This window comes from Rhodanobacter soli (genome assembly GCF_040548735.1).
In the GTDB taxonomy this organism is placed as follows: domain Bacteria; phylum Pseudomonadota; class Gammaproteobacteria; order Xanthomonadales; family Rhodanobacteraceae; genus Rhodanobacter; species Rhodanobacter soli_A.
This window is the reverse complement of the sequence record NZ_JBEPSD010000001.1, coordinates 2,322,017-2,379,687: the sequence shown is the minus strand read 5'-3', so window position 1 is coordinate 2,379,687 and position 57,671 is coordinate 2,322,017. Positions and strand designations below refer to the sequence as shown.

Sequence of the window (57,671 nt, the reverse complement as noted above, 5' to 3'; positions counted from 1 at the left end):
CTGCTGAGTTTGGGTTACGGGACCTCCAGTAACGGTGATGGACTGACCATTGGTATGAGTGACGATCATGCTGCTACTGCTGGCAGCGATGGTCCAGCCAATGCCGGAAGCATCCTTGATCGACAGAAGTCCACCAGCCGACGAGTACACCTCGGTCAACGCATCCTCATCCTGGAGGGTGTAATTGCCGGTGTTCGGATCCCGGCTCAGCGTCGCCACGGCATTGGTGACGCTCTGACCGTTCTCGAAAGTCTCCTGGTAGACCGAGGCATCCGGACCACCGCTGAACTTCAGGGTCGAGCCGTCGGGACGATAAGCCGTGGTATGAGTACAACGCCCCGTCGTATTGTCGATCTGGTCCTCGCAGGAGGTATCCAACGAATAACCGAAGTTGCTTGTCCAATGCGATGGATGAGCGGCGGTGTTGTAGTAAAGGACATATTTCAATCCCATCTCGCCCGGCAGAGCGAAGATGGGAAAAGTTTCCAGCTTGGTGCCGCTGCTTACCTGAATGGGCTCGCCACGTTTGTTCTGGCAGCCGCTAGGGTCGTTATCCAGAGCCGGAGACCGGTTGGTCGATGCAAAAACATGCACTGGCGAAAGGGCGGTCGCGTGTCTGTTTCCACCGCTCGAAGTTACGAGTAGAGCGCCATGGCCGTAGTGCGAATCGCGGTCGAATGTATACCCTTGCACGATCACTGGCGCATTATTCGGATCTTTTGGACCGTTGATCTGCTTGATCGGCTGACCGGAACCATCATCTGCACATGCCACGCTCGACAAGCTTGTCAGCAGGAACGCCAGAAGAAGCAACATGACCGGACGCGGCGCGGCACGCCGCGCAAAAGACCGCGGTATAGCAGGTGGCATTTGCTTGATCAGCCATTCCTGGCGCGCGGGCGCGGAAGTCCTGGCCATGGGTATGGAGCGCAGCGGGACATCTATTCCGGGCACACACTCGATTGCGAGCGAATGGTCCATGCGCCACGTGCCGACGACACGCTGTCCGATCCACGTCGTCCCTGACATCAGCCATTCCCCTGTTTGCTGGATGCACGGCGCCATCACGCAGTGCGTGAAGCGGCTTGTTCGGGTCATTCTTGTTCCAGCCCGGACACCAATTCAACAAGCAGGTTATTGCGATCCACATTCGCGATTACTTTCGGTCATGCATGTGGCATTCGCTCTCTCTCCATAAACCAATCTCGCCCCGCGAGGCGATGGCACCTGTTGAATTCATGCATACAAGCTATTGCCCAGCACTGGAGATCTCACGCAGAGGGGCACCACAGATCCGAACACTACGATGCCGCGGTCGGCCGCCAATTGCACACCGTCGGCAAGAATTGGCACAACTGCATCAATGCCCCCGGGCTTGGCCGACGCGATCCTGGAGCGATTCGCCCCACAGCAGTGTCCAGCTGGACCTGAAGGGCGAGTCCATGCATCGAGTGAAAAGCGCAGATGGCCAGTAGGCTGTCGGAGTTGGACAGTGTTGCCGAAACAGGCACCTCGCTGACGAAGGTGGATAGCAAGATGGCGAAGCTGGTCAGCTTGGCCGACTACTATGATCAGTTTCGCTAGCGAAGCTCGCGAAGTGCCAGTGCCAGCTTCCGCGAATCTGTGGCATCCGGAATTGAACACCTGTCGTCCGCTCCAAAGTGACATACTGGGTCGGCCGTGGCTGCGGCGGACAGACGGCAGAACAGAATGGGGCTGCCCAAGTCGGTGCACCGTCCAACGAGCGGAAGTCTGGTCCCTTGCCTGACGTCCGCCCCTTGTACCATCCGGCTCAGGGAAGCAACCATCCGCAGACATGGAGTTCAGCTATGGATGCGATCCACTCCAAGAGCGAATTCGTGTACGGACAGGTCAGGCGCGCCCTGCGGTCAGGACGCTACGCACCCGGGCAGCGGATCGATCCGGCAACGATCGCCGCGGAGTTCAACACCAGCCCCACGCCCGTTCGGTTCGCCCTTTATCGGCTGGTCGGCGAAGCCCTGCTAGTCGATCATGCCCGTGGCGGACTGCACGTTCCGTTGCTCACCGAAGTCGCCATGCGCGATCTCTATGACTGGATGGAACGACTGTTGTTGATGGCATGCGACATTGGCGTTTCGGGGGTGGCCAGAAAAATGGAGCCGCTGGAGGTCACGTCCGCTGGCGACGACCTGGTCAAGCTGACGTGGCAACTGTTCGACGCGATCGCCCGCGCGACAGCCCACGGCTCCTTGCACCACGCCGTGAAGCAGGCCAACGACCGGCTGGCGCCGGTACGCCGGGCCGCGCAAGGATTGCTCAAAAACGGCTTCGAAGAGTTTTCGGAATTGAACCGGCACTGGCAGGCCCGCGACATGCCGGCCCTGAAGTCCGCACTGCACGACTATCACGAATGCCGGAAGAAACTCGTGCCGTGCATCGTGGCCTTGCTGAGCGAGGGCAGCGACTACCTTCGCTAGGTCTCGCCGATGTCCTCTGCCAGCGGTCCGCTTTGCGGGACCATAGCGATTGCCCGTTACGGCGTTGCCCCCCGACAGCCGGGCCTCAAACAGCCGCTTTTCGGAGGGCCTGGAAAGACGCCCGAATTCCGGGCGCAGGTTTTCACCTGCGCCGCGGAACGTGGCTCGCCTAGGCCTCAGGCCGCTTTCTTGGCAGCGGTCTTTGCAACTTTCTTGGCAGCGCCTTTCTTGACGGCCTTCGCCGGAGCCGCCTTGGGTGCTCCATCGATCAGGAGGCTCTCGGCGGTGACACCGCGCTTCTTCAAGGCCTGCACGAACCACAACGGCCGCTTGCCACGACCTGACCATGTCTGCGTGGCGTTCGCAGGGTCGCGATACTTGGGGGCTACTACCGACTTCGGCCCCTTGGCGCCTTTGCCGCTACGTGTCGGATACACGTCGGCCAGGGTGAGGCCGCTGCTTTTCAGCAAACGCTCGATTTTTTCCCGTACCTCTTTGACGTGATTGACGTGAGCAGCCTGCATCTGCGATTGGGCATTTGCGATGAGTGCCTTGAGTTCGGCAGGAGACAGCGTTTCAAGATTAATAGCCATGATTGTGCTCTTCGGCAGTGGATCAAAAATGAGAGTCTACCCGAGTGAATAAGAATTCACCTACAAAAGAAAAGGGCATTCCCTTACACGTCTCCTGCTTACTTCACTGCATGGCGATGAGTGGGTGAATGCCTCAGAACTAATGTCGAGGAGCTTCACGTACAGCGCAGCCCGAAGCTGATCAGCTCCAGCGAGTTGATCACGAGAGCGGTAGGTTCATCGATCAAGTTCAGCGGTGTGCGTAATGTGCGGCTATGCCGCCAGCCGAAGAGGCGTCGAAGCAGAACCCGGCATTACAGGACGACCGTCGCGCTTCCAGAATAATCACCGGATGACAGCGCAAAAATCATTTGAAAATCAAAATTTCCGACTCCTAGGCTGGCCGCGTCATGGAACCGCCATGACGTGAACGCAGGAGATCGAGATGAACACAAACGAGAACATCTGCAACGACACGCCGGAGGAGGTCATCGTACTCGGTGTTGCCAGCGTCGAGACGAAGGGACAGGCTGGCGGTATCGAGCCGACCGGGCCCGGCCTTCCGATGATTCCCGGCATTTCCGAGGAGTAACCCCTCTAGGGCGCGCACCGTGGTGCGCGCCCTATTCCGAGGAACGGGCGATGCACTATCGGCTCAGGGAAAACCTCTCGTACTGTGACGTCGACGGACACCTGATTTTTCTCGACGTCGCGCAAGATCGGTACTTCAAGCTGACTGGCGCTCTTGAGAACGCCATGCGACGCTTCCAGGCAAGTGAAGATGTCGCCCCCACGCTAGTGGATGGCCTCGTGGCCGCGCGGATACTGGTCGAGGCACCGAGCCTGAAAGCTCGTACCGCAATAGCGAACATCCGGCGCCCGACTTGCAGCGCAATCGAGCAACCCGCCACGATGGCGGGTCAACGGATCGGTATGGCCATTGTCTTCGAAGTCATGGCGATCGTCTGCTGGACTCGTCGCCAACTGAAGACTCGTGCACTCAAAACGAATCTCGACGAAGCCAGCGCATACCGCGACAGAAAAATAGGCGCGCACGAGGTCGCTACACCCGCCGCTCCTGAAGACAACCTGCTTCAGGCAACCGGACAATTCGCTCGTGCGCGCCGCTATGTGCCCATCGAACCGATCTGCCTCCTGGATTCCTTGTCCCTGCTTCGGTTCCTTTCGCGACGTGGACTATCGGCGAATATCGTTTTCGGCGTGATGCCGGATCCCTTCGCAGCGCATTGCTGGGTACAGGCCGGCGACATTGTCTTGAATGAAACACTCTCCGACGCCCATGCGCACACCCCCATCAGGATGGTCTGATGAAATACCGCTATATCATCTTTCTCGGCGAAAGATTGAACCGGAGCACGGACTACACGTTTCAACTGGACAGGCTCCTGCGCGCCGAAGGAATGATCTGCAAGCTTGAATCAGCGTCGGTCAGGGTCCTCGCTTCCATTGATGTCCCTACTCTTGCAATACACGGGCACGGCCTGCTCATCGGCCAGGTTTTCACCAAAGACGGCCAGCTCATCTCACAACCTCTGGATATCGGTGGCTCGGCGCGCGAACTCGCCAGTCGACTGCTGCAAAACACTTGGGGCAACTATCTCGCCATTCTTGGTGACCGCGACAACATCTCGGCGATCACTTTGTTACGTGACCCTTCTGGCGCCGTGCCATGCGTCTATTCGCTCGCCGATGGCGAAGGCTTCATTACTTCGGACATCGGCCTTGCCATCGACCTGGGACTCTATCGCAGGGCGGTAAACTGGCAGGCCATCGCACACGGCCTCACCTTTCCCCACCTCAAGACGGCGCGTACGGCACTGCAGCGCGTCAGGGAATTGCTTCCAGGCAGTATCCTGGCCTGCCGGGGAAGGGATGTTTCGGTTCGCTCCGCCTGGTCGCCGTGGCGCTTCGTGGAAAAAGGCATTCGGCACACAGACCCTCATGTGGCCGCCGAAGATGTCCGGAGTGCCGTATCCAGCGCGGTCAGGGTTTTATCCACGGGTAACGATAGGTTTTTGGTCGAGCTGTCGGGTGGGCTGGACTCGTCCATCGTTGCCACGTGCCTACGCCATGCTTTGCTGCGTGCCACCTTTTGCACCCTGGTCATGCCCATGGCCGGAACCGACGAGCGCCCATACGCCCAGTTGGTAACGGAGGCACTGGAACGGGAACTCTTCTCGGTGGAAGTCGGGTTCGAAAATGTCCACCTCGAATTTCCCGTGCCCCGCTCGTCCGTCTTGCCCGCGATCGGAATCCTACAACACGCTGTCAACGAGGCATGGGAAGCCGCAGGCAACCGGTATGGCGTGGACGGCTTCTTTTCGGGTGCCGGCGGCGATACCGTCTTCGGCTACCTGAAGACCGCCACGCCCGCCGCCGACGCGTTCCAGGAGCGTGGCGTCATGGCAGGCATCGCTACCATCGGAAACCTTGCCACCCTTCACCGATGCACGGTCTTCAAGGCCGGCCGATTGACCCTCAAGAAAGTGCTGCGCCGGCCACGTGCGACTTGGAAAGAAGATCGCACGCTGCTCAACCCAGCCTGTGCGGCAACAATCTCGGAGCATCATCCCTGGATAGACGCACCCCCGGGCGCGCTGCCCGGTGATCGCGAGAAAATTCATGACCTGATCGGAAATCAGCTATTCAGGGATGCCGGACCACGCGGCCCGGAACGCTCCGTACACTTTCCGCTGTTGTCCCAGCCCGTCATGGAAGCCTGCCTGAAAGTCCCGACCTGGATGTGGATCGCCGACGGTCGAAACCGTGCGGTTGCCCGCCAAGCCTTTGCTGATTGTCTGCCACGCGGCATTCTCGATCGACGCAGCAAAGGCTCGTATACCGGCTATATGGCCACCGTCTACACGCGCAACAAGCCGAAGATGCGTGAATTCCTCGAGGAAGGGCAGCTATGTGCACATGATCTGCTAGACCACTCCGCATTGGCGAATTTCTTCGCCAAGGACCTTGCGCCCCGGGACCTGTCGTTTCTTCGCATCTTCGACCTGTGCGCGGCCGAGAACTGGGCGCGTCAACAAGATTACGATCCATCGTGAGAGTCCGTACCAAAACGATGTTTTGCGGCGTTCTTCATTTCACGCCAAATGCGGTACTGCCCAGCCTTGTCCGGATCCGGGTCTTTATACCCCTGCAGCCAGAAGCGAAACCAATCGACGTTGCGTTCGTAAACCGCCAGCTTGTGCTTTGGCTGGAACTTGATATGGGGCTCGTCGGGGAACACATAGATATCCGCCTGGTGTCTGCGCTCCAACGGTAGTGCGTAGTCCAAGGCCATTCGATACTCCTGCTCGATCATCTGGAACAGGATCGGCGCCTTGATCCTGCCGATCTGATACGCGGGCGAGATTTTCCTCCACTGTTCGGGCGTCTCGTCTGGCGCGCCGAGCTGCCAACTTTTCCGAAGAGTGGAACGGAAGGCATCCCGCAGACTGTTGAAGAGATAATAGGTTGGCGTCACCGAACTACTGCTGACGGATGCAGCACTCACCACATCCGAATGTTCCAGCGTCCACAGTGTCGCCTCGCTGCCATAGCTAAGCCCACCCATGCCGACACGTGTGCGATCAATGCGCCCTTCGGCGGATAGGAGCTTCACAACGCTCTCGACGGCCGCGCGCCCCTGGTCGTAGTGCGCCACGATGCCAAGGCCAAGACCCGAGATGGCGTTGATGCATAGCGCCGAGATCCCATCCTCGGCCAGTGTGGCAAGCGGCCACTCATTACCCAGCCCACCGCGCAAAAATCCATCACAGCTGTAGAACGTGACGAACAACGGTGGCGGATGGCCGGCGCCTGTTCCGCGCGCTTCAAAAAGCTGGCCGGTGAACTCCCGTCCCTGTGCGTCCTTCCAGCGGATCAACTTTGCCGGCACCGTAGCCGCGATATCCGCCCCCAATCCCTCGTTCGGCGCGAACAAGACCCGTCGATGGCCGCTCTCAACATCAATCGCCTCGAGACGCGGCGGATGATCGGCTTCCGCAGCCACACACACCAACGCGTCGGACGACAGTGCGCAGGGAATATCCCAGTAGCGCTGGCTTCCGCTGATAAGCCCATGGGAAAGCACGATGGGCCGCACGACACCCGTTACGACATTCCATCCGTAAATGGATTGCGCATGTCCCTTGTCATAATCGTCGATGGTGAACAGGACGTCGTCGCTCCCCGGCCGCCACTGGATGTCCATGATCTCTTTGTGGCGGCACAGCTTGGCCGTACAGTAGACCGGATGCGAGGCATGCCTGTCCGGCAACATAGCCAGCTCGACATACCGACCCATCGCCATTCCCTTGTCCTTGTGTCCAGGCAACAGCACCGCGATGCGTCCATCATCTGGATTCCGGACTATCTCGTAGCGCAGGCCGTCCATGTTCTTGATCGGCGCTGCCGGCAGATTGGGCGAAAGATCGGCCGGCATCAGTGGGCGCGCCGGCAACTCTGGTATGGACAGGTCCCGGGTTGTCATCGTTGCCAGGTCGACGGCTTTCCAACGATCCGGCACCTTCGCCAGCAATGGCCCCATCGAGAACCAAGCTCCCTGGAACCGTTGTGTAGCCGGTCGCCCATCGAGCCTGCTCGATCGGAACAACCCGGCGGCAACATTCACCGTGTCGTCGATGCGGATGCCGCGGTCATATTCGAACTCTTCCGCGGCGACGACTTCTTTCCGCGTCGGGCCAACGCTGTACATCAGCGTTTCACCATCATTGCTCAGCGTGAAGTCCCGAACGTCCGCCAGATCGGACGTCACCGCGCGAGTCCCTGACCCGTTCGCTGCTGCGCGCCAGACGGAGACCCGGCCATTGAGACGGGCACGATAGTAGATCCACTTTCCATCCGGCGACCAGGCAGCCGGTGATGGCAGCACGCCTCCGGTGTCGTACTGGCGCAACGGCAGGCCTCCATCCGCTACACGGAGAGGTGGAGATTTCCCGTCCACGGCCTGTACGCACCACGTGGTGTCGTAGGTATTGCGTTCGATTGAGGCCCGCTCGGTCCGGAATGCCACATACCGCCCATCGTGCGAGATCACCGGATTGCCCAGGTCGGTCACCTCCAGTAGGCGTCGCGGCGAAATCGTCTCCGCGTGCAACGGCCCGACGACAGTCATGCCAAGTACGACAAGTGCAAGCGTCAAAATCCAATATGTGCTGTGCTTCCTGGTCGAAAAATCCAGACACATGCGTGCCGTCACGGCCGCCCACGCGGCCGATTGATGGAAAAGTTCCATGTCCCCTCCTACCAGTGCTTGGAAACCGAAACGCTGACGAAGCGTCCGATTGCCGAGTAGTTGGTAGCGTCGTACGGCACGTATGTCGCATACAGCGCGGTATAAAGCGGAGGCATGCGATTCAGCAGGTTCTGCACCGACAACCCGAGCGTTAGCCCCGACAAGGCGCCGGCGCGCTTACCGATGTCGTAATTGAGCGTGGTGTCCACCGTGGTGAACGACGCGGTCTTCTGCGTCACCGTCGGGAGGCGGTTGGTTACCCCACCGGTGTAGTTGACGAAGCCCGACGCGCTGAAGCCCCCCGAGACCCAAACCGCACCGACACGACCCTTGAGCTTGGCCGGATTGAACACGGTACCGGCGAGTGTTTGCTCGGGCTGGCCGACACTGGTTGTCTGCGCACTATCGAGCCAACTGGCCGATCCGCGCACTGTCAGCTGACCGCTGCCAAGACCGAAGCGGTACGAACCTGACAGATCGAAGCCCTTGATCCGCTGCCGTGCTGCGTTCACGTACTCGTCATGGATAATCGCCACCACCTTGCTCGGGTCGTAGACCCTGCCGGAATAGTTGTAGAAGGCGGCACCGTAAACCGCGAAAAACTCCTGAATCCGCTCGGGCGTCGGCGACCGATCCACAAAGTCCGAGTCCGCATAGGCCGGGTCGCTCAGCGCCTGCTGGTAGATGACCGGATTGGCCACCCGGTCCATGTAGTCGATGTCGAACCAGGTCAGTTCGGCCTCCAACCCCGGCAGGGCTTCCGGATGCAGTGCCAACGAGGCATTCCAAGTCCGTGCCCGCTCGGCCTGCAGGTCGCGGTTGCCGCCAACGGACATCAGGGCGGTGGCATCGGCGGGGCTGCCGCCCGCGCCCACCATGGAGGCGCTCCACAGATAGACGGTTTTGTCGGCGTAGCGCTGATACAGCAGCGGTGCTTTGAACGACTTTCCCCAAGAGGCCTTGAGCGTGAGGTCGGCGGCAGGATCGTAGATCACTCCGAATTTCGGCGTGGCCACCCGGCCAAAACTGGCATAGTCCTCGCCACGCATCGCCGCACTGAATTCCAGGCGATGGACGCCCGGGACACCCGAGGAAGGCGAAACGAACGGAACGTCCAGCTCGGCGTAGGCAAACCGGGCCCGCTCGTCGCCGCCGTAAGGGCTGCCGGAAACCTTTGGCACGACCCTGAATTCGTTTGTCCGCGACCCGGCACCGACAGCCAGGCGCGCCTCCCCTTCCCCGACCGGAAACAGCGGTCCTTCGGCGCCGATCTCCCAGGAACGGCTCTTGTTGCGGTACCAGGTCTGAGTGTCAAGGCGGCTCCCCGCCGCCGACACGACATGGTACTCATCGACAGTATCGTCCTTCCCGTACGTTCCACCGAAAGTGATGGACCAGTCGTTTCGAAGAAAGAACTCGATACTTGGCGAAACCAACCCAATCGACGTATCCGGTGTGTAGCGATAGTAGGAGTCCGCCCGAATGGGAGTATCTCCCGTCATGCCGCGCTTCGTCCCGAGCGCGTCAAGCCTCAGTTCAGCCACATCGCCCATCGACTGATGGACGCTGACAAGGCCACTACGCGAATCGCTGCCGTTGTAGATCGTGTACGGGTCACTCAGATACTTGGTGTAACTGCGCTGACGCGCGTAGATGGGACCGGCATCGGCATCCTTTAACGTTGCGATCAACCCACCGCTCGCCCAAGTGGTGCCGGCGGTCGCGGTGTACTCCCGCGTCGCCAGTCCGCCCCCGGTCGCGCCACCGTAGCGCGCTCCCACGGTCACCCCATCGAAGTCGCGCTTGAGGATCACATTGGCCACCCCACCCACCGCATCCGAGCCGTAGATAGCCGACGCACCGTCGGGGACGATTTCCAGGCGCTCGACAGCCTCCACCGGGATGGCGCTGATATCCACGGCCTGGGAAAACCCGTCATAGGCCAGGCGGCGCCCGTTGAGCAGCGTCAACGATGCGTCGGCGCCCAGCCCACGCAGGTTCAAAGCGGAGCCGCCGGTGAAATTCTGATTGCCGAAGCCCCCTGTAGCGCCGGTCACGCCCGGGTTCTGCCCGCCAGTAAAGTTCTGCGGCACGCTGCGGATCACTTCGCCGAGATCGGTGAAACCTTCCTGCTGGATCTGCTCGCTGCCGATGGTGATGACGGGCGATGGCGTGGTGCCGCCGCGGATGCGTGTGCCGGTGACGGTCACGGTCTGCAGGTTGGTGGCCGCTGGTGCGGCGGACTTGTCGGTCGCTTTTTTCGGTGGCGTCTTGGCGGGCGCCTTGGTCACCGGCGCCCTGCCCTGCGTGGCCGTGTCTGTCGTGGTGTCCTGGGCCATGGCCCACTCGCTGGTACCGGTGACGGCCACGAGCAAAGCGATGGAAATAGCGTTGCGTAGCGTGCGTGGCTTCATGCTGCGTCCCTCCCCTTAGTTGGCCCTTTCGAACTGCCAGTCCGGTCATACCCCGGAGTTGGCAAGGTCGTCGGCAAAGCTCTGTCCCATTTATGGCTTGCACAGGTGGCGGCTATATCTGCTGGTCAGCACCCTCGGCCGACCGGCGTGTCCCGCCGACCGTCCCCGGCATGAACCCGTCAGCAAGTCGGTGCCCCCGCAGGAATGATCATATCTGCTTTTCAGATATTTGGAAACCAGATATAGGTTGGGTGCGGCCTACCATCTGAGAAGCCGTGATGTCTCCCAAATCGATCCACAAAGCTGAGTACAAAGTGCTGCAGGGGCTGCTACGCGAGATGCGCATCAAAGCCCACCCAAACCAGGCCGATCTGGCCGCACTGCTGGGGAGAAAGCAGTCATATGTCAGCGACGTCGAGCGCGGTTCTCGAAGGATGGATCTGCTCCAACTACGCGACTTCTGCTTGGCCTGCGACCAAGACTTAGTCGGCTTTGTGAGCCGGTTTGAGGAGAAGATCGCTGGTGGGCCTAACCGACTCGCCCTTTAGAAGGAAGCGGATCGCGAGCATATCCATTCATATGTATCTGTTTTTCAGATACCGAAAAACCGGATATAGGGTGGGCGTGGCCTTCCAGTCATGACGCCACAATGCCCGCCAAGTCGATCCACAAACCCGAATACCAAACGCTGCTTGAACTGCTAATTGAAGTCAGGAACAAGGCTGGTCTGAAGCAGGCCGAACTGGCCTCGCTGTTGGAGCGATCACAGTCCTATATCAGCGACGTCGAACGAGGTGGACGACGGCTGGACTTGCTGCAACTGCGCGAATATTGCCAAGCCTGCGATCAGGACCTAGTTGGCTTTGTAAGGCGGTTTGAGAAGGCGATTGCTGTTCGTGGACCAAGTTCAGCAGGCCGGGCCTCCCGCTAGCGAGTGGCTTAAGAGCAGGACACGTTGTCTTACCAATCAAGAAATGGGTCTGTTCTGTCTTGGAGACAGATGCCTTTTAGGTCGGCCCCGCCAAGCAGAAGGCATCAGGCCAATACGACCGAATTCCCTCGGACGCGCGTACCGCGGCTTAAACGCCGCGCTACCGACGTTTCCATCGATGGTCTTGAGCTGCTAGCCCAAGTCTTGGAAGGTGACATCACCGAGCTACTGCAGATGTCCGAGCACGGAAAGCGGTGACTTAGAAGAGGCCAGCTCGTCTTCCCAAAGCTGTTTTGGCCGGGCGCAGCAATGCCCGACCCCACCAGTGGCAAGCACCTACAGAACCCCGATCCAGCCGCTGATATCCGCGAGGTCCAAACTGCGCGAACGTGACAGCCATGGACGAGCATATCGACATTGATGGCCCCCTCTGCCGGGCCTACTGGTGCGGCAACTTCAGCTGCAGCGACGCAGAACTGGCCAACGCAGTGCGCATCATGGACAGCACAGCAGTGGGCCTTGTCGGACTCTACCTGGCCACGCGTCGATCCGAACCCTGCGTCGTCGATCAACCTGATCTGGGCGTCAATCAAAGTGGACGGAGGTAATCACGTCTCTTAATTGCCTCCGTCCCCCTTTTATCTTTTATCGACGAGCAAGCCGCATCGTGGGCTGGAAGGTCTCCAGCTCGGCCCGCACGGACTTAGCGCTCGACGCGCTGGAACAGGCGCTGCATGCCCGACGCAAAAGACAGCGAGGAGGCGCTGATCCATCACAGCGCCGTCCGTCGGCAGCGTCGGCGACAGCCATGAGAATGTACTGGCCGAGGCGATCAACGGGTTGTACAAGGTCGAGGTGATCTACCAGAAGTCTTGGCAATACCACGAGGCCGTCGAGCTGGCCACACTCGACTGGGTCCGCTTCCGGGAATCCCGGGGCGATTCAAGCCTCGGGCGGGGCAACCAGACACGGTTGCGGGTCGCGGGTATAGCCGAACTGTCGGCGCACTCAAATGTCACTAATTTGTGACACAAATTCATAGCTTGGTGAAGAATTCCCAAGTATGATTGCCTGCGTGAAGTACGACGAATTCCACCGGAACGTGCGGAAAGCGGGGCTAACGCTGACTGCGTTCGCCGACCTCTTGAACATGAATCGCGTGTCCCTATCCAACTACGCCAGACAGCAACAGGTCCCGGCGCATTTGGCAGTCATCGCGGTCCTTTTAGGAGAACTCGGCGAGGCCGGGATTGATTACCGCGCTGCTCTTTCACGGATTGAGATTCCAGCAAAGCGTCCTCGTGGTGGCGCAATCGCGCCCAAGTTTGGTGGGAATCCGCAAAGGCTATTGACATTGGATGGGGGCAACGCATGAAGGCGATAGATTTGTTCTGCGGTGCAGGGGGGCTTTCGCTTGGGCTGAAGACGGCTGGGTGGGATGTTGTCGCCGCCGTTGAGTACGAGCGCACGGCTATGGACACGCACGCCCGCAATATGCCTGGCGTTGATCATCTCTGCGGGGATGTCAGAGAGGTAAATTTCAAGAAGTATCGAGGTGCTGTTGATCTCGTCGCAGGCGGACCGCCGTGCCAGCCGTTCTCGGTGTCTGGTAAGCAACTAGGGAACGACGATCTGCGCGACATGGTCCCGCAATTCGTTCGTGCTGTGCGTGAGGTCAAACCGAAAGCCTTCATGCTGGAAAATGTTCATGGATTAGCTACTGCTCGCTTCCTTCCGTATCTCGAGGAGAAGGTGCGGGAGCTGGCGAAGCTCGGATACAAGATTCAGTGGAAGGTGCTTAATGCTGCGGACTACGGCGTCCCGCAGAAGCGCCTGCGATTGATCGTTGTGGGGATGCGCGATAGGGATGACTTTAAGTTCCCTAATCCAACTCACGGTGCGGGACGGAAGCAATCGCATCGAACTGTGGCAGAAGCGCTCAGCGACTGCCCAGAGGACGAGCCGAATCGTGCGCGCGTCGTCTATGCGAAGAATCCAATTCTCCGGCGTAGTCCGTTTGCGGGCATGCTGCTGAATGGTAAAGGGCGTCCGCTCGACATGGACGCTCCTTCTTTCACCATTCCTGCTTCAGCCGGTGGGAATCGAACTCACATACTCGATCCTGACGGTGTGCTACGGAAGTACCACGCGCATCTAATGCGCGGTGGTAAGCCGCGACAAGGTGACGTAGAAGGTTGCGCAAGACTAACTGTGAAGCAATCTGCACGCCTCCAGACATTCCCAGACTGGTTTGAGTTCGTTGGACGAAGGAACCAGCGTTACACGCAAATCGGTAACGCCGTCCCACCAGCATTTGCGGCGGTAGTGGCAAAGCAAGTGCTCAAGTTCGCAAGATAGCTGCTCGCTGCGGACTAGATGTCCTTGAGTAATTCCATCCAGTGCTTCACGTGTAAGTATGCTGCGCCCTTCTCATGTAGGGCGTCGTGAACTTTCCTGAGAAAAGCGGCGCGTTGCTCTGGCGAGAGCTGTAGCAGGATCTGAAAGACGTGTTGCTCGAAGTGCGTAAAGTTTACGTCGATGCCGCGTGCGAATTCTCCGGCAGCTTTGCCAATCACCCCGTCCTCATCATCGAACAAGGGATTGGAGAAGCCGACGAAGAGCACGTTGTCAACGTTGTTCTTTCGAGCTTTTAGAACAGTTGCCGTCAGATCGCCCAGTCGAATCGGTCGATCCTTGATCTCTACAGCTAGAGAAACATTGCCGTCGCGGCTGCACTCAACGTCGCCGGTTCGATTGGAGCTAAGGTCAGCGGCGTTCGTTGGCGCGGATGTCACTTCGCCTAGCGATGGATTGGCTTCGGCAAGAGCTTGATATAGCGCGTAACAAGTTAACTGCAAGCGCACGCCATTGGAACGCACAGACAAGAACCGCATAACGATGTTCATTATGCCGTCCACGCTAATTCTCGCTGGACCGAAGTAGTCCCGTTTGTTGGCTTCTAATGACCGTCGGGCCTCGATCAAAATGAGCTTGATGAGGCGCTTAGCTTCCGCCTGTCCGCCGTCTTCAGCGGACTGAACCAATCCGGCAAGTGCGTCGTAGACATCCTGCTTCCCCGCTTTCGCTCTCATCTCCGTGCCAAAATTCTTGTAGCGCGCGGGATTGTTAACGTACGGATCGTCATTGGCGCCCTGAAATGGCCTCTCAACTGACTTGTTCCACTCGACGACCACCCGGGACGCAAGGCTTCGGGCGTCCCACGCTCCTTCGAACTCAGAACTCTCTTGGATGCATACAGCATTGAGCTGAGGATCGGCTGCCTTGCCGAGGATCTGGGTGAGCAACATAAAGGGATAGGTGCTGCCCCCATCCGTGACAAGTGAATAGATCGTCGGCGACAGGACGGCATCTCTGGCGACTTCAAGATCCTCGATTGCGAGAACCTCCTCCCAGGACTTGTCTAGCAGTTGTTTCGCCTCCGCGTGGAGGGGTGAAAGTTCGGTCGTCTTCTTAGCCATCGCATTAGGCTAACAACGACTGACTTATCTTGGTACTGGTCTGTACCTGTCCGCCAGCGTAAAGGGCACGGTAGCGCGCTTTACGGGGATTACCGCTGCTCAACCGCACTTCGAATACCCACAATTCAAACACGTCTGACACCCATCCATCAGCACCAGCGCCTGCGTATTGCACTTCTGGCACAGCGTCGCACCGGGCGGGAAGCCCGAGGATTCGGACTCGCTGGAGGTTGCCGCAGCGGAAGCCGCCTTGCTCACCTCAGTGTTTTTTTTTGCCCCGGCCTGCTCGTACGCCGCCCGCTTCTCGGCAATCAGCTTCCGCGTGGCGTCGTCCATCTCCGGATCGTGGATCAGGCCGATGTTCTTCATGTGCTGTTCGATCACGCCGCCGATCTCGGCGACGATGCTGGGCATGTAGATGCCGCCGGCCTTGAAGTAGCCGCCGCGGGGGTCGAACACGGCCTTCAGCTCTTCCACGATGAAGGTGACGTCGCCACCCTTGCGGAACACGGCGGACAGGATGCGGGTGAGCGCCACGATCCACTGGAAGTGGTCCATGTTCTTCGAGTTGATGAAGATCTCGAAGGGGCGGCGCAGCTCGTGCTTGGTGCCGGCGTTGAGCACGATGTCGTTGATGGTGACGTACAGCGCGTGCTCGAACAGCGGCGACTTGATCTTGAAGGTGGAGCCGACCAGGGTTTCGGGCCGCTCGACGCTTTCGTGCATCTGGATCACTTCGGCCGTGGGCGCCTCTTTCGGCGCGGCGGCAACGGCCGGGGTGGCGGCAACCTTGTCTTCGGGTTTGACCACGTTGTAGCCCGTGATCTTCTTGTCGATCTTGATCGCCATGGTGTTCGCTTCTTTATCGAGTGTTGGTGCCGGAGTGGACGCGGCGTGCTGCGTAGACATGCGGCCCGGCGCGTGGCCGGGCCGCATGCGGTGTCGCTTACTTCCGTTTTGCAGCGGCCTTCTTGGCGGCAGGCTTGCGCGCTGCCGACTTGACGCTCGCTTTCTTGCTGGCAGTGGACCTCTTGGCCGTCTTGGCGACGGCCTTCTTGCTGGCGGACTTCTTCGCTGCCGCCTTTTTCGGTGCGGCCTTCTTGCTGGCCGACTTCTTGCTGCTGACCTTCTTTGCGGCCTTGGCGGCTTTCTTCTTCACCACCTTGGCGACTTTCTTGGCGACCTTCTTCACCGCCTTCTTCGCGGCACCGGCCTTCTTGACGACTTTCCTGGCTGCCTTCTTGACGGCCTTCTTCGCGGCGGTCTTCTTCACTGCGGCTTTCTTCGCCACCTTCCTGGCCGCCTTCTTCACGGCTTTCTTGGCGGCGGCTTTCTTCGGCGCAGCTTTTTTCGCCGCGGCCTTCTTGGGCGCGGCCTTCTTCTTTGCAGCGGCTTTCTTCGGCGCGGCCTTCTTGGCGGCAGCCTTCTTTGGCGCAGCCTTCTTCGCAGCGGCTTTCTTCGGCGCTGCCTTCTTGGCCGCGGCCTTCTTCGGGGCGGCCTTCTTCTTCGCTGCCGGCTTCTTCTTTGCCGGCGCGGGTGCGGCAACCGGCGCAGCCGGCGGCACTTCCGGCAAGACCGGCAGGACTACGGCAGGCGCCTCGGCGGCGGCCGGCGTGGTGGTGGTGTTGCTCGCTTCGGTTTCGTTATCGATGGACATGCTGGTGTTCCCCTCCGGTGGACCGCTTGAGTTGCCGCACGCCGGGGGCGTGCGACGGTTCAGAACTTGCCGTAGTAGCCTTCCTTCAAGGCATCGAAGAGGTTGGCGGCGGAGTGCATTTCGCCGTCGTATTCCACCTGCTCATTGCCTTTCAGTTCGACAACGCTACCGTCTTCGAGCTCGAAGCGGTAGAGGGTGCTTTCAAGGTCCGCTTCCTTGACCAGCACGCCCTGGAACGCGGCGGGGTTGAAGCGGAACGTGGTGCATCCCTTCAGGCCCTGCTTGTAGGCGTAGAAGTAGATGTCCTTGAAGTCCTCGTAGGGGTAGTCGGTGGGCACGTTGGCGGTCTTGGAGATCGACGAGTCGATCCACTTCTGCGAGGCGGCCTGGATGTCCACGTGCTGTTTCGGGCTGATGTCGTCGGCGGAGACGAAGTAGTCGGGCAGCTTGTTGGCCGCCTCGTCGGTGGACACCTTGGCGTCGGCGTTGATCAGGGCCAGGTAGGCCAGCAGCTCGTAGCTGAGCACCTCGATCTTTTCCTTGGACTTCTTGCCCTCGCGGATCACGTTGCGCGAATAGCTGTGGGCGAAGCTGGGCTCGATGCCGTTGCTGGCGTTGTTGGCCAGGCTCAGGCTGATCGTGCCGGTGGGCGCGATGGAGCTGTGGTGGGTGAAGCGCGCGCCGGTCTCGGCCAGCTGCTCGACCAGGTTCGGCGCCACCGTGGCGACGCGCTGCATGTAGCGGCTGTACCTGGCGTGCAGCACGCGGCCGGGGATGGCGTCGCCGACCTTGTAGCCGTCGGCGACCATTTCCGGGCGCTTGCGCAGCATGTCGCCGGTGACGGTGTAGTCGCGCAGCAGGATCGGCGCGGCACCCTTTTCCTTGGCCAGCTCCAGCGCCACTTCCCAGCCGGCCACGGCCATCTCGCGCGAGACGTCCTCGGTGAAGCTCACCGCGTCGGCCGAACCGTAGCGCATCTTCAGCATGGTCACGGTGGAACCCAGGCCGAGGAAGCCCATGCCGTGGCGGCGCTTGCCCATGATCTCGTTGCGCTGCTGCTCCAGCGGCAGGCCGTTGATCTCGACCACGTTGTCGAGCATGCGGGTGAACACCTTGACCACCTCGCGGTACTCGTCCCAGTCGAAGCGCGCCTTCGGGCCGAACGGGTCGCGCACGAAGGTGGTCAGGTTGATCGAGCCGAGCAGGCACGAGCCGTACGGCGGCAAGGGCTGTTCGCCGCAGGGGTTGGTGGCGCGGATGTGTTCGCACCACCAGTTGTTGTTCATCTCGTTGACCTTGTCGATCAGGATGAAACCGGGCTCGGCGTAGTCGTACGTCGAGACCATGATCATGTCCCACAGGTGCCGCGCGCGGATGTGGCCGTAGATCTTGCAAGCGACCAGGCCGTCCTCGCGGTCGACGTAGTTCTCGTGGGTGGGCCACTCGCGCCAGACCACCTGGGCCGGGTCGTCGACGTCGATCTCGTCCTTTTCCTTGACGTGCACCGGGAACACCAGCGGCCAGTCGTGGTCGTGCTCGACCGCGTCCATGAAGCCGTCGGTGATCAGCAGGCTGAGGTTGAACTGGCGCAGCCGGCCGTCCTCGCGCTTGGCGCGGATGAATTCCTTGGCGTCGGGGTGGCTGATGTCGAACGTGCCCATCTGCGCGCCGCGGCGGCCGCCGGCGCTGGAGACGGTGAAGCACATCTTGTCGTAGATATCCATGAACGACAGCGGGCCCGAGGTGTACGCGCCGGCGCCGGACACGTACGCGCCGCGCGGGCGCAGCGTGGAGAACTCGTAGCCGATGCCGCAGCCGGCCTTCAGGGTCAGGCCGGCCTCGTGCACCTTCTCCAGGATGTCGTCCATCGAATCGCGGATGGTGCCGGAGACGGTGCAGTTGATGGTGCTGGTGGCCGGCTTGTGCGCCAGCGCGCCGGCGTTGGAGGTGATGCGGCCGGCAGGGATCGCACCGCGGCGCAGCGCCCACAGGAAACGCTCGTACCAGTGGCCGCGCAGCTCGTCGGTGGCTTCCACGTCGGACAACGCGCGCGCCACGCGCTGATAGGTCTCGTCGATGGTGGCGTCGACCGGCTCGCCGGACTTCGCCTTCAGACGATACTTCTTATCCCAGATGTCGTAGGACGCCGGTTGCAGCGGAATTTCCACGGCGGCATCACGGTTGGTGGCTGGGTTCATGGTTGAACTTGGGTTCGTGCTGGGGGCTGAATTCGTGGCTGGCGCACGCACTGTGCTCATCGGCTTCCTGACCTCTCGCTGCGACCTTGCGGCCGGCGTTGTTTTTTATTCGATACGACAATGTCGTTCATGCTGTCGATGGCTATTCGACGGGCCACGGGGATTGCCCCCAGCCCATGCGCCACCTGGTTCCCGACGACAACGACTCCCCCTCAAGAGTGTGACGGTCGCTACCAGTGCTAGTCTCAGCGCTGGTCTGTGAACACAAGATGTTGTGGTTGATATCGGGTAAGCAAGTTAACCCTGACGTCGCTGCTTGTAAAGTCCCCACGGCAGCATTCGGCCGGACGGAACCGTGGCGCCGCAGTCCGGTCGAAGCAGCGCCGCTTTCACCGCTTTCAGGAGGACTCCCATGTCGCAGTTGCCTTCCCGCCTCGTGCCCTGGCTGACCGGCCTGCTGGTCGTGGCCGCCGTCGCCATCGGCAGCGTGCCGGGCGACAGCCGCGCGGCGACCTTGCCGACCGCGATCGGCGGCCAGCCGCTGCCGTCGCTGGCACCGATGCTGACGCGGGTCACGCCGGCGGTGGTGAACATCTCCACCACGACCCGGGTGCAGGTGCGCGATGCGTATTTCGACGACCCGATGGTGCGCCAGTTCTTCGGCCTGCCGGCGACGCCGCGCGAGCGCGTCGAGCAGAGCCTGGGCTCGGGCGTGATCGTGGATGCGGCGAAGGGCTACGTGCTGACCAACAACCACGTGGTCGGCGGCGCCGACGACATCAGCGTGACGCTGCAGGACGGGCGCACGTTCAAGGGCAAGCTGATCGGCACCGACCCGGGCACGGACGTGGCGGTGGTGCAGATCCCGGCACAGAACCTCAAGGCGCTGCCGCTGGCCGACTCCTCGGCGCTGCAGGTCGGCGACTACGTGGTGGCGGTGGGCGATCCGTTCGGGCTGGGCCAGACGGTCACCGCCGGCATCGTCTCGGCGCTGGGCCGCTCGGGCTTGGGCGACTCCGGCTACCAGAACTTCATCCAGACCGACGCCTCGATCAATCCCGGCAACTCCGGCGGCGCGCTGGTCAACCTGCGCGGCGAACTGGTCGGCATCAATACGATGATCTTCTCGCCGTCCGGCGGCAACGTCGGTATCGGTTTCGCGATCCCCAGCAACCTCACCAGCGACGTGATGGCGCAGTTGCTGGCGCACGGCAAGGTGCAGCGCGGCAGCCTGGGCGCGCAGACCCAGACGGTCACCCCGCGCATCGCCCAGCTGCTGGGGCTGAAGGACAGCAACGGCGTCGTGGTCACCGGCGTGACCGACGGTTCGTCCGCCGCGCACGCCGGCCTGCAGCCGGGCGACGTGCTGACCACGCTGAACGGCAAGTCGCTGCACAACGTGCAGGAACTGAACAACGCCGAGGGCCTGCTGCCGCTGGGCAGCACGCTGCGCCTGGGCGTGCTGCGCGACGGCAAGCTGCGCGAGGTCAACGCCACGCTCACCGCGGAGAAGCTGGCCAGCATCGACGGCGGCCAGCTCGATCCGCGCCTGGCCGGCGTGCGCTTCACCGAGCTGAGCCAGAACCAGCGCAACCAGGGCTGGTACGGCGTGGCGGTCAGCGCGGTGCAGCCGGGCAGTCGCGCCGCGCGCGCCGGACTGAGCAGCGACGACGTGGTGATCGGCGTGGGCAACCAGCGCATCACCAGCCTGCGCATGCTGCGCGGGCTGGCCGGGGTGAAGCCGCGCCAGCTGGTGCTGGTGGTCGCCGACGACGACGGCACGCGCTACGTGGTGGTCAACTAGGAGCCCGGGCCGCAGAAGCACAAGCGGCTGCGGCCCGGGCTCCCAGGCGAAAGCCATTCAGGTGAAAGCGTGGCCGGGATCGCCTTCGGGTCGTGTCCCGGCGCACATCCCGCGTGCCGCCATCGCGCAAATCCATGAAAGCGCTTGATGTTCTGCATTCAGGCCGATGAAATATCCTCATCGCTTCACCTTGTGTGCGCCTGCAAGGCGCCATACTCGCGCCTTTCCATCCACACCTCATCATGCCGGGGCTCCCCACCACCATGTCCGTCCGTCTTACCCGCCTGCTGTCCGTCGCCCTGATCGGGGCCTGCCTCACCACCCCCGCGTTCGCCAGGAGCAAGCCGAAGGCGCACACCAGCGCCCCCGCCAAGAGCAGCCTGATCTGGCGCGGCGACGTCGCCACCGCGAACGGCGTGGTCAACGAAGTGGCGAAGGCGTGGGAGAAGACCGGCCACGGCAACATCGAACTGCAGCCGTTCAATACCGCCTCGGGCATCGACGCGGTGGCCTCGGGCAGCGCCGACCTGGCCGGCAGCGCACGCGCCAGCGACAACAGCGCGCAGAACGCGAACCTCACTTTCACCCCGGTGGCCTGGGATGCGCTGGTGATCATCACCCAGTCGTCCAACCCGATCCGCAGCCTCACGCTGAAGCAGGTGCACGACATCTACTACGGCAAGATCCACAACTGGAGCGAAGTCGGCGGCCGCAGCGCGCCGATCGACGTGTACGCGGTGGCCAGCCCCGGCGACGGCGTGGAATACAGCCTGCGCAGTCTGCTGTTCGGTCGCGGCAACCAGCCGGTGGCGGCGCCGCGGCTGTACGTCAACACGCGCAAGCTGGAAGAAGGCATCGCGCTGAACCCGAACGGCCTGGGCGTGAGCACCCTGGCCAGCATCAGCGGCAATGCCAAGCTCAAGGCGATCCCGATCAACGGCAAGCCGGCCACCGTCGCCAACATCGCCGACGGCAGCTACCCGCTGTTCATCCCGCTGTACCTGGTGACCAACCCGCGCAGCCCGAAGGCCGCCCAGGCGCAGGCCTTCATCGACTTCATGCAGACCGAACCGGCCAAGGCGGCGCTGCGCAAGCACGCCGTGCTGCCGTACCAGGACGACGGCGCGCTGGTGGCGATGGACGTCTCGCGGCGCAGCCGGATCCTGGCCGAAGTCGGCGCACGCGCCGTCAAGGGCACGCCGGTGTCGGCGCCGGGCGCCACCTATGCGGCACGCGCCGCGATCGCGCCGACCTCGCCCGACACGCTGGCGGCGCGGCAGGCGCTGGAGCAGCGCCGCGCCGACGCCAAGGACACGGCCCGCCTGAGCAAGGTCCAGGGCAGCGTGAGCGACGTCACCGTCACCGGCGTGGCCCATGCGAACGGCAGCGCCACCACGGTCAGCCGGACCGAAGGCAAGGACTTCGGCAAGGTCACCGCGAACGCCACCCAGGCCTCGACCACCTACAAGGTGACCAAGGGCGACACGCTGTCGACGATCGCCAAGCGGCACTCGGTCGAGGTGACCCAACTGCGCGAGTGGAACCACCTGAAGAACGACCAGATCAAGCTCGGCCAGGTGCTGCGCATCCGCAACCGCTGAGCCGTGCGGGCGTGCCGATACTCGCGCTGACGCTGGATCTCGACGACACCTTGTGGCCGGTGCTGCCGGCGCTCGAACGCGCCGACCAGGCGGTGGATGCCTGGCTGCGGCGGCACCATCCCGACGTCGCACGCGCCTGGCCGATCGCGGCCATGCGCGAGCTGCGCATGCAGGTCGCCGCCGAGCGGCTGGACCTGGCGCATGACTTCACCAGCCAGCGCCAGCTCACGCTGCGACAGGCGTTCGCCGCCTGCGGCGTGGAGGACGCGCCGATCGAGACGCTGTGGGAAATCTATTTCGCCGCGCGCAACAGCGTGGAGCTGTATCCGGACAGCCTGCCCGCGCTGCAGCGGATCACCGCGCGCTGGCCGCTGGCCAGCCTGACCAACGGCAACGCCGACCTGCAGCGCATCGGTATCCACGCGCACTTCGCCCACCACGTCTGCGCGCGCGACAGCGGCGTGGCGAAGCCCGACCCGCGGATCTTCCTGGCCGCGGCCGAACGGCTGGGCGTGGCGCCCGAGCAGATCCTGCACGTCGGCGACGATCCGGCGATGGACATGGCCGGCGCCCGCGACGCCGGCCTGCGCACCGCCTGGATCAACCGCGAAGGCCTGCCCTGGCCCGCCGAACTGGGCCAGCCGCCCGAGCTGGACCTGCGCGACATGACCGCGCTCGCCGACTGGCTCGAAGCACAGACCCCTGCGACCAAGAGCCGATAGGCAGCCGGGGCCAAGACGCGCATCATTGGCGATTCGCCCTCCATGGCACGCCCCGCGTCGTGCCATCGCAAGTTAGAAGGATCCCGCATGTCCGCCCTGATCGAACGCCAGTCCGGCACCCGCCGCAGCATCGCCATCGAGACCACCGACGCCGCGCATTACGCCGCGACCCGTCGCCGGCTCACCGCGGCGCAGCGACGCTGGCTGGCCGACAGCGGTTTCGACGCGGTGGCGGGCACGTTCGCGCTGCTGTCCGATGCCGCGGGCAAACTGGTGCGCGTGCTGGCCGGCGTCGACGCGCGCCATCCGCTGGCGGCGCTGGCCGCACTGCCGTGCAGCCTGCCCGCGGCGACCTACCATCTCGCCGACGAGGGCGTGCTGGCCGATCCGGCGCAGGCCGCGCTGGGCTGGGCACTCGGCGCCTACCAGTTCAACCGCTACCGCCAGCCGAAGCGCGCGCCGGCCCGGCTCGCCGTACCGGCCGCCCAGCTGCAGCAACTGGCGCCGCTGGTCGAAGCCACCGCGCTGGTGCGCGACCTGGTCAACACGCCGACCGAGGACATGGGTCCGGAGCAGTTGGGCGACGCGATCAAGCAGCTCGGCAAGACGCACAAGGCGAAGGTGCGCGACTGGGTCGGCGACGAGTTGCTCAAGGCGAACTTCCCGACCATCCACGCGGTCGGCCGCGCCAGCCATCGTGCGCCGCGGCTGGTCGAGCTGAGCTGGGGCAAGCGCGAGCATCCCCGGCTCGTACTGGTCGGCAAGGGCGTGTGTTTCGACACCGGCGGACTCGACCTGAAACCGTCCGACGGCATGCGCTGGATGAAGAAGGACATGGGCGGCGCGGCGCATGCGATCGCACTGGCCGGCCTGGTGATGCAGGCGCAGTTGCCGGTGCGGCTGACCCTGCTGATCCCCGCGGTGGAAAATGCCGTGGCCGGCAATGCGCTGCGTCCGGGCGAGGTGGTGGTCACCCGCGCCGGCCACGCGGTCGAGATCGACAACACCGACGCCGAGGGCCGGCTGGTGCTGTGCGACGCATTGGCTTACGGCTCGGAACAGCAGCCGGACCTGATGCTCGACTTCGCCACCCTCACCGGCGCCGCGCGCGTGGCGCTGGGCCCGGACCTGCCGGCGCTGTTCGCGAACGACGACGACGCAGCCGCCGGCGTGCTGGCCGCCGGCCGCGCGGTCGACGATCCGCTGTGGCAGCTGCCGCTGTGGCGGCCGTACCGCAGGATGCTCGATTCGTACCTGGCCGACTTCGCCAACGCCGGTCCGTCGCGCCATGCCGGCGCGATCACCGCGGCGCTGTACCTGGAACGCTTCGTGCCGGACGGCACACCATGGCTGCACCTGGACACCTACGCCTGGAACGACACGGACCGCCCCGGCCGTCCGCGCGGCGGCGAGGCGATGGGGCTGCGCGCGACGTTCGCCTTCCTGCGGCAGCGCTACGCCGGCTGAGCATGACTTCTGGCGTTGTCGCGCCGGAGCGAAAGATTGCATCCTGCGGGATTCCCCGGATCGGAGCCCGCCATGCCTCTTCGCCCGCACCTGCTTGCCGCCTGCGTGGCGCTCGGCCTCGCCGCCTGCACCAGCGTACCCGTCGCCAAGACCGCCGCCGCCACCCAGCCGGCACTGACCGCACAGACGCTGAACTCGGGCGGCGTGATGCCGGCCGAGCAGGCGCGCGTGCACTTCGATCATGCCGAGCTGCATTTCGCGGTCGACCCGGCCACGCAGAGCATCGACGCCAGCGCGACACTGGGCTTCACCGCGAAGTCCGCCACCGACACGCTGCTGCTGGACCTGGACCGCAACCTGCCGATCAGCACGATCGAACTGGGCGGCCAGCCGCTCGCCGCCGGCGCGTGGAGCAACCCGGACGGCCGCCTGCGCATCCAGCTGCCCGCGCCGCTCGCCGCCGGCGGCAAGGTGAGCGTGACGATCCGCTACGGCGGCAAGCCGCACGTGGCGAAGAAGGCGCCATGGGACGGCGGTTTCGTGTGGAGCCACACCGCCGACGGCCAGCCATGGGTGGCCAGCGCGGTCGAGGGCGAGGGCTGCGACCTGTTCTGGCCGTGCATCGACCACCCGCAGGGCGAGCCCGACCTGGTCGACACCTGGATCACCGTGCCGAAGACGCTGGCCGCGCCCGGCAACGGCGTGCTGGTGGGCATCACCGACGCGGGCGACAGGCACACGTACCACTGGCGCGCCAAGCATCCGGACACCTACGCGATCTCGATCAACGTGGGCCCGTTCAAGCTGCTCAAGGCCGACTACGCCAGCCGCTACGGCAACACCATCCCGATGGAGCTGTGGTACCTGCCCGAGCACGCGGCCGGGGCGCAGGCACTGTTCGGCGAGTTCCCGCGCATGCTGGATTTCTTCGAGCAGCAGATCGGCCCGTATCCCTTCGGCGACGAGAAGATGGGCGTGGTGGAAACGCCGCACCTGGGCATGGAGCACCAGACCATCAACGCGTACGGCAACGGCTACCCGAAGAGCGAGTACGGCTTCGACTGGCTGCTGCAGCACGAGTTCTCGCACGAGTGGTTCGGCAACCAGGTGACCAATGCCGACTGGGACGACATGTGGCTGCACGAGGGCTTCGGTACCTACATGCAGCCGCTGTACGGCCAGTACCTGCACGGCGACATGGCCTACTTCGCGATGCTGCACACCGAGCGGACGGCGCTGAAGAACAAGTACCCGATCGTTTCCGGCCACAGCCAGAACGAGCACACGGTGTACGACGCCGAGCACGGCCCGGGCAACGACATCTACTACAAGGGTTCGCTGATGCTGCACACGCTGCGGCAGCTGATCGGCGACCGGGATTTCTTCGACAGCATCCGCCGCCTGGTCTACGGCAGGCCCGATCCGAAGCCGGGTAACTTCAAGCCGCGCTACGCGAGCACCGACGACTACATCGCGATCGTCGACCAGGTCACCGGTCGCAGGCTCGACTGGTTCTTCGACGTGTACCTGCGCGACGCCGCGCTGCCGCGCCTGGACGAGCAGCGCGACGGCGACACGCTGAAGCTGCGCTGGGTGACCGAACACGGCAAGCCGTTCCCGATGCCGATCGAGGTGCAGGTGGGCGACACCGTGCACACCTTGCCCATGCGCGACGACAGCGGCCAGCTGCACGTGCCGGCCGGCAGCCTGCTGATCGTCGACCCGCGCTCCAAGGTGCTGCGCGAGATGCCGCACGTCGAGGCATACCAGCAATGGATGAAGCAGCAGCGGGCGGCGCGAAAGTAGCCGCCACGGCATGAGCCAGCAGCCGCCGCTGACGTCCCTATAATCATCGGGTACGTTCAGCAGCGGACCTTCCCGATGAACAAGCCGTCACATGCCACTTCCACGATTTGCCGCGAACAGGCGCTTGCCGCCTGGCAGCGCGGCGACATGGCGGTGGCCGAGCAGGCCTTCCGGCAATTGCTGGAAAGCCTGCCCGATGACGCCGAGGCGCTGCAGTTCCTGGCCACCCGCCAGCTTGGCCGGGGCGATCCGGAACGCGCGATCGAGCTGCTGTTCGCCGCACACCGCGCACAACCGCAGGATGCGGCCATCCTGCACCGGCTGGGCGAGGTGCAGATGCTGGCCGGGGACGCGGCGGCCGCCGCCGACAGCCTGCGCAAGGGTCTGCAAGTCGCACCCGGCATGTTCGTGGCGCGCCTGCGCCTGGGCGTCGCGCTCGAGCAGCAGGGACGCCGGCACGAGGCCATGCTGGCCTACGTCGGCGCGATCGATGTCGCGCAAGCGCAAGGACGCTGGCTCGACGACGCCACCACCGCGCCGGGCCTGCGCGACGCGGTAAAGCATGCCGTGCGCTACGTGGCCGCCGGCCGGCGCGAGCTGTTCGATGCGGTCATCGAGCCGTTGCGGCAACGCTATGGCCGATCGGAACTGGCCCGCGTCGACCAGTGCCTGGCGATCTATCTCGGTGAGCAGGCCGCCGTGCTGCCTGACCCGCGACAGCGTCCCAAATTCCTGTATTTCCCGGGCATCCCCAGCCGGACGTTCTATCCACGCGAGCGCTTTCCGGCGCATGCGCGGCTGGAGGCTGCCGTCGACGTGATACGCGAGGAGCTGCGCGCCGTGCTCTCGCAGGCGCAGGATGACCTGGTGCCGTTCCTGGGCACCAACTCAGGCGAGGCCGTGGCGGGCCATCTGCTGGGTTCGTCCGGTACGCGGGAGGCCGCCTGGGACGCGTTCTTCTTCTACCGGCACGGCGTGCGCCACGACATGCAGTGCGCGCGTTGCCCGCGCACCAGCGCGATCCTAGACTCGATGCCACTGGTCCGCGTCCGCGACCACGCGCCGGAAACGCTGTACTCCGTGCTGCGCCCGGGTACGCACATCCTGCCGCACCGCGGCGTCACCAATACCCGCCTGGTTACCCATCTTCCGCTCATCGTGCCGCCGGACTGCGCCTTGCGCGTGGGTGGCGAAACCCATGTGTGGGAAGAAGGCCGCTGCATCACCTTCGACGACACCTTCGAGCATGAAGCGTGGAACCGCAGCGACCGGGATCGCGTGGTTTTGATCCTGGACAGCTGGAATCCCGACCTCAGCGAGGCGGAACAGGCGGCGGTAACCGACCTGGTCGCAGCCATTGGCGACTTCAACCGCGAAAGCGGCACGGCGCCCGCAGCGCCGCCCCGCCAGCCCTGAGCGCGGACGGACGGACCGCCAACTGCACCAACGGCGGTGGTGCGCGGGGCCATGACTGGGAGTAGTCTCTGGCCGGCTGGGCACCGCGGGCGGTTGTCGTGGCGTGTTCCAGTGTGTGCCTGGGAGGGGACGCGACAGGTTAGAAGGCTGGGAACGCATCACATAACAACATCCAACGGGGAGACCAAATGAAATACGGCATGAATCACTTGTCACTGGCGGTGCGACTGGCCTTGACCGCAGGCGTCTTCGCCGCGGCGGGCGTGGCCCAGGCACAAACACCGCAGGCGGACAACCCGACCTCGACGGATCAGGCCACGCCACCGTCCAAGAGCAAGGCCAAGACCCTGCAGGCAGTTGTCGTGACCGGCTCGCTGATCCGGCGTGTCGACCTCGAGACGGCCAGTCCCGTGGTGACCCTGGATCGCGCCACCATCACCAACTCGGGCAAGCCCGTGCTGGGCGATGTGCTGCAGCAGATGCCGAGCATTTCCGGCAACGCCACCAATCCGCAGAACAACAGCAACGGCGGCGGCGTGGCCAGTCCCTTGCTGGAAGCCGGCGATGGCGCGTCGCGCGTCTCGCTGCGCGGCCTGGGCATCAACCGCACGCTGGTGCTGGTCAACGGCCAGCGCATGGCCAACCCGGACATCAACCTGATCCCGCCGGATATGATCGAGCGGGTCGACGTGCTGGCCGAAGGCGCCTCCACGGTGTACGGTTCCGACGCCATCGGCGGCGTCGTCAACTTCATCCTGCGCAAGGACTTCAAGGGTGCCCAGTTCAGCTTGAACGATGGCATCTCCAGCCACGGCGACGCCCAGCGCCGCGGCTTCAACCTGACGGCAGGCGCCACGGGCGACAACTTCAGCATTGCCGCCGGTCTCGATTACAACAAGTACGACGCGACGCTCGCCTCCCGGCGCAAGTTCTCCAAGCAGCAACTGTACCTGTCGAGCGGCTCTGTCGTGGCAGCCGGTTCCAGCTCGATTCCGACCGGCCGAATCCAGGTGCCCGCATCGATCGCAAGCCAGTACGGCTGCCCGATCAATTCGAGCGGCACCGCCAACGTGACGCTGGCGCAGGGCGACGGATCGTCGCTGGGCGACTACCGTTGCCGTCTCGCCTCGGACACTTTCAACTACGCTGCACTCAACTACATTCAGACCGCACAGAAACGCACCAACGGGTTTGTGCTGGGCAGCTACAATTTCACCGACAGCCTCACCGGCTTCGTCGATGCGTTCTACAACCACACGGTATCCAGCGGCCAGGACGCTCCCTCACCGGTCGGCACCGGCGACGGCCTGATCATCTACGCCAACAATCCGATCAATCCGTTCGGCGTCACCTTCAGCCAGAATCCCGTCCCCGGCGATCTCAACAGCGGCTACAACTTCCAGACCCGCCTCACCGGCGCGGGCACCCGCGTGCACAGCTACACCACCAACACCGCCCAGATCAACGCGGGGCTGCGCGGCAATTTCGGCCAGGAAAGCAGCTGGATCTGGGATGCGTCGGTCAACTACAGCCATACCAAACGCGACCAGCGCGACACCAACGAGGTGGACATACCGGCGCTGCAGGCCGCCGTCGACGGCGGCGCAAACATCTTCGACCAGGCGAGCGTCGGCGACCAACTGAAGAACGGCGTAAAAACGCCGATCTACGTCTTTACCCAGTCCACCAAGCAGGCCCAGTTCGACGCCAGCGGCGAGCTGTGGGATTTGCCCGCCGGCGCGATGCAGCTGTCCGCCGGTGCCTTGTACCGCAAGCAGTTCATGAACTACACCGTGAGCGACTTCGCCGTGCTCGATCCGGTGACCACCACCTGCCAGATCCTGCAGGAAGCCTGCGGCTCGCCCGGTCGCGGCGACTTCGACGTCAAGGAGGTCTACGCCGAGACGCTGATCCCGCTGCTCTCCGAGCAGCCATGGGCCCACTCGCTGAACCTCGACCTCGGCATCCGCACGTCGAACTACAGCACCACCGGCACGACCACCAACGGCAAGATCGCGATCGAGTGGCGTCCCGTCGCCGATCTGCTGGTCCGTGGCACGGTCTCCCAGGTGTTCCGCGCGCCCAACCTCAATGAACTCCACGATGGCCGCACGCTGGTCCAGCCGAACCTGAACGATCCGTGCCGCGGACTCACCGCGGACCAGCTCGCGGCGCATCAGGCAGCCTGCCAGTTCGTTCCCGTGAACTGGGCCGGCAACTCGCCTGCGCAGGTCAACACGTTCTACTCCGGCGCCGCCACGGTGGGCTCGACGCTGAAACCCGAAAAGGGCAAGTCCATCAACCTCGGGCTGGTCTACGATCCGGACTGGCTGCCGGGCCTGTCCACCAGCGTCGACTTCTGGCACATCTACCTGTCCGATACGCTGACGGCGATCCAGGCCGATATCGTCGTCAACTCCTGCTTCAACAACGCCAGCAGTCCGTATTGCTCGTTCATCCACCGCGAGGACAACACCAGCAGGCAGCCCGGCCAGGTGTTCCTGATCAACACCCCGGTGGTCAACTTGGGCAACCTGAGCACCACCGGCATCGACTACACGCTGCGCTACAAGATCCCGCATTTCGACCTGGGCAGCGTGGACCCGGGCAACTTCCGGGCCGGTCTCAGCACCAGCTACACGTCGACGTACAACGTCAACGCTACACCTGGCGAGCCGGGCACAAAGACGGTCAACTACGCCGGCACCCTGAGCCCGCAATTCGGCAACATCTCGCGCTGGCGCGGCACGGTCACGCTCAATTGGGACAAGGGCAACTGGAACGCCCAATGGCAGTCGCGCTACATCAACAAGCTGACCGCGCTCAATGCCGACGCCGCCATCACCGGCGTGAACATCCCGATGGCTTCGGTGATCTACCACTCGATCCAGCTGGGCTACGCGGTGCCGTCGATCCACACCCGCTTCGACATCGGCGTGGACAACCTCAGCAACAAGCTGCCGCCGCTGGTCTACCAGAACGGTGCGAACTACAACGTGGATACCGCCACGTACGACGTGCTCGGCCGATATTACTGGGCCCGCGCGACGATCAAGTTCTGACCACCTGACCGAACCGGCAGCAAGCAAGAGGGCCGCGAACGTTCGCGGCCCTCTTGCATAATGCGATCTGGAAAACTACCGACGGAGAAGGCATGTCCACCGCGACCACGGATCTGGCCAGCGCCATGGCCGGCGCCTGGAACGCCGGCGAACCGGAGCGTGTGATCGCCCTCGCCGGGCAGGCCACGCCGTCGCAGGGGAATGACGAAGGCGTGCTGCTGTTGCTCGGCCTGGCGCAGCAGGCGACCGCTCGCCTGGCGGAGGCCACGGCCACCTTCCGGCGACTAGCGCAGTTGCGGCCTGACGTTTCGGCCCACTGGAACAACCTGGCCGTCGTCTGCCGCCAGGCGGGCGACCTGGCGGAAGCCGAACAAGCGCTGCTGACGGCGCTGTCGCTGGCGCCGGACGACGCCGAGGTGCACTACAACCTCGGCCTGCTCTACACGCAGCAGCAGCGTTGGATACAAGCCCGGCAGGCTTTGCTGGACGCGGTGGAACTGAACCCGCGTTTCCTCGAAGCCCGGCTGCAGGCTGCCTACGTCTGTTACGTCTGCGGCGACAACACCCAGCAGGAAGCGATGCTGCGCGGGGCCATCGACTGGCCGGCGCAACCGGCCGAGCAGGCCCTGGTGCTGTCCGCCATGCTGTCTGTCCAGGGCAACCTGGACGCGGCGCTGCGCACGCTGGCACGAGCGCAGCTGCCCGACGAACCGGCGGCCGGGATCATGCGCTTGCGCATCGCCGCGCAGCGCGTCCTGCTGTACGAAAGAAACAACCGGATCGACGCCGCGCAAAACGAATTGCGGCAGTTGTCGCCGGACGCGCTCGACGCCCTGCCGGCGGACGCGCAACAGGCCCGCGCGGACGGCTGGCGCGCGCACGCCGCACTGGCGATGCGCAGGGGTGCTTATGCCGAGGCCGACGCGCTGTACCGGCGTGTGCTTGGCTGCGCCACCGACGACGAAAGCCGGGCCAGCGCCGCTTTCGGCCTGGCTTCCGCCCGCGACCGGCAAGGACAGTATCCCCAGGCGTGGCAAGCCCTGCAGGAGGCGCATGCCATGCAACTCGACATCGCCCGGAACGTGGTGCCGGAACTGCTGGCGCCAGACAGTCGACCGTTGCAGGTGACAGGCGGCGACGTCGAGTACGGCGCCCATGCCGGCTGGAAACCGCTCTCCTCACCTGGCAGCCGGCAGAGTCCGGTCTTCGTGGTCGGCTTTCCCCGTTCCGGCACCACCTTGCTGGAACAGATGCTCGACGCCCATCCGGATTTCCAGTCCATGGATGAGCGCGCCTACATCCACGACCTGATCGAAGGCATGGAACTGGTCGGCCAGCAGTATCCCGCGGACCTGGCGAACCTGACGCAGCAGGACGCCGATCAGCTGCGCAGCGTCTACCGGCGCATGGTCGGCGAGGTGCTGCCCGACCTCGGCGAGCGTCGCCTGGTGGACAAGAATCCGCTCAACATGCTGTGCCTGCCGATGATCATGCGGTTGTTTCCGCACGCGCGCATCATCCTGTGCCTGCGCCACCCCTGCGACGTGCTGCTCAGCTGCAGCATGCAACCGTTCCGCTCGCCGGCCTTCATGGTGCTGTGTTCGTCGCTGCAACGCTTGGCGCAGGGCTACGTGCGAGCCTTCGAGCAGTGGCACCACGACGTCGAGGTGTTCACGCCGCATGTGCTGGAGTGGCGCTACGAATCCGTGGTCAGCCAGTTCGACGACCAGGTCGCGCGCCTGGGGCAGTTCCTCGAAACCGCCGACACGTCACCCATGACACGCTTCGCCGAACACGCCCGGCGCAAGCGTTTCATCAGCACGCCCAGCTACGCGCAGGTCACCGAGGGCGTCCACCGCAAGGCGGTCGACCGCTGGCAGAACTATCGCGAGCAGTTCGAGCCCGTGCTGCCCGAATTGCAGCCGTGGATCGATCGCCTCGGTTACAGCACCTGAAAGCCCGTTCACGATCTCCATGCACCTTGTGCCGGAAACGAAGAAGGCAGCGCCGTGCGCTGCCTTCTTCGTCGTGCGGGAACCGGCCATTCAGTGCGTGGCGCTGCTCGTTGCCGGCGCCGGCGTCGAAACGCTGGCGATGGCGTTGGGCGAGAACTTGCCGCCGTAGGGCAACACTTCGCTGGCCAGCTTCGGGTCGGCCTTGATCATGCCGATCGCGTCGAACAGGATGTGCGCGGTCTCGTTGAGCTGTACGTCCTTCGCCTTCTTCGCGTCCTTCTCCTGCTTGAGCTCGCTCTTCAGGCTGCGCTCGTTCGCATTGAGGCCGTCGTCGAGGCTGCTGGCCTCGTCGGCGAGCGAGGCATCGGTGCCGTCGATGGCCTTGTGCCGTGCGCGGAAATCGGCCTGGATCGCCTCCAGCTGCTTGCGCTCGACCTCGCGCGTGGCGAAGTTCAGCGAGATCGAGGTCTTCGCGCGCATCGTGCGGTACTGCGCCAGCTCGTCCAGCATCAGCTTCCATGCCGGCGACTGCGCCACGCGCTCGGCATGCTTCTGCTGCAGCTGCGGCAGGTAGGCGTTGAGGTTCGCCACCACCTGATAGTCCGCCGGCGCGATCTGGGTCCACTTCAGCGCGTTGTCGTAGGTCGACTCGCCGAAGTCCTTGTCGTCGCCGTTCTTCGGGAACGCGATGTCCGGCGTCACGCCCTTCAGCTGGGTGGAGCCGCCGTTGATGCGGAAGAATTCCTGGATGGTCATCTTCAGCTCGCCCAGCTGCGGCTTCTCGCTGTCGCTCTGCGAGAAGCGGTCCAGGTCGACCAGGTTCTGCACGGTGCCCTTGCCGAAGGTCGGCTCGCCGACGATCAGGCCGCGATGGTAGTCCTGGATCGCCGCGGAGAAGATCTCGGACGCCGACGCCGTGCCGCGGTTGACCAGCACCGCCAACGGGCCGCTCCATGCCATGCCCGGGTCGTCGTCGCCCTGCTCCTCGACCTGGCCCTTGGAGTCGCGCACCTGCACCACCGGACCCTTGTCGATGAACAGCCCGGTCAGCGAATTGGCCTCGGCCAGCGAACCGCCGCCGTTGTTGCGCAGGTCCACCACCACGCCCTGCACGCCCTCGTGCTTCAGCTCGCCGAGCAGCCGTGCGACGTCGCGGGTGGCGCTCTTGAAGTCCTTGTCGCCGGCGCTGCGCGCGCCGAAGTCGGAATAGAACGTGGGCAGATCGATCACGCCGATCTTGCGGGTGACGTCGCCGTCCTTGATCTCCACGACCTTCTTCTTCGCCGCCTGCTCCTCGATGCTGACCTTCTGGCGCACCAGGGTCACCATCTCGTGCTTGCCGTCCACGCCGACGTCCGCGGGAATGATCTCCAGCCGCACGGTGGTGTCCTTCTTGCCACGGATCAGGTTGACCACGTCGTCCAGGCGCCAGCCGATCACGTCGACGATCGGTCCGTTGTCGCCCTGGCCGACGCCGACGATGCGATCGCCGACCTGGATCTTGCCGGACTTGTTGGCGGGGCCGGCCGGCACCAGCTCGCGCACCTGGGTGTAGTCGTCGCGCGGCTGCAGCACCGCGCCGATGCCTTCCAGCGACAGCTTCATCGCGATGTCGAAGTTCTCCGCCGCACGCGGGCCGAGGTAGTCGGTGTGCGGGTCGGTGGTCTCGGCGTAGGCGGTCATGAAGGTCTGGAACGCATCCTGGCCGTCGAGCTGCTTGACCCGCTCGATGTAGCCCGCGTAGCGCTTGTCCAGCGTCTTGCGGATCTCGGCATCGTCCTTGCCGGCCAGCTTCAGGCGCAGCCAGTCGTTCATCGTGCGCTTGCGCCACAGCTCGTCCAGCTCGGCCTGGTCCTTCGGCCAGTTGGCGTGCTCACGGTCGAAGGTGTAGCTCTCGTCGGCGGAAAAGTCGAAGCCCTGCTTGAGCAGGTTGCGCGCGTAGCTCATGCGCTCGACCGCGCGCTGCACGTACAGGTTGAACACCGCGAACGGCGCGGACAGGTCCTGGTTCCAGATCGCATCGTCGAGCTGGGTCTTCAGCGGCGCGAACTTCGCCATGTCGGCCTGGGTGAAGAACACCTTCTCGCTGTCGAGCAGCTTGAAGTAGGCGTTGTAGATGCGCGCCGACATCGCGTCGTCGAGCGGCTGCGCGTCGTAATGGAAACGGGTCAGGAAGCGCGCCGACAGCTGCGCGGCTTGCGCCTCCTCGGGGGTGGACGTGAGCGGCCAGGTCGCCGCCTTGCGCGGCTTGCCGGCGCCGAGGTCGGCCGCCGACTGCGCAAGCGCGCAGGTCGCGGTGAGGGCTAGCAGCAGGAACAGCGCAGGACGGAATTTCATGGGCACTCTCAGGCTGACTCGGTGACACCGGCTGCATGGGCCTGCAGGTCGGCGTGGTAGGACGAACGCACCAGCGGACCGGAGGCGACGTGGTGGAAACCCATCGCCTCGCCGGCTACGCGCAGCGCATCGAATTCTTCGGGAGTCCAGTAGCGCACCACCGGGTGATGGTGCGGCGTGGGCTGCAGGTACTGGCCGATGGTGATCATCTCGACGTCATGGGCGCGTAGATCGCGCATCGTCTCGAGCACCTGTTCCATCGTTTCGCCCAGGCCCAGCATGATGCCGGACTTGGTAGGTACCTGCGGGTGCTGCGCCTTGAAGCGCTTGAGCAGGTCCAGCGACCACTGGTAGTCGGCGCCCGGACGCACTTCGCGGTACAGGTGCGGCACGGTTTCCAGATTGTGGTTGAACACGTCCGGCGGGAAATCCTTGAGTACCTCCAGCGCGCGTTCCATGCGGCCCTTGCCGCGGAAATCGGGCGTGAGGATCTCGATCTTGATGTTCGGGCTGGCGTGGCGCGTGGCGCGGATGCAGGCGGCGAAATGCTCGGCGCCGCCATCGCGCAGGTCGTCGCGGTCGACCGAGGTGATCACCACGTACTTCAGCCGCATGTCGCGGATCGTCTCGGCCAGCCGCGCCGGCTCCAGCGGATCGGGCGCCACCGGGCGGCCATGCGCCACGTCGCAGAACGAGCAGCGGCGGGTGCATACCTCGCCCAGGATCATGAAGGTGGCGGTGCCCTTGCTGAAGCACTCGTGGATGTTCGGGCAGGAGGCTTCCTCGCACACGGTGACCAGCGAGTTCTCGCGCAGGCGCGCCTTCAGCTGCTGCACCGCGTTGCCCTGCGGCAGGCGCACGCGGATCCACGACGGCTTGCGCAGGGTCGGCACGCCGGTGTCGAAGCCGGCGCGGTTCAGCGCGATCTTGTCGTTGCCAACCTGCTTTTCACCCGCAGGCGCACCGCTGACGACGGTGATCGGGATGACCTTGGGGGAGGAGGTGGAGATTTCGCTCATGTAGACAGCTCAGACCGCTGCGCGAGCGGGGAGTTCGGGCAAGATGGGGGCAGCGGGCTCGGCGACAAAGCCGAACTGGTGGCAGAACTCCTCCACCAGCACGTCCTCGACCGTGGCCAACTGCGACGGACCGCCCAAGTCTAGCAGCTGCGTGACTGCCAAACCCTTGTAACCGCAGGGGTTGATGCGGTGAAACGGCTCCAGGTCCATGGCCACGTTGAAGGCCAGCCCGTGGAAGCTGCAGCCGCGGCGCACGCGCAAACCGAGCGCGGCGACCTTGGCGTCGGCCACGTAGACGCCGGGCGCGCCCTCGCGCCGCACGGCGACCACGTTCCAGTGCGCCAGCGTATCGATCAGCGACTGCTCGATCCGGTGCACCAGTTCGCGCACGCCGACGCCGACCCGGCGCAGGTCGATCAGCGGGTAGCCGACGATCTGGCCGGGGCCGTGGTAGGTCACCTGGCCGCCGCGGTCGACCGGCACCACGGGAATATCGCCCGGCGCCAGCACGTGCTCCATCTTGCCGGCCTGGCCCAGGGTGAACACCGGGTCGTGTTCCAGCAGCCAAAGTTCGTCGGCGGTATCGGTGGTGCGGTTGTCGGTGAACGCGCTCATCGCCTTCCAGGTGGCCTCGTACGGCTGGCGACCGAGACGGCGGATTTTCAGCGGCAACGACATGACAGCAAACCTTGGGGAACGGGAACCAGTGAACGTTGGGGTACTTCGCAGGTGATCAATGGCACCTGGGCGAAACGGGCGAGGCTACTTCTTTCGCCGCGCCCGGTTCCCTGCGTGTCACATCGTGTAACGGATATCCGGATCGGCACGCAGCGCCTGGTGCGCCGCCTCGTACTGCTCGCGGCTGTCGCAGCGGAAGCTCACCGTGACCGAGACGAAGTTGCCGGCGCCGGAGTGCCGGTGCCGCACGCTCTCGTGCAGCACGCGCAGGCCGGCGCGCTCCAGCAGCTGCGGCACGTGGGTCGGCAGGTTCGCGCTGGCGCTGCCGACCGCGGTGATCTCGAACTCGCCGGGGAACTGGAAGCCCTTGCCTTCCTGCTTCGCCTTGCCGAAGTCGATCGGTTGCATTACTTCGCGTCCGCACTCTTGGCCGGCGCGGCTGCCTCGGCCTTCTTGTCGCTGTGGAACCACAGCAGGATGCTGTCCCACAGGCGCGAGAAGAAACCGCCCTGCGGCGCGTCGGCCAATACCACCAGCGGCACGCTCTGCACCGGCTTGCCATCCAGGGTGATGCGCAGCATGCCGATCTGCTGGCCCTTGGTGAACGGCGCGATCAGCGTGGCGGGAATGTCCATGGTCGCCTTGAGCTGGTCGTACTGACCGCGCTTGACGGTGACCAGCACGTTGTCGGCAACGCCCAGCGACAACTGGTTCGCCGCGCCTTTCCACAGCCGCGGCGTGGCCAGCGGCTTGCTGGCGTCGTACAGCTTGTGCGTCTCGTAGAAGCGGAAGCCGTAGTTGAGCAAAGCCATCGCCGAATCGGCGCGCGCCTTCTCGCTGCTCGCGCCCATCACGATCGCGATCATGCGCGACTCGCCCTGCTTCGCCGAGGCGGCCAGGCAGTAGCCGGCGCCGGAGGTGTGGCCGGTCTTGATGCCGTCCACGCTGGGGTCGCGCCACAGCAGGGTGTTGCGGTTGTGCTGCTTGATCCCGTTCCATTCGAACTCCTTCACGGCGGAGATCGCGTAGTCGTCGGGGAAGTCATGGATCAGCGCGCGCGACAGGATCGCGATGTCGTGCGCGGTGGTGTAGTGGTCCGCGATCGGGTAGCCGGAGGCGTTCTGGAAGTTCGAGTTGACCATGCCCAGCTGCTTGGCGTACGCGTTCATCAGGCCGGCGAACGCCTGCTCGGAACCGGCGGTGTGCTCGGCCAGAGCGATCGCGGCATCGTTGCCGGACTGGATGATCATGCCGTACAGCAGGTCCTTCAGCGGCACCTGGCTGTTGAGCTTGAGGAAGCTGGTGGAACCGTCGGTGCCGGCGCCGCCGCCGCGCCAGGCGTTCTCGCTGATGGTCACCGGGTCGGTCATGTGCACCTTGCCGTTGGCGACCTCGGCCGAGACCACGTAGTCGGTCATCACCTTGGTGATCGAGGCCGGCTCCACGCGCAGGTCGGGTTCCTTGCTGGCGAGGATCTGGCCGGTGGCGTAATCCATCAGCACCCAGCTCTTGCCGTCGACATCCGGCGGCGGCGGCACCGGCGCGTCCGGCACCACCGGGCGCGGTACCGGCGACGGGCGCGGCGGCGTCTGGGCAACGGCAACACCGACCAGCAGGACGGCGGCGAACGGGATCAGGGTGCGGCGGAAAAAATTCATCGTGTTGTTCAGTCCGGTTTCTGGATATCGGCGCGACAGGTGCCGACATGATGGGAAAAAGCTGCGCAAATCCTGCTCAGTCTACCGCGACCTGGGGCCGCGGCAGACCCATGCCCTCGATCCGTGCGGTGACCTGGTCGGCGCGATCCACGCTGGCCAGCGGCCCGACCCGCACGCGGCGGACCCGCTGGCCGTTGATCACCGCCTCGCTCACCTGCACCGCGCCGAGGTTGGCCCGGCGCAGGCGCTGGGCCAGCCGATCGGCGTTGTCCGCGTCGGCGAACGCGCCCACCTGCAGATAGATTCCCGGGTGTCCGTTTGTGACCACGGTCGGCGGCGGCAGTTCCTGCAACGGCTGTCCGGGGTCGATCCCGCGCACCTCGACCAGGCCGGTGCCCTTGGGCCAGATGCCGATCTTCACCGCCGCGGCGTAGGACAGGTCGATCAAGCGGTTGTCGTGGAACGGGCCGCGGTCGTTGACCCGCACGATCACGCTCTTGCCGTTCTCCAGGTTGGTGACGCGCGCGTAGCTGGGCAGCGGCAGCGTGGTGCTGGCCGCGCTGAACGCGTACATGTCGTAGGTCTCCAGGCTGGAGGTCTTGTAGCCGTGGAACTTGTTGCCGTAGAACGAGGCGATGCCGCGTTCGTCGTAGCCGCGCGCGCTGGGCAGCACGCGGTAGGTCTGCCCGCGCACGGTGTAGGGCGACTTGTTGCCGTACAGCGAACGCGGCTCCGCCTTCGGCACCGGCTCGACCAGCTTGCTGACGTCGAGCGGCGGCGGCACGCTGTCCTCGCCGTCGCGATAGCGGCTGCCCTGCGGCTTGCTGAGGTCGTCGTGAAAACGGTCGCTGCTGCCGGCGGGGGCGTGGCCACGTGCAGTGGCCTGCCGACTGCCGCCGCCCTGCGAAGGCTTCGTCCGGTGGCTGCCGCAAGCGGCCAGCAGGAGGACCGCCGCCAGCGCTGCCGCCGCACGCGGCGCCCTCATCGCGCGGCTTCCGCCTGGCCCACGCCGGCGGCGATCGCCTGCGCCAGCTGGTCGACCGCCATCGCGTACAGCGGGCTGCGGTTGTAGCGGGTGATCACGTAGAAGTTCTGGAAGGTGAACCAGTACTCCGGCCCGTTCGGCCCTTCCAGCGTCTGCAGGCTGGTAGGCTCGGCCGGCGACAGCGGCTGCAGCGGCGCGTAACCCCAGGCTTCGAACTGCTCCAGCGGCCACTGCGGCGTGGCGTCCTTCACCGCGACCTGCTGCGCCGCGCCGTCCGGCTGCGCCCGCGCCGCCACCGGACCGCCGCTGACCCAGCCGTGCTGCACGAAATAGTTCGCCACGCTGGCGAAGATGTCCGGCAGCGAATTCTGCAGATCGATATGACCATCGTGGTCGGCGTCCACGGCGAAATCGCGGATGCTGGTGGGCATGAACTGGCCCCAGCCCTGTGCGCCGGCGTAGGAGCCGGTGAGCGTGTCGATCGGCCCGGCCAGGTGGTTGCCCGGCATGCTCAGCAGTTCCTTCAGCTGCTCGCGGAAGAACTTCGCCCGCGGCGGGTAGTACAGGCCCAGCGTGACCAGGGCGTCGAGCACCTTGTACTTGCCGGTGTTGCGGCCGTAGCTGGTCTCCACGCCGACGATCGCCACGATGTACTGCGGCGCCACACCGTACTGCTTGCCGATCTGCTCCAGCAGCGCGCGGTGCTCGCGATAGAACGCGACGCCGTTGTCGACGCGCTGGTCGGTCAGGAAGATCGGCCGGTAATCCTTCCACGGCTTCGCCTCGGCCGGGCGGCTGATCGCATCGAGAATGCTCTGCTGCATTTTCGCGCCGTCGAGCAGCGCGTTCAGCGATTGCGGGCTCTTGCCGGTCTCGTGCGCCACCTCGCGCACCAGCTCGGCCTGGCCGGGATGCGTCGTCGCCAGGGCCGGGGTCAGCGCGCCCATCCACAGCAGGCCGATACACAACAGGCTCGGGATGACGAGGAAACGGGCCGGGTGCGGCGCAGGCGTGGCTGTCATGTTGTGGCTTCGCTCACGGAATAACGATGTCGTCGAAAGCCTAACACGCACGCGAGCGCAACTCCGGGCGCCGCGCTGCCGACGCGCCGACCTTGTTCAGATGTGCATCTTTCGATTGGCGTGGATCGACATCAGCACGCCGAAGCCGGTCAGCAGCGACACCGCCGACGTGCCGCCGTAACTGATCAGCGGCAGCGGCACGCCGACCACCGGCAACATGCCGGCGACCATGCCGCCGTTGACGAACACGTAGACGAAGAAGCTCATGCCGATCGCGCCGGCGAGCAGGCGCGAATAGGTGTCGCGCGCCTCCATCGCGATCCACAGGCAGCGGCCGATGATGAACGCGTACAGCGCGATCAGCACGGCCACGCCGATCAGGCCGAACTCTTCGGAGAACACCGCAAAGATGAAATCGGTGGTGTGCTCGGGCAGGAAGTCCAGCCGCGACTGCGTACTGTGCTGCCAGCCCTTGCCGAAGATGCCGCCGGAGCCCACCGCGATCTGCGACTGGATGATGTGCCAGCCGTTGCCGAGCGGGTCGGACTCGGGGTTGAGCAGGGTCAGCACGCGGTCGCGCTGGTACTGGTGCAGGAAATGCCAGCCGACCGGGACCATGCCGGCGACGGCACCGACCAGCAGGCCGATGCGCCACCACGCCATGCCGGACAGGAACAACGCGAACGCGCCGGCGGTGGCCACCAGCACGGCGGTGCCCAGGTCCGGCTGCTCGGCGATCAGGCCGGCCGGGATCGCGATCAGCACGCCGACCACCGCGATGTCCTTCCAACTCGGCGGCAGCTGACGCGGGTGCAGGTACCAGGCCACCATCATCGGCATGGTCAGCTTGAGCAGTTCGGACGGCTGGAAGCGCATCACGCCCAGGTCCAGCCAGCGGATCGAACCACGCCCCTCGCCCAGGATCGCCACCACCACCAGCAGTGCGGTGCTGCCGGCGTACAGCCAGGGCGTCCAGCCGCGCAGCACCGCCGGCGGGATGCGCGACACCAGCAGCAGCAATGCGCCACCAAGCACGAAGCGACCGGCCTGGCCACCGACCAGGGCGAGGCTGCCGTCGCCCGCGCTGTACAGCGTCACCAGTCCGATCAGCGCCAGCACGAACAGGCCGAACGCCAGCGGCAGATCGATCCGCGGCCGGGTAAGGATGCGGCGCAGGAAGCGGCGCGCGCGCGCGTACAGCGCCTCGATCATGGCGTGCCTCCCGTCGTCGTGGCCTGCGCCGGCAGATCTTCGACCGGCTGCTCGACGTCTTCCGCACCGGTATCGGGCGGGATGCTCGCGGCAGGCGGCAACGGCGCGGTCGCCACCGGCAGGCGCTTCGCGTCCGCGATCACGCCGTCGTGCCCGGCCAGCCAGGTATCGAGGATCGTGCGCACGATCGGTCCGGCCGCCGAGGCGCCCCAGGCGCCGGATTCCAGGATCGCCGCCACCGCGATCTGCGGGTTGTCGGCCGGCGCGTAGGCGACGAACCAGGCGCGATGGCGGGTCGCCAGATACTCCGTGCTGCGGTTCGTGTCGTAGGCCTCGGAGCGGCGCGAGAAGCGCTCGGCGGTGCCGCTCTTGCCGGCCATCAGGTAGGGAAAGCCGATGCCGAGCTGGCGACCGGTGCCCTTGGCGCCATAGATCACCTGCTGCATGCCCTGGTTCACCACGTCCCAGTCGGCCGAGTTGCGGATCACCGAAGGTCCGCTCGGCGGATTGGCCAACGGCTGCGGCTTCGCGTTGACGCCGCCCTGGGTGGCCATCACCAGGCGCGGCGCATACGGCACGCCATGCCCGGCGAAGGTGGCGATCGCATGGCTCAGCTGCAGCGGCGTCACCGCCCAGAAGCCCTGGCCGATGCCGGCGATCACCGTCTCGCCCGGGTACCACGGCTGCTTGTAGTTCGCCGCCTTCCATTCGCGCGAGGGCAGCACGCCGGACGATTCGCCGATCAGGTCGATCCCGGTCGGCCGGCCGAAACCGAACTTGCCCATGTACTCGCTGAACCGGTCGATGCCCATGTCCAGCGCGAGCTTGTAGAAATAAGTGTTCACCGACTGCTCGATCGCGCCGACCAGGTCGACCCGCCCCACGCCGCCGCGCTGGTCGTCGCGATAGCCGCGCTGCTGACCCGGAATGTAGAACACGCCGGTGGAAACCACGCTGTCCTGCGGCGTGCGCATGCCGGTCTCCAGCCCGGCCAGGCCGACCAGCGGTTTCACCGTGGAACCGGGCGGATACACGCCACGCAACGCGCGGTTGTACAGCGGCTTGTCGGGGTCGTTGGTCAGCGTGCTGTAGTCGGCCTGGCTGATGCCGTTGACGAACAGATTGGGGTCGAACGTGGGCACGCTGACCATCGCCAGCACCTGGCCGTTGCGCGGGTCGATTGCCACCGCCGCACCGGGGCGGCCGTCGAACGCCGCCTCGGCGGCCTTCTGCAGGCGCACGTCGAGGCTCAGGTAGATGTTCTTGCCGGGCGTGGGCGCATGCGTTTCCAGCACGCGCTGGGTACGCCCGTCGGCATTCACCTCCAGCAGTTCGTAGCCCGGCGTGCCGTGCAGGATATTTTCATAGGAACGCTCGATGCCGCTGCGGCCGACGTGGCTGGTGCCCTGGTAGCGCTTGGGATCGAGCCGCTCCAGATCGTCCGCGTCGATGCGGCCGACGTAGCCCACCACGTGCGCGAACATCCCGCCCAGCGGGTAGCGCCGGGTCAGGTAGGGCACCACGTCCACGCCGGGAAAGCGCCAGCGGTTCACCGCGAAGCGGGCAATCTCGTCCTCGGTCAGGTGCATCTTCAACGGCACGTTCTCGAAGCGCCGGCTCTGCTTGAGCTGCTTGCGGAACGCGTCCAGGTCGTCCTGATCCAGCGGCACCACCTGGCCCAGTTGTGCCAGCAGCGCCGGCATGTCCTTGATCTGCTCCGGCACCACTTCCAGCCGGAACGCCGGCACGTTGTCGGCCAGCAGCACGCCGTTGCGGTCGTAGATCAGCCCGCGTGCCGGCGGGATCGCGCGCGGCTTGACCCGGTTGGCCTGCGAGCGGGTGACGAACTCGTCGTGACGCATCACCTGCAGGAACACGAAGCGGCTCAGCAACAGGCACAGGCACAGCACGATCAGCACGAAGCCTGCCAGCGCGCGGCGCCGGAACAGGAGGCTTTCGCCGCGGGGATCCTTGATCGAACGCCGGAGCTTCATGTCACTGGTTCATGTCTCATTGAATCCGCAGACGCGCGCGCAAGTCGTCGAGCAACAGGAACAGGAACGGCCACAACGCCGCACCGACGAACGGCGAGATCCACCAGCTCGCCGGCGGCAGCGACGCACCGGCCAGCATGCGTACGATCAGCAGCAGGATGCGGTCGTTCAGCAGCAGCGCCAGCACCGCCAGTGCCTGCTGCCACATCGGGAAAAAGCGCAGCCGCGAGCGAAAACGCAGCGCGATGAAGACCAGTGCGCACAGGCGCAGGGCCTGCTCGCCCAGCACCATGCCGTTGAGCAGATCCGCCGCCAGGCCCACCATGAAGGCCAGCCCCAGGGTGACCCGGTCCTCCGATTCCAGCGACCAGTACAGCAGGAACAGCGCCGGCCAGTACGGCTTGAACGGCTCCAGCACGCCGGGCAACGGCACCAGCATCGACAGCAGGGCGAACACCAGCGTGCCGACAAACCACCACAGGCTCAGGCGCTGCTTGTTCATCGCAGCGCTCCGCCGGTGGCCGGCGGGGCGGCCGAGGCGGCGCCCGTCGGCGCCAGATCGGCCGGCGGCCCCATCGGCGTCACCGGTGCGGGCGGGCCGTCCGGCTCGGCCTGGTCGTGCAGCAGGAGCACGTCCTCGCTGCGGTCGAGGTCGGCCGACGGCTGCGCCATCGCCACCAGGAACATGCCGGTCGCCGCCGGCGCCACCGAGCGCACCTCGCCAACCGGAAAGCCCGGCGGGAAGCGTCCGCCGAGGCCCGAGGTGAGCAGCTTGTCGCCCGCACGCACGTCGGCTGCGAGCGGAATGTTCGGAAGGGCGAGCTGGTCGCCGTCGCGCGAACCATAAGCCACGGTGCGCAGGCCGGTACGCTCGATCACCACCGGGATCGCATGCGCCGGATCGGTGATCAGCATCACCACCGAGGTGGTCGGCAGCACCTCTTTCACCTGACCCATCACGCCATGCGCGTCGATCACCGGCTGGCCCGGCCTGACCCCATCGCGCGCACCCATGTTCAGGGTCATCTCGTAACGGTAGGCACCCAGGTCCACGCCGATCACGCGGGCGAGTTGCACGTTCAGCTCGAGGCTGTGCTGGGTGTCGAGCAATTCCTTCAGACGCTGGTTCTGTTCGGCGACAGCCGCCATCCGGTTCAACTTGGCGTTGGCCAGCAGCAGGTCCTCGCGCAGGCGCTGGTTCTGCTCGGTCAGCCGCTGGCGGTCGGCAAAGGCCACGCTCATGGTGCGCACGCCCGCCGCCGGCAGCCCGGCCAGCCGGTACACCGGCTCGACCACGGCCGCCGCCGTGTAGCGCAGACGCCATAGCCAGCTGTTGCGATGGTCGAGCACCATCAGCACCACGGCCAGTGCAAGGTAGACGATCAACCTCAGCGTGCCGGCGGCATTGCCGGCGAACAGAGGCGAAGATTCGTCGCGCGTGCGCGCCATGGCCGCCCCTGCCTAGCGTGCGTTATTCGGGTGCGAAGAAGTCGCTGCCGTGCTGATCGATCAGCTCCAGCGCCTTGCCGCCGCCACGCGCCACGCAGGTGAGCGGGTCGTCCGCCACCTGCACGTGCAGGCCAGTCTCCTCGGAGATCAGGCGGTCCAGGTCGCGCAGCAATGCGCCGCCGCCGGTGAGCACGATGCCGCGCTCGGCAACGTCGGAACACAGTTCCGGCGGAGTCTGTTCCAGCGCCGACTTGACCGCTGCCACGATGCCGGCGAGCGGCTCGTGCAGCGCCTCGAGGATCTCGTTGGAGTTGATCGTGAACATGCGCGGCACCCCCTCGGCCAGGTTGCGCCCGGAGATCTCGATCTCCTTGACCTCGCTCTGCGGGAACGCGCAACCGATCTGCAGCTTGATCCGCTCGGCGGTGGATTCGCCGATCAGGGTGCCGTGGTTGCGCCGCACGTAGTTGATGATCGCCTCGTCGAAGCGGTCGCCGCCGACGCGCACCGACTGCGAGTAGACGATGCCGTTGAGCGAGATCACCGCCACTTCCGACGTGCCGCCGCCGATGTCCAGCACCATCGCGCCGCGCGCCTCGTGCACCGGGATGCCGGCGCCGATCGCCGCGGCCATCGGTTCCTCGATCAGGAACACGTCGCGTGCGCCGGCGCCTTCGGCCGATTCCTTGATCGCGCGGCGCTCGACCTGGGTCGAACCGCACGGCACGCACACCAGCACGCGCGGACTCGGGCGCAGGAAGCGCGACTTGTGCACCTGCTTGATGAAGTGCTGCAGCATCGCCTCGGTCATGGTGAAGTCGGCGATCACGCCGTCCTTCATCGGCCGCACGGTGGCGATGTTGCCCGGCGTGCGGCCGAGCATGCGCTTGGCGTCGCCGCCGACCGCCGCGATCGTGCGCGGGCCGCCGGGGCCACGGTCCTGGCGAATCGCCACCACCGAGGGTTCGTTCAACACGATGCCCTGACCACGCACATAGATCAGCGTGTTGGCCGTGCCGAGGTCGATGGAGATGTCGTTGGAGAAGATCCCGCGAAACTTCTTGAACATGAGTCCGCCGTGGTTCGGCCTGGCTAAAAAGTAAGCTCGCCAGTCTAGTCAGCGTGGCTCGCATGCGCAAGGACAATAACGTTAAGAAACCCTTTTACAACACGACCATAAGCACACTTTCTGTGTCTCGAAGTGAGCTGAGGCTTCTCGTAAAAAGTCGCCAACAAGGACAGATAGCGGTACGATTCCAGCCTTTGGCCGAAGCCGGCCGGCTCGGCACTCGGCCGACCGCGGCAGCGCGGTCTTTCCACACCTTACCCGGGGACTCCCGCACACATGTCTGCCGTCATCTGCGGATCGCTGGCCTACGACACCATCATGGTGTTCCAGGACCAGTTCAAGAACCACATCCTGCCCGACCAGATGCACATCTTGAACGTGTCGTTCCTGGTGCCGCGGATGCGCCGCGAGTTCGGCGGCTGCGCCGGCAACATCGCCTACAACCTCAAGCTGCTCGGCGGCGACCCGCTGCCGGTGGCAGCCGTGGGCCAGGATTTCGGGCCGTACCGCAAGCACATGGAACAGTGCGGCATCCGGCTCGACTGCGTGCGCGAATTCGACGACCAGTTCACCCCGCAGTGCTTCATCACCACCGACCTGGACAACAACCAGATCACCGCCTTCCACCCCGGCGCGATGTCCAGCGCGCAGGAAAACCACGTGCGCGATATCCCCGAGATCGACTTCGCGATCGTCGCACCCGACGGCCGCGAGGCGATGCTGCAGCACGTCGAGGAGTTCGCCACGCGCGGCGTGCCGTTCATCTTCGACCCGGGCCAGGCGATGCCGCTGTTCAGCGGCGACGAGTTCCGCTCGATGATCGGCAAGTCGACCTACGTGATCGTCAACGACTACGAGTCGCAGCTGCTGCAGGCCCGCACCGGCTGGAGTGCCGCCGAGATCGCCGGAAGGGTGACCGCGTACATCGTGACCCAGGGCCCGCGCGGTTCGCTCATCCACGTCGGCAGCGATACCCACGACATCCCGCCGGCGCGCGAGCGCCAGATCGTGGATCCGACCGGTTGCGGCGACGCTTACCGGGCCGGCTTGATCTTCGGCATCATGCGCAAGAAGGACTGGCCCACGATCGGTCGCATGGCTTCACTGATGGGCGCGCTGAAGGTGGAGCATCCCGGCACGCAGAACCAGCGCTTCAGTTACGCCGAATTCGCCGCGGAGTTCCTCGACCAGTTCGGTTACGCGCTGGACTGACCGCAGCTTGATCGCGAGGCTCGCGCGGCACGGCCCGGGCCTCGCTCTTTTCAGTCGACGCGAAAACCGATGGTGGCGTTCACCGCATCCTGCCAGCCGCGGTACAACCGCTCACGGCGGGACTCTTCCATGACGGGCTGGAAGCGCCGGTCCACCTGCCACAACGCCGCGAGCTGCTCGCGACTCTCCCAGAAGCCCACGGCCAGGCCTGCCAGATAGGCCGCGCCCAGCGCGGTGGTCTCCGCCACTCGCGGTCGCAGTACCGGCACACCGAGCATGTCGCTCTGGAACTGGGCCATGAAGTCGTTGGCGATCGCGCCGCCGTCGGCGCGCAATTCCTTCAGCGGAATGCCGGCGTCCGCCTCCATCGCAGCCAGTACATCGCGCGACTGGTAGGCCATCGACTCGAGCGCCGCGCGCACGACATGCTCCTTGCGGGTCCCGCGCGACAGACCGAACATCGCGCCGCGCACGTCGCTGCGCCAGTACGGAGCGCCCAGCCCCACGAAAGCCGGCACCAGGTACACGCCTTCGCTCGAATCCACGCTCTCCGCGCAGGCCTGCGAATCGCTGGCGTGCTGCAGCATCAACAAGCCGTCGCGCAACCACTGCACCGCCGAGCCGGCGACGAAGATGCTGCCTTCCAGCGCGTACTCGACGGCACCGTCCAGCTCCCACGCGATCGTCGTCAACAGCCCATGGCGTGATGGCACGGCCTGGGTTCCGGTATGCATCAGCATGAAGCACCCCGTGCCGTAGGTATTCTTGGCCATGCCGGGCTCGAAACACGCCTGACCGAAGAGTGCCGCTTGCTGGTCGCCGGCCACGCCGCTGATCGGCAATCCGGCCGGCAAGCCAGGCAATGCCACGGTATGGCCGTATACCTCGCTGCACGAACGCACCTGCGGCAACATGCTGCGCGGGATACCCAGCATGCGCAGCAGTTCGTCATCCCACTGTCGCTTGTGGATGTCGAGCAACAGCGTACGCGCCGCATTGCTGACGTCGGTGACGTGCAGCTTGCCGCCGCTGAGATTCCAGATCAGCCAGCTGTCGATCGTGCCGAACAGCAGGTCGCCACGCTCCGCACGGGCGCGGGCGCCGTCGACATGATCGAGGATCCAGCGGATCTTGCTGCCGGAAAAGTACGCGTCGATCAGCAGCCCGGTCTTTTCGCGCACCAGCGGGGCATAGCCGTCTACCTCCAGCCTCTCGCAGATCGCCAGGCTCTGCCGCGACTGCCAGACGATGGCGTTGTAGACCGGCTGGCCAGTGTACCGATCCCACACCACGGTGGTTTCGCGCTGGTTGGTGATGCCGATGCCGGCCAATTCGCCGGCATCGACTTGTACCGAGGTCAGCACCTCGGCGATCGTCGCCAGCACGCCGGCCAGGATCTCCTGCGGATCGTGCTCCACCCAACCCGGCTGCGGAAAAATCTGGCGGAACTCGCGTTGCGCCGAGCCGGCCACAGCACCGGCTCGATCGAACAGCATCGCGCGCGAGCTGGTCGTGCCCTGATCTATCGCCAATACGTAACGGTGCGCCACGGCACTTCCCTTCGCACGAACCTGTCGGCAAAGAGTAGCAACAGGCCATGCCTGGAGCGATCGCCCTGGATCATCCGCTCATGTTCAATGCGCGCCGGCGTGCTTGCCGCCGGGCTGGGTCAGCTTGTCGATATACGCAAGCGCCACCGCCGAGGCCACGAATGTCAGGTGCAGCAGGATCTGCCACATGATGGTTTCGCCGTCCATGCTGCGCGCCTTGATGAAGGTGGCGAGCAGGTGGATCGACGAAATGCCGATGATGGCCATCGCCAGCTTCACCTTCAGCACGGTGGCATTCACGTGCGACAGCCATTCCGGCTGAGATGCCGGTGTGGAGCAACGTGGCTGGTCTCCACCAGGTGCCACAGCTTCCCGCAGGAATTGCACGACACAGATGCCCTGGGCAACTATGAGGCCAGATATAACAACGCCTGCAGCCTGCGATCGTCGATCGCGGCCGCAACCGCCACAAAGACGAAGGCCTCCCCGGATGGGGAGGCCTTCTTTGGATAAAGCCCCTGGCGGTGACCTACTCTTGCATGGCAAAGCCACACTACCATCGGCGCATGCGCGTTTCACTTCTGAGTTCGGGATGGGATCAGGTGGTACCACGCCGCTATGGCCGCCAGGGAAGGGGTGGGAGCAGCGCTGACGCGCCGGCTCCACATTTTTGAAGAGACGGCCCTGACAGCCGGCTCTCCTGTGAACGATCCTCGATTGAAGAGTTGAAGAGTCCGGCCATGGATGGCCGGTCTTGACTCTCCGTGAGAGGATCTCACGTAAAGATAATTGTAAACGAGTGACAAGCGTCGAGGTGAATTCGAATCAATCGAGACGGTGCAAAGGAACGTTTGCGAAGCGTCTTGGGGTTATATGGTCAAGCCGCACGGCTCATTAGTATCAGTTAGCTGAACGCATTGCTGCGCTTCCACACCTGACCTATCAACCACCTGGTCTTGATGGTGCCTTAAGGAGAGTCAAGCTCTCGGGAGATCTCATCTTGGGGCGTGCTTCCCGCTTAGATGCTTTCAGCGGTTATCACTTCCGTTCGTAGCTACCGGGCAATGCCATGGGCATGACAACCCGAACACCAGCGGAACGTCCACTCCGGTCCTCTCGTACTAGGAGCAGCCCCCCTCAAATCTCCAACGCCCACGACAGATAGGGACCGAACTGTCTCACGACGTTCTGAACCCAGCTCGCGTACCACTTTAAATGGCGAACAGCCATACCCTTGGGACCGGCTACAGCCCCAGGATGTGATGAGCCGACATCGAGGTGCCAAACACCGCCGTCGATATGAACTCTTGGGCGGTATCAGCCTGTTATCCCCGGAGTACCTTTTATCCGTTGAGCGATGGCCCTTCCATACAGAACCACCGGATCACTATGACCTACTTTCGTACCTGCTTGATCCGTCGATCTCGCAGTCAAGCACGCTTATGCCATTGCACACAGTGCGCGATGTCCGACCGCGCTGAGCGTACCTTCGTGCTCCTCCGTTACTCTTTGGGAGGAGACCGCCCCAGTCAAACTACCCACCATACACGGTCCCTGACCCGGATTACGGGCCGAGGTTAGAACGTCAAGCACTTCAGGGTGGTATTTCAAGGATGGCTCCACGCAAACTGGCGTCTGCGCTTCAAAGCCTCCCACCTATCCTACACAGAAGAACTCAACGTTCAGTGTAAAGCTATAGTAAAGGTTCACGGGGTCTTTCCGTCTTGCCGCGGGAACGCTGCATCTTCACAGCGAATTCAATTTCACTGAGTCTCGGGTGGAGACAGCGCCGCTGTCGTTACGCCATTCGTGCAGGTCGGAACTTACCCGACAAGGAATTTCGCTACCTTAGGACCGTTATAGTTACGGCCGCCGTTTACTGGGGCTTCGATCAAGAGCTTCGCCTTGCGGCTGACCCCATCAATTAACCTTCCAGCACCGGGCAGGCGTCACACCCTATACGTCCACTTTCGTGTTTGCAGAGTGCTGTGTTTTTGATAAACAGTCGCAGCGGCCAGGTTACTGCGACCCATCAACGCTCAGTCACGCACGTGACCACGTCGATGGGCGCACCTTCTCCCGAAGTTACGGTGCCATTTTGCCTAGTTCCTTCACCCGAGTTCTCTCAAGCGCCTTGGGATTCTCACCCTGCCTACCAGTGTCGGTTTACGGTACGGTTTTTCTACAGCTGAAGCTTAGTGGCTTTTCCTGGAAGCGTAGTATCAGTCACTTCGTCCAATAGGACTCGTCTCGGTGCTCGGCATAAAGGGTCCCGGATTTGCCTAAGACCCATGCCTACCGCCTTTCCCCGGGACAACCAACGCCCGGTAGACCTAACTTTCTCCGTCCCCACATCGCACTGTAGAAAAGTGCTGGAATATTAACCAGCTTCCCATCGACTACGCATTTCTGCCTCGCCTTAGGGGCCGACTCACCCTGCGCCGATGAACGTTGCGCGAGGAAACCTTGGGCTTTCGGCGTGGGGGCTTTTCACCCCCATTATCGTTACTCATGTCAGCATTCGCACTTCCGATACCTCCAGCAGACTTTACAATCCACCTTCACAGGCTTACGGAACGCTCCTCTACCGCGTACACATAAATGTGCACACCCCGAGCTTCGGTGCATAGCTTAGCCCCGTTAAATCTTCCGCGCAGACCGACTCGACCAGTGAGCTATTACGCTTTCTTTAAAGGATGGCTGCTTCTAAGCCAACCTCCTGGCTGTCTATGCCTTTCCACATCGTTTTCCACTTAGCTATGACTTTGGGACCTTAGCTGCGGGTCTGGGTTGTTTCCCTTTTCACGACGGACGTTAGCACCCGCCGTGTGTCTCCCGGATAGTCTGTCCTGGTATTCGGAGTTTGCCATGGTTTGGTAAGTCGCGATGACCCCCTAGCCATAACAGTGCTCTACCCCCAGGAAGATTCGTCCGAGGCGCTACCTAAATAGCTTTCGAGGAGAACCAGCTATCTCCGAGTTTGTTTAGCCTTTCACTCCTATCCTCAGCTCATCCCCATCTATTGCAACAGATGTGGGTTCGGTCCTCCAGTGCGTGTTACCGCACCTTCAACCTGGCCAAGGATAGATCACTCGGTTTCGGGTCTACTGCCTGAGACTATGCGCCCTATTCAGACTCGATTTCTCTTCGCCTCCCCTATACGGTTAAGCTTGCCACAGACAGTAAGTCGCTGACCCATTATACAAAAGGTACGCAGTCACCCTTGCGGGCTTCCACTGCTTGTACGTATACGGTTTCAGGGTCTATTTCACTCCCCTCTCCGGGGTTCTTTTCGCCTTTCCCTCACGGTACTAGTTCGCTATCGGTCAGTCAGTAGTATTTAGCCTTGGAGGATGGTCCCCCCATGTTCAGACAAGGTTTCACGTGCCCCGCCTTACTCAATTTCACACAAAGTGCCCTTTCGTCGACTGGGCTATCACCATCTATGGCCGGCCTTTCCATGCCGTTTGACTAGAACACAATGTGCTTTTGGGCTAGTCCCCGTTCGCTCGTCGCTACTCAGGGAATCTCGGTTGATTTCTTTTCCTCCGGGTACTTAGATATTTCAGTTCCCCGGGTTCGCCCTGCATGGCTATGTATTCACCATGCAGTACTCCTTGCGGAGTGGGTTTCCCCATTCGGACATTGCCGGATCAAAGCTTGTTGCCAGCTCCCCGACACTTTTCGCAGGCTGCCACGTCCTTCATCGCCTCTGACTGCCAAGGCATCCACCGTATACGCTTAGTCGCTTGACCATATAACCCCAAGTCGCCTCGGGGCAGCACCCTCCTCAGGTGCAGCCAAGTTACTTCGTTTTCGTGCCTTAACACTTGTCTCGGTTCGGTTCGAACCAAGACGCTTGTCACTCGTTTACGTGTTTTCAAAGAACATCACACCGGCCTCAATGCCGGGTGATTTCAAAATCTTGGGTGTGCTGATACTTCACGCAGCGCTTGATGGTGGAGCCTGTCGGGATCGAACCGACGACCCCCTGCTTGCAAAGCAGGTGCTCTCCCAGCTGAGCTAAGGCCCCAAGGTATCCTCGGACTAATGGTGGGTCTGGGTGGACTCGAACCACCGGCCTCACCCTTATCAGGGGTGCGCTCTAACCACCTGAGCTACAGACCCAGTGAGATCGAACCCCAGAACCTAAGCCAGGCTACCTGGAACTCGGTTCGAAGCGGCTGTTCCTGAAGAGCCCGGCCATGGCTGGCCGATTTGCTCTTCGCGAAACGGACTTCGCGTGAAATACAGGTGTCTTGTGTGGACGTCTTGCGTGAAGACTCACGCCGTCATTTCTTGAAAGGAGGTGATCCAGCCGCACCTTCCGATACGGCTACCTTGTTACGACTTCACCCCAGTCATGGACCACTCCGTGGGCGTCGTCCTCCTTGCGGTTAGACTAACGCCTTCTGGAGCAACCCACTCCCATGGTGTGACGGGCGGTGTGTACAAGGCCCGGGAACGTATTCACCGCGGCATAGCTGATCCGCGATTACTAGCGATTCCGACTTCACGGAGTCGAGTTGCAGACTCCGATCCGGACTGGGATCGGCTTTCTGGGATTGGCTCCACCTCGCGGTATTGCAACCCTCTGTACCGACCATTGTAGTACGTGTGTAGCCCTGGCCGTAAGGGCCATGATGACTTGACGTCATCCCCACCTTCCTCCGGTTTGTCACCGGCAGTCTCCTTAGAGTTCCCACCATTACGTGCTGGCAACTAAGGACAAGGGTTGCGCTCGTTGCGGGACTTAACCCAACATCTCACGACACGAGCTGACGACAGCCATGCAGCACCTGTGTTCCGATTCCCGAAGGCACTCCCGCATCTCTGCAGGATTCCGGACATGTCAAGGCCAGGTAAGGTTCTTCGCGTTGCATCGAATTAAACCACATACTCCACCGCTTGTGCGGGCCCCCGTCAATTCCTTTGAGTTTCAGTCTTGCGACCGTACTCCCCAGGCGGCGAACTTAACGCGTTAGCTTCGACACTGATCTCCGAGTTGAGACCAACATCCAGTTCGCATCGTTTAGGGCGTGGACTACCAGGGTATCTAATCCTGTTTGCTCCCCACGCTTTCGTGCTTCAGCGTCAGTGTTGTCCCAGATGGCCGCCTTCGCCACTGATGTTCCTCCCGATCTCTACGCATTTCACCGCTACACCGGGAATTCCACCATCCTCTGACACACTCTAGCTGTCCAGTATCCATCGCCATTCCCAGGTTGAGCCCGGGGATTTCACGACAGACTTAAACAACCGCCTACGCACCCTTTACGCCCAGTAATTCCGATTAACGCTTGCACCCTTCGTATTACCGCGGCTGCTGGCACGAAGTTAGCCGGTGCTTATTCCTCAGGTACCGTCAGCCCCATAGGTTATTAACCCGTGGTATTTCGTTCCTGATAAAAGTGCTTTACAACCCGAAGGCCTTCTTCACACACGCGGCATTGCTGGATCAGGCTTGCGCCCATTGTCCAATATTCCCCACTGCTGCCTCCCGTAGGAGTCTGGGCCGTGTCTCAGTCCCAGTGTGGCTGATCATCCTCTCAGACCAGCTAGCGATCGTCGCCTTGGTAGGCCATTACCCTACCAACTAGCTAATCGCACATCGGTCCGTCCAACCGCGCGAGGCCCGAAGGTCCCCCGCTTTCTCCCGTAGGACGTATGCGGTATTAGTCCCGGTTTCCCGAGGTTATCCCCCACGTCTGGGTAGGTCCCGATGCATTACTCACCCGTCCGCCACTCGCCACCCACAGTATTGCTACTGCTGTGCTGCCGTTCGACTTGCATGTGTTAGGCATGCCGCCAGCGTTCAATCTGAGCCAGGATCAAACTCTTCACTTAAGTTTTCGATCGTCACATCGCCTTTGCAGACCATGATGACAATCTATCTTTCTGAAGCGTTCTTCCCAACCAATCAAAACTCATTACTGACTTTTTACTTGGTGGGACGCTTGCATTGCTTGGACAGGTCGTAACCCTCCAGCACAAGACGTCCACACAATTCACCTGCGCACACTGTCAAAGATCCTTGTTCTGCATCCCGTTTCCGGTCTGCGCCCCAGAACGTTTCGTCCCGGGTGAGCCGCCCATTCTACATCGCTTTTTGCGACCGTCAACACCTTCAGCCAAGAAATTTTTCAGCGTGGAAGTGTTGCGGAACCTTCGCGAAAGGGCGCCTCGTCGAAGGGGCGAGAATCATAGCGCCGAGCCGCGCATCTGGGAAGGGGGCGCATGCATTTTTCTCGCGGAAGCGCAGCTGACCGCAGCGCTACACTGCCCGTCGCGTCTTCCCGCCCGCGACGAGTGCCTGCGATGAAACGATGGATTGCCTCGATGTTGTTCCTGCTGGCCGGTTGTTCCGGCAGCACTCCAGCACAGTCCGCAAAGCCGGCGGTCGAATTGCATGGACAGCGTTTCTCGGTGGAGCTCGCCACCGACGACGCCAGCCGGCAACATGGCCTGATGATGCGCACCGCGCTGGCGCCCGACCACGGCATGCTGTTCGTGTTTCCCTACATCGGGCCGCAGGCGTTCTGGATGAAGAACACGCTGATCCCGCTGGACATCCTGTATTTCGATGCGAATCGCCGACTGGTCTCGATGCAGCTGGATGTGCCGCCATGCAAGGCCGATCCCTGCCCGACCTATCCCAGCGACGCACCGGCGATCTACGTGCTGGAGCTGTCTGCCGGCACGGCGCAGCGCATCGGAGCGAAGCCGGGAGACACGTTGAAGATCGACGGCGACGTCGGGCCGGTGCGCTGAGCGGCTGCACGCGGCGCGTCGAGCATGCCGACACGATAGGGGATCAGGTCTTCGGGGCGCAGGTTTTCCAGCGCGTCCCAGTCGTCTTCGAACGGAATGAACTGTTGCATGGGATGTTCCCCGTATGGCGCGCCGCGTGGCCGGGCGCAGGAACATCAGAGCAGGCGGCCCGGTCAATGCACTGACGGGATCGGGCCGTTTGCGGGCAGGAATCGGCGTTCAGTCGAGTTCGATCATCTCGAAATCGTCCTTGGTGGTGCCGCAATCCGGACAAGTCCAGGTGTCGGGCACGTCTTCCCAGCGAGTACCGGCGGGAATCCCTTCGTCGGGCACGCCCACGGCTTCGTCATAAATGTAGCCGCAGACGACGCACATCCATTTGCGCAAGGCGGTTTCGGTGGAACTCTGGCTCATGATCGGGCTTCTTCGGATCTCTGGGGAATGGAGCATTCTCGCAACTCGCCCGACAATACGAAAGCGCGACGACGTCGCCGCCCTTTCCACCGCGCTCGCGAGGCCATGAATTGAAGATGCCCACACCCCAACCGGACCGCGGCCTGTACGCCATCACCGATGGGCCGCGCGCCGATCTTCTGGACGTCGTCACGCAGGTACTGGCTGGCGGCGCCAGGCTGTTGCAATACCGCGACCTGAGCGCGGATACGGTGCGGCGCCACGCCGAAGCGACAGCGCTCAGGCAGTTGTGTAGCGCCCATGGCGTGCCGCTGATCATCGACCACGACATCGCGCTGGCCCTGGCCGTTGGCGCGGATGGCGTGCACCTGGGCCGGGACGACGACGATCCGCGAGCCGTGCGTGCCGCGCTGGGTGAACACGCGATCATCGGCGTGTCGTGCTACGGCTCGCTGCCGCGAGCGCAGGCCGCCGCGCGCGCCGGCGCCAGCTACGTGTCGTTCGGCGCGTTCTTTCCCTCGCCCACCAAGCCGCTGGCAGCGCGCGTCCCGATCGACTTGCTGAGGCAAAGCGCCGCGCTCGGCGTGCCGCGGGTGGCGATCGGCGGGATCACGCCGGACAATGGCGCCTCGCTGGTCGAAGCCGGCGCCGACTACCTGGCGGCGATTACCGCCGTCTTTGCCGCTGCCGACGTGCGCACCGCCGCGCAACGCTTCGCCGACCTGTACTCCTTCGATCGAGAATCCACCCGATGACCAACCACGAACTCTTCCAGCGCGCCTTGCCACTGATGCCCGGCGGCGTGAACTCGCCGGTGCGCGCGTTCAAGTCGGTCGGCGGCGAGCCGTTCTTCACCGCGCGGGCGGACGCCGCGTACTTGTGGGACGTCGAAGGCACGCGCTACATCGACTACGTCGGCTCGTGGGGGCCGATGATCGTCGGCCACAATCATCCCGCCGTGCGCGAGGCGGTCGAACGCGCGGTGCAGCATGGCCTGTCGTTCGGCACACCCTGCCCGGCCGAAGTGACCATGGCCGAGACGATCACCCGGCTGATTCCCTCGGTCGAGATGGTGCGCATGGTCAACTCCGGCACCGAGGCGACGATGTCGGCGATCCGCCTCGCCCGCGGCGCCACCGGCCGGGCGAAGCTCGTGAAATTCGAGGGCTGCTACCACGGCCACGGCGACAGCTTCCTGGTCAAGGCCGGCTCCGGCGCGCTGACCTTCGGCGTACCGACCTCGCCGGGCGTGCCGAAGGCGAATGCCGACCTCACCCTGACCCTGCCGTACAACGACCTCGATGCCGCGAAGGCATTGTTCGCCGAGCAGGGCAACGAGATCGCCGGCCTGATCATCGAGCCGGTCGCCGGCAACATGAACTGCATCCCGCCGGTGGACGGCTATCTGCAAGGCCTGCGCGAACTGTGTACGCAGCATGGCGTGCTGCTGATCTTCGACGAGGTGATGACCGGTTTCCGCGTGGCG

At 63.9% G+C, this 57,671-nt stretch carries 43 protein-coding genes, 2 tRNA genes, 3 rRNA genes and 2 pseudogenes (2 of these 50 running past the window's edge); 22 read left to right on the top strand and 28 right to left on the bottom strand.

The window, feature by feature from the left end; translation table 11 throughout:
* Nucleotides 1–1,098, bottom strand: partial view of a chitinase N-terminal domain-containing protein gene (locus ABIE04_RS10735; protein ID WP_354549727.1) — the start only. Its footprint begins 3,339 nt before the window's first position; the window shows 1,098 of its 4,437 coding nt (coding positions 1–1,098); its start codon is at nt 1,096–1,098; the stop codon falls past the left edge of the window.
* Between the two features lie 731 nt (nt 1,099–1,829).
* On the opposite strand from ABIE04_RS10735, the gene ABIE04_RS10730 reads away from it, so the two are divergent.
* Nucleotides 1,830–2,459, top strand: a complete 630-nt coding sequence (locus ABIE04_RS10730) for a GntR family transcriptional regulator (RefSeq protein ID WP_354549725.1) — start codon at nt 1,830–1,832, stop codon at nt 2,457–2,459.
* Between the two features lie 176 nt (nt 2,460–2,635).
* Here ABIE04_RS10730 and ABIE04_RS10725 read toward each other — a convergent pair whose 3' ends face one another.
* Nucleotides 2,636–3,052, bottom strand: a complete 417-nt coding sequence (locus ABIE04_RS10725; protein WP_354549722.1) for an H-NS histone family protein — start codon at nt 3,050–3,052, stop codon at nt 2,636–2,638.
* A gap of 424 nt (nt 3,053–3,476) precedes the next feature.
* Between ABIE04_RS10725 and ABIE04_RS10720 the strand changes: the two genes are divergently transcribed.
* Genes ABIE04_RS10720 through ABIE04_RS10710 form a run of 3 tightly spaced genes read left to right on the top strand, consistent with a single transcriptional unit; the run spans nt 3,477 to nt 6,108 of the window.
* A complete protein-coding gene (locus ABIE04_RS10720; RefSeq protein WP_354549720.1) occupies nt 3,477–3,623 on the top strand; it encodes a benenodin family lasso peptide in 147 nt (48 codons plus the stop codon).
* A 50-nt stretch (nt 3,624–3,673) separates the two neighbouring features.
* A complete protein-coding gene (locus ABIE04_RS10715) occupies nt 3,674–4,360 on the top strand; it encodes a lasso peptide biosynthesis B2 protein (protein ID WP_354549718.1) in 687 nt (228 codons plus the stop codon).
* Nucleotides 4,360–6,108: an asparagine synthase-related protein gene (locus ABIE04_RS10710; RefSeq protein WP_354549716.1), complete on the top strand. Its 1,749-nt coding sequence runs from the start codon at nt 4,360–4,362 to the stop codon at nt 6,106–6,108. The genes ABIE04_RS10715 and ABIE04_RS10710 overlap by 1 nt, the downstream gene beginning before the upstream one ends.
* On the opposite strand, the gene ABIE04_RS10705 is transcribed toward ABIE04_RS10710, so the two are convergent.
* Nucleotides 6,093–8,303 (bottom strand): Atxe2 family lasso peptide isopeptidase, encoded by a 2,211-nt coding sequence (locus ABIE04_RS10705; protein WP_354549714.1) that lies wholly within the window; start codon nt 8,301–8,303, stop codon nt 6,093–6,095. The two genes, ABIE04_RS10710 and ABIE04_RS10705, sit on opposite strands and share 16 nt — an antisense overlap.
* Nucleotides 8,304–8,311: 8 nt before the next feature.
* Nucleotides 8,312–10,717 (bottom strand): TonB-dependent receptor, encoded by a 2,406-nt coding sequence (locus ABIE04_RS10700; protein WP_354549711.1) that lies wholly within the window; start codon nt 10,715–10,717, stop codon nt 8,312–8,314.
* 278 nt (nt 10,718–10,995) lie between these two features.
* Between ABIE04_RS10700 and ABIE04_RS10695 the strand changes: the two genes are divergently transcribed.
* The 6 genes and pseudogenes from ABIE04_RS10695 (at nt 10,996) to ABIE04_RS10670 (ending at nt 14,006) form a co-directional block, all read left to right on the top strand.
* Nucleotides 10,996–11,265 (top strand): helix-turn-helix domain-containing protein, encoded by a 270-nt coding sequence (locus tag ABIE04_RS10695; protein WP_354549709.1) that lies wholly within the window; start codon nt 10,996–10,998, stop codon nt 11,263–11,265.
* A gap of 101 nt (nt 11,266–11,366) precedes the next feature.
* On the top strand, nt 11,367–11,648 hold the full coding sequence (locus tag ABIE04_RS10690) for a helix-turn-helix domain-containing protein (protein ID WP_354549707.1): 282 nt from the start codon (nt 11,367–11,369) through the stop codon (nt 11,646–11,648).
* 398 nt (nt 11,649–12,046) lie between these two features.
* Nucleotides 12,047–12,256, top strand: a complete 210-nt coding sequence (locus ABIE04_RS10685) for a hypothetical protein (RefSeq protein ID WP_354549705.1) — start codon at nt 12,047–12,049, stop codon at nt 12,254–12,256.
* Nucleotides 12,238–12,566, top strand: a pseudogene (locus tag ABIE04_RS10680) (IS3 family transposase); the annotation flags it as partial. The gene ABIE04_RS10685 and the pseudogene ABIE04_RS10680, both read left to right, overlap by 19 nt.
* A 157-nt stretch (nt 12,567–12,723) precedes the next feature.
* Nucleotides 12,724–13,023 (top strand): hypothetical protein, encoded by a 300-nt coding sequence (locus ABIE04_RS10675; RefSeq protein ID WP_354549703.1) that lies wholly within the window; start codon nt 12,724–12,726, stop codon nt 13,021–13,023.
* Entirely contained in the window at nt 13,020–14,006 is a 987-nt protein-coding gene (locus tag ABIE04_RS10670) for a DNA cytosine methyltransferase (protein ID WP_354549701.1), read from the top strand. Before ABIE04_RS10675 ends, ABIE04_RS10670 begins: the two co-directional genes overlap by 4 nt.
* 14 nt (nt 14,007–14,020) lie before the next feature.
* Here ABIE04_RS10670 and ABIE04_RS10665 read toward each other — a convergent pair whose 3' ends face one another.
* From ABIE04_RS10665 to ABIE04_RS10650, 4 genes are all read right to left on the bottom strand, one after another.
* The gene (locus ABIE04_RS10665) at nt 14,021–15,127 is read right to left on the bottom strand and encodes a restriction endonuclease, SacI family (RefSeq protein WP_354549699.1); all 1,107 of its coding nucleotides are present in this window, start codon (nt 15,125–15,127) and stop codon (nt 14,021–14,023) included.
* A gap of 99 nt (nt 15,128–15,226) precedes the next feature.
* Nucleotides 15,227–15,976 carry a TSCPD domain-containing protein gene (locus ABIE04_RS10660; protein WP_354549697.1) on the bottom strand — a complete coding sequence of 250 codons (750 nt, stop codon included), beginning with the start codon at nt 15,974–15,976 and terminating at the stop codon, nt 15,227–15,229.
* 97 nt (nt 15,977–16,073) lie between these two features.
* Nucleotides 16,074–16,784 carry a hypothetical protein gene (locus tag ABIE04_RS10655; protein ID WP_354549695.1) on the bottom strand — a complete coding sequence of 237 codons (711 nt, stop codon included), beginning with the start codon at nt 16,782–16,784 and terminating at the stop codon, nt 16,074–16,076.
* Between the two features lie 59 nt (nt 16,785–16,843).
* A complete protein-coding gene (locus tag ABIE04_RS10650) occupies nt 16,844–18,982 on the bottom strand; it encodes an adenosylcobalamin-dependent ribonucleoside-diphosphate reductase (protein ID WP_354549693.1) in 2,139 nt (712 codons plus the stop codon).
* Between the two features lie 412 nt (nt 18,983–19,394).
* Between ABIE04_RS10650 and ABIE04_RS10645 the strand changes: the two genes are divergently transcribed.
* The 8 genes from ABIE04_RS10645 (at nt 19,395) to ABIE04_RS10610 (ending at nt 32,815) form a co-directional block, all read left to right on the top strand.
* Nucleotides 19,395–20,786 (top strand): DegQ family serine endoprotease, encoded by a 1,392-nt coding sequence (locus tag ABIE04_RS10645; RefSeq protein ID WP_354549691.1) that lies wholly within the window; start codon nt 19,395–19,397, stop codon nt 20,784–20,786.
* 263 nt (nt 20,787–21,049) lie between these two features.
* Entirely contained in the window at nt 21,050–22,387 is a 1,338-nt protein-coding gene (locus tag ABIE04_RS10640; RefSeq protein WP_354549689.1) for a LysM peptidoglycan-binding domain-containing protein, read from the top strand.
* Between the two features lie 11 nt (nt 22,388–22,398).
* Nucleotides 22,399–23,109, top strand: a complete 711-nt coding sequence (locus ABIE04_RS10635; protein WP_354549687.1) for an HAD family hydrolase — start codon at nt 22,399–22,401, stop codon at nt 23,107–23,109.
* Nucleotides 23,110–23,196: 87 nt separating this feature from the next.
* Nucleotides 23,197–24,576: a leucyl aminopeptidase family protein gene (locus ABIE04_RS10630; protein ID WP_354549685.1), complete on the top strand. Its 1,380-nt coding sequence runs from the start codon at nt 23,197–23,199 to the stop codon at nt 24,574–24,576.
* Nucleotides 24,577–24,648: 72 nt separating this feature from the next.
* Nucleotides 24,649–26,382: a M1 family metallopeptidase gene (locus tag ABIE04_RS10625; RefSeq protein ID WP_354549683.1), complete on the top strand. Its 1,734-nt coding sequence runs from the start codon at nt 24,649–24,651 to the stop codon at nt 26,380–26,382.
* Nucleotides 26,383–26,457: 75 nt separating this feature from the next.
* Nucleotides 26,458–27,798 carry an aspartyl/asparaginyl beta-hydroxylase domain-containing protein gene (locus tag ABIE04_RS10620; RefSeq protein ID WP_354549681.1) on the top strand — a complete coding sequence of 447 codons (1,341 nt, stop codon included), beginning with the start codon at nt 26,458–26,460 and terminating at the stop codon, nt 27,796–27,798.
* 200 nt (nt 27,799–27,998) lie between these two features.
* Nucleotides 27,999–30,860, top strand: a complete 2,862-nt coding sequence (locus ABIE04_RS10615; RefSeq protein ID WP_354549679.1) for a TonB-dependent receptor domain-containing protein — start codon at nt 27,999–28,001, stop codon at nt 30,858–30,860.
* Nucleotides 30,861–30,952: 92 nt separating this feature from the next.
* On the top strand, nt 30,953–32,815 hold the full coding sequence (locus ABIE04_RS10610) for a tetratricopeptide repeat-containing sulfotransferase family protein (RefSeq protein ID WP_354549677.1): 1,863 nt from the start codon (nt 30,953–30,955) through the stop codon (nt 32,813–32,815).
* A gap of 90 nt (nt 32,816–32,905) precedes the next feature.
* Here the strand turns inward: ABIE04_RS10610 and ABIE04_RS10605 are convergent, their stop codons facing one another.
* The 12 genes from ABIE04_RS10605 to ABIE04_RS10550 form a co-directional block, all read right to left on the bottom strand.
* Complete coding sequence (locus ABIE04_RS10605) at nt 32,906–35,152, bottom strand: carboxy terminal-processing peptidase (RefSeq protein WP_354549675.1); 2,247 nt, start codon at nt 35,150–35,152, stop codon at nt 32,906–32,908.
* 8 nt (nt 35,153–35,160) lie between these two features.
* A complete protein-coding gene (gene lipA / locus ABIE04_RS10600) occupies nt 35,161–36,171 on the bottom strand; it encodes a lipoyl synthase (protein WP_354549673.1) in 1,011 nt (336 codons plus the stop codon).
* A gap of 9 nt (nt 36,172–36,180) precedes the next feature.
* Complete coding sequence (gene lipB / locus ABIE04_RS10595) at nt 36,181–36,849, bottom strand: lipoyl(octanoyl) transferase LipB (protein ID WP_354549671.1); 669 nt, start codon at nt 36,847–36,849, stop codon at nt 36,181–36,183.
* A gap of 117 nt (nt 36,850–36,966) precedes the next feature.
* Complete coding sequence (locus ABIE04_RS10590) at nt 36,967–37,257, bottom strand: DUF493 family protein (RefSeq protein WP_354549669.1); 291 nt, start codon at nt 37,255–37,257, stop codon at nt 36,967–36,969.
* Entirely contained in the window at nt 37,257–38,507 is a 1,251-nt protein-coding gene (locus ABIE04_RS10585; RefSeq protein WP_354549667.1) for a D-alanyl-D-alanine carboxypeptidase family protein, read from the bottom strand. Before ABIE04_RS10585 ends, ABIE04_RS10590 begins: the two co-directional genes overlap by 1 nt.
* 76 nt (nt 38,508–38,583) lie before the next feature.
* Nucleotides 38,584–39,492, bottom strand: a complete 909-nt coding sequence (locus ABIE04_RS10580) for a septal ring lytic transglycosylase RlpA family protein (RefSeq protein ID WP_354549665.1) — start codon at nt 39,490–39,492, stop codon at nt 38,584–38,586.
* The gene (gene mltB / locus ABIE04_RS10575) at nt 39,489–40,514 is read right to left on the bottom strand and encodes a lytic murein transglycosylase B (protein ID WP_354549663.1); all 1,026 of its coding nucleotides are present in this window, start codon (nt 40,512–40,514) and stop codon (nt 39,489–39,491) included. Before mltB ends, ABIE04_RS10580 begins: the two co-directional genes overlap by 4 nt.
* A 96-nt stretch (nt 40,515–40,610) precedes the next feature.
* Nucleotides 40,611–41,726, bottom strand: coding sequence for a rod shape-determining protein RodA (gene rodA / locus ABIE04_RS10570; RefSeq protein ID WP_354549661.1), 1,116 nt, complete (start codon nt 41,724–41,726; stop codon nt 40,611–40,613).
* A complete protein-coding gene (gene mrdA / locus ABIE04_RS10565) occupies nt 41,723–43,720 on the bottom strand; it encodes a penicillin-binding protein 2 (RefSeq protein ID WP_354549659.1) in 1,998 nt (665 codons plus the stop codon). Before mrdA ends, rodA begins: the two co-directional genes overlap by 4 nt.
* Before the next feature lie 16 nt (nt 43,721–43,736).
* A complete protein-coding gene (gene mreD, locus ABIE04_RS10560; RefSeq protein WP_354549657.1) occupies nt 43,737–44,222 on the bottom strand; it encodes a rod shape-determining protein MreD in 486 nt (161 codons plus the stop codon).
* Entirely contained in the window at nt 44,219–45,169 is a 951-nt protein-coding gene (gene mreC / locus ABIE04_RS10555) for a rod shape-determining protein MreC (RefSeq protein WP_354549655.1), read from the bottom strand. Before mreC ends, mreD begins: the two co-directional genes overlap by 4 nt.
* A gap of 22 nt (nt 45,170–45,191) precedes the next feature.
* Complete coding sequence (locus ABIE04_RS10550; RefSeq protein ID WP_056391419.1) at nt 45,192–46,238, bottom strand: rod shape-determining protein; 1,047 nt, start codon at nt 46,236–46,238, stop codon at nt 45,192–45,194.
* A gap of 276 nt (nt 46,239–46,514) precedes the next feature.
* On the opposite strand from ABIE04_RS10550, the gene ABIE04_RS10545 reads away from it, so the two are divergent.
* Nucleotides 46,515–47,450 carry a carbohydrate kinase family protein gene (locus tag ABIE04_RS10545; RefSeq protein ID WP_354549652.1) on the top strand — a complete coding sequence of 312 codons (936 nt, stop codon included), beginning with the start codon at nt 46,515–46,517 and terminating at the stop codon, nt 47,448–47,450.
* A 50-nt stretch (nt 47,451–47,500) separates the two neighbouring features.
* Here the strand turns inward: ABIE04_RS10545 and glpK are convergent, their stop codons facing one another.
* From glpK to ABIE04_RS10510, 7 genes and pseudogenes are all read right to left on the bottom strand, one after another.
* A complete protein-coding gene (glpK, locus tag ABIE04_RS10540) occupies nt 47,501–49,000 on the bottom strand; it encodes a glycerol kinase GlpK (RefSeq protein WP_354549650.1) in 1,500 nt (499 codons plus the stop codon).
* A gap of 84 nt (nt 49,001–49,084) precedes the next feature.
* Nucleotides 49,085–49,321 (bottom strand): annotated as a pseudogene (locus ABIE04_RS10535) (YqhA family protein); the annotation flags it as partial.
* Nucleotides 49,322–49,516: 195 nt separating this feature from the next.
* Nucleotides 49,517–49,630, bottom strand: a 5S ribosomal RNA gene (rrf, locus tag ABIE04_RS10530).
* A 243-nt stretch (nt 49,631–49,873) separates the two neighbouring features.
* Nucleotides 49,874–52,755 (bottom strand): 23S ribosomal RNA (locus ABIE04_RS10525).
* A gap of 202 nt (nt 52,756–52,957) precedes the next feature.
* Nucleotides 52,958–53,033, bottom strand: a tRNA-Ala gene (locus ABIE04_RS10520).
* 18 nt (nt 53,034–53,051) lie between these two features.
* A tRNA-Ile gene (locus ABIE04_RS10515) sits at nt 53,052–53,128 on the bottom strand.
* Between the two features lie 174 nt (nt 53,129–53,302).
* A 16S ribosomal RNA gene (locus tag ABIE04_RS10510) occupies nt 53,303–54,847 on the bottom strand.
* Together the 16S, 23S and 5S rRNA genes with 2 tRNA genes alongside form the textbook arrangement of a ribosomal RNA operon.
* Before the next feature lie 471 nt (nt 54,848–55,318).
* On the opposite strand from ABIE04_RS10510, the gene ABIE04_RS10505 reads away from it, so the two are divergent.
* Entirely contained in the window at nt 55,319–55,771 is a 453-nt protein-coding gene (locus ABIE04_RS10505; protein WP_436410368.1) for a DUF192 domain-containing protein, read from the top strand.
* 219 nt (nt 55,772–55,990) lie between these two features.
* Here ABIE04_RS10505 and ABIE04_RS10500 read toward each other — a convergent pair whose 3' ends face one another.
* Complete coding sequence (locus tag ABIE04_RS10500) at nt 55,991–56,185, bottom strand: rubredoxin (protein WP_056391343.1); 195 nt, start codon at nt 56,183–56,185, stop codon at nt 55,991–55,993.
* Nucleotides 56,186–56,301: 116 nt separating this feature from the next.
* Here ABIE04_RS10500 and thiE point away from each other — a divergent pair, with 116 nt between their 5' ends.
* Together thiE and hemL are read left to right on the top strand one after the other, a co-directional pair.
* Complete coding sequence (gene thiE, locus ABIE04_RS10495; RefSeq protein ID WP_354549645.1) at nt 56,302–56,940, top strand: thiamine phosphate synthase; 639 nt, start codon at nt 56,302–56,304, stop codon at nt 56,938–56,940.
* Nucleotides 56,937–57,671, top strand: partial view of a glutamate-1-semialdehyde 2,1-aminomutase gene (hemL, locus tag ABIE04_RS10490; protein WP_436410367.1) — the 5' portion only. The gene runs 546 nt beyond the window's last position; 735 of the gene's 1,281 nt are visible here — the first part of the coding sequence; its start codon is at nt 56,937–56,939; its stop codon lies off the right edge, out of view. The genes thiE and hemL overlap by 4 nt, the downstream gene beginning before the upstream one ends.

Excerpts from the sequence above, each read along its gene's own strand:
- ABIE04_RS10640 (WP_354549689.1), top strand. The coding sequence starts at position 21,050 with ATGTCCGTCCGTCTTACCCGCCTGCTGTCCGTCGCCCTGATCGGGGCC.
- thiE (WP_354549645.1), top strand. The coding sequence starts at position 56,302 with ATGCCCACACCCCAACCGGACCGCGGCCTGTACGCCATCACCGATGGG.
- mreD (WP_354549657.1), bottom strand. The coding sequence starts at position 44,222 with ATGAACAAGCAGCGCCTGAGCCTGTGGTGGTTTGTCGGCACGCTGGTG.
- ABIE04_RS10500 (WP_056391343.1), bottom strand. The coding sequence starts at position 56,185 with ATGAGCCAGAGTTCCACCGAAACCGCCTTGCGCAAATGGATGTGCGTC.
- ABIE04_RS10730 (WP_354549725.1), top strand. The coding sequence starts at position 1,830 with ATGGATGCGATCCACTCCAAGAGCGAATTCGTGTACGGACAGGTCAGG.
- ABIE04_RS10690 (WP_354549707.1), top strand. The coding sequence starts at position 11,367 with ATGCCCGCCAAGTCGATCCACAAACCCGAATACCAAACGCTGCTTGAA.
- ABIE04_RS10585 (WP_354549667.1), bottom strand. The coding sequence starts at position 38,507 with ATGAATTTTTTCCGCCGCACCCTGATCCCGTTCGCCGCCGTCCTGCTG.
- ABIE04_RS10720 (WP_354549720.1), top strand. The coding sequence starts at position 3,477 with ATGAACACAAACGAGAACATCTGCAACGACACGCCGGAGGAGGTCATC.
- ABIE04_RS10695 (WP_354549709.1), top strand. The coding sequence starts at position 10,996 with ATGTCTCCCAAATCGATCCACAAAGCTGAGTACAAAGTGCTGCAGGGG.
- ABIE04_RS10665 (WP_354549699.1), bottom strand. The coding sequence starts at position 15,127 with ATGGCTAAGAAGACGACCGAACTTTCACCCCTCCACGCGGAGGCGAAA.
- mreC (WP_354549655.1), bottom strand. The coding sequence starts at position 45,169 with ATGGCGCGCACGCGCGACGAATCTTCGCCTCTGTTCGCCGGCAATGCC.
- ABIE04_RS10605 (WP_354549675.1), bottom strand. The coding sequence starts at position 35,152 with ATGAAATTCCGTCCTGCGCTGTTCCTGCTGCTAGCCCTCACCGCGACC.
- ABIE04_RS10505 (WP_436410368.1), top strand. The coding sequence starts at position 55,319 with ATGAAACGATGGATTGCCTCGATGTTGTTCCTGCTGGCCGGTTGTTCC.
- mltB (WP_354549663.1), bottom strand. The coding sequence starts at position 40,514 with ATGACAGCCACGCCTGCGCCGCACCCGGCCCGTTTCCTCGTCATCCCG.
- lipB (WP_354549671.1), bottom strand. The coding sequence starts at position 36,849 with ATGTCGTTGCCGCTGAAAATCCGCCGTCTCGGTCGCCAGCCGTACGAG.
- rodA (WP_354549661.1), bottom strand. The coding sequence starts at position 41,726 with ATGATCGAGGCGCTGTACGCGCGCGCGCGCCGCTTCCTGCGCCGCATC.
- ABIE04_RS10620 (WP_354549681.1), top strand. The coding sequence starts at position 26,458 with ATGAACAAGCCGTCACATGCCACTTCCACGATTTGCCGCGAACAGGCG.
- ABIE04_RS10715 (WP_354549718.1), top strand. The coding sequence starts at position 3,674 with ATGCACTATCGGCTCAGGGAAAACCTCTCGTACTGTGACGTCGACGGA.
- ABIE04_RS10685 (WP_354549705.1), top strand. The coding sequence starts at position 12,047 with ATGGACGAGCATATCGACATTGATGGCCCCCTCTGCCGGGCCTACTGG.
- ABIE04_RS10610 (WP_354549677.1), top strand. The coding sequence starts at position 30,953 with ATGTCCACCGCGACCACGGATCTGGCCAGCGCCATGGCCGGCGCCTGG.
- ABIE04_RS10710 (WP_354549716.1), top strand. The coding sequence starts at position 4,360 with ATGAAATACCGCTATATCATCTTTCTCGGCGAAAGATTGAACCGGAGC.
- lipA (WP_354549673.1), bottom strand. The coding sequence starts at position 36,171 with ATGAGCGAAATCTCCACCTCCTCCCCCAAGGTCATCCCGATCACCGTC.
- ABIE04_RS10705 (WP_354549714.1), bottom strand. The coding sequence starts at position 8,303 with ATGGAACTTTTCCATCAATCGGCCGCGTGGGCGGCCGTGACGGCACGC.
- ABIE04_RS10625 (WP_354549683.1), top strand. The coding sequence starts at position 24,649 with ATGCCTCTTCGCCCGCACCTGCTTGCCGCCTGCGTGGCGCTCGGCCTC.
- mrdA (WP_354549659.1), bottom strand. The coding sequence starts at position 43,720 with ATGAAGCTCCGGCGTTCGATCAAGGATCCCCGCGGCGAAAGCCTCCTG.
- ABIE04_RS10700 (WP_354549711.1), bottom strand. The coding sequence starts at position 10,717 with ATGAAGCCACGCACGCTACGCAACGCTATTTCCATCGCTTTGCTCGTG.
- ABIE04_RS10660 (WP_354549697.1), bottom strand. The coding sequence starts at position 15,976 with ATGGCGATCAAGATCGACAAGAAGATCACGGGCTACAACGTGGTCAAA.
- ABIE04_RS10725 (WP_354549722.1), bottom strand. The coding sequence starts at position 3,052 with ATGGCTATTAATCTTGAAACGCTGTCTCCTGCCGAACTCAAGGCACTC.
- ABIE04_RS10550 (WP_056391419.1), bottom strand. The coding sequence starts at position 46,238 with ATGTTCAAGAAGTTTCGCGGGATCTTCTCCAACGACATCTCCATCGAC.
- ABIE04_RS10655 (WP_354549695.1), bottom strand. The coding sequence starts at position 16,784 with ATGTCCATCGATAACGAAACCGAAGCGAGCAACACCACCACCACGCCG.
- ABIE04_RS10580 (WP_354549665.1), bottom strand. The coding sequence starts at position 39,492 with ATGAGGGCGCCGCGTGCGGCGGCAGCGCTGGCGGCGGTCCTCCTGCTG.
- ABIE04_RS10615 (WP_354549679.1), top strand. The coding sequence starts at position 27,999 with ATGAATCACTTGTCACTGGCGGTGCGACTGGCCTTGACCGCAGGCGTC.
- ABIE04_RS10670 (WP_354549701.1), top strand. The coding sequence starts at position 13,020 with ATGAAGGCGATAGATTTGTTCTGCGGTGCAGGGGGGCTTTCGCTTGGG.
- ABIE04_RS10650 (WP_354549693.1), bottom strand. The coding sequence starts at position 18,982 with ATGAACCCAGCCACCAACCGTGATGCCGCCGTGGAAATTCCGCTGCAA.
- ABIE04_RS10590 (WP_354549669.1), bottom strand. The coding sequence starts at position 37,257 with ATGCAACCGATCGACTTCGGCAAGGCGAAGCAGGAAGGCAAGGGCTTC.
- ABIE04_RS10645 (WP_354549691.1), top strand. The coding sequence starts at position 19,395 with ATGTCGCAGTTGCCTTCCCGCCTCGTGCCCTGGCTGACCGGCCTGCTG.
- ABIE04_RS10545 (WP_354549652.1), top strand. The coding sequence starts at position 46,515 with ATGTCTGCCGTCATCTGCGGATCGCTGGCCTACGACACCATCATGGTG.
- ABIE04_RS10630 (WP_354549685.1), top strand. The coding sequence starts at position 23,197 with ATGTCCGCCCTGATCGAACGCCAGTCCGGCACCCGCCGCAGCATCGCC.